The sequence below is a fragment of the Bacteroides sp. ZJ-18 genome, from assembly GCF_011038705.2.
GTDB classification, from domain to species: Bacteria; Bacteroidota; Bacteroidia; order Bacteroidales; family Bacteroidaceae; genus Bacteroides; species Bacteroides hominis.
On the sequence record NZ_CP072198.1, the window covers coordinates 4,671,394 to 4,729,064 of the forward strand.

A 57,671-nucleotide genomic window follows, 5' to 3' on the forward strand; every position below is an offset into this window, starting at 1 on the left:
GAAGCTTTCATGGAGAGCTTATAATTATACTTAACGCCCGCTTTCACTGTCTCGATCGGATTCAAAGCATAACTTCCCTCCTGCCCTGTTTCTACGGAAGTGCCGATCAACGCCATCGTCACCCGGCCTCCGGCTTTGAAGTAGGGATGTGTGACATCTCCCGGTTTCCAAGTAACCGACTCACTGCCTACGGTAACTTCTACATAATAATCTTTCAGGCGTTTATCAAAGACCTCTTGATTCACAATCTCAAAAGTAGCCAGCGCATTGGCTACCTTACAGCCGACGCTTACCGTTGTTGCCTTACCTTTCTCGATAGTGATGTCTTGAACTTCTCCATAATAATAGGGTGCATCCAATGCCAGTGACGGATTCTCTCCAAGATAAGCCTTCAGTTGATAACTGCCTACCTTGAATACCCTTTGATCTCCGAAATCTTTCAATGCACCTTTGTATTCGGGCACGATTGTCCCTTCTCTGTCACGCAGCAACTCAATCGTAAACTGCTGCCGCAATTCATCCGACAGTGCATCCGGCAAAGTCCGGGTAATCGCTGCTCCGTCCGTCAATACTATATTCAGGCTGCCGTTAGGCATCGTTTCTATTTCTTCCTGACACGACAGGAAAAAGAACAAACAACACACTAAAGATAAAACAGATTTATGCATAGCTCTCTTTCTTATTCATACAATAATTCAAATTCATCTACCCACAGTTCACTGCCTACACCTACCGAACCGGTCACTTTCATTCCGGTAAAGTCGCCTCCGTAATGGCTCGAAGTGGCAACAATCGTTATCTTGGCGGGCTTGGCCGTTTTATTGGAGTAAGTCACATCGAACCGGAACTGAGTGTACTTGGTCACTGTCTCCTTTCCGACAAACTCTCCGTAACCGATCTCGTTATCTTTATCGTCCCACAAACGGAGATAGATATGGCATTCATCGTTTTTCAAGTTATCCGGATTGCCTACATAATCAACCGGCTTAGAAGTATATTTATACCATCCTTTCAATCCGGTGGGACGGGCTCCCGTAAACGAACGTCCAAACTTGGGACTGTCTTTGGGGCTTTGAGCATTCGTTTTATAATCACCGATGAACAAGTTGCCGGCAGCAACCCCTACCAATGGCACACTGCCCAAAGTAACCATATAGGCGGCTTTCCCGCTTACCGCCTCTTTCTCTTCAGGGCGGGTGCTCGAATCACGGCTGCCTGCCAACGAAGAGGTCACTCCGTCGTTTCCGGTCGCCCAATAGGAATTTGCTCCGTCAGAGTTCGGATACCAACTCTTCTTAAAGGTTCCTGTGGGATTCTGCGACCAGGTATCGAAGTTTAAGTTAGGTATTTCTTGTATCTTTTCGGTTGTGAACGCGGCTTCCGTACTGGGAATTTCTTCGACTACTACCCGCCAAACGTAGTCGGTGCCATCTTGCAACCCGGTCAGTGTCGTACTGAAAGTTGTACCACTTTCCAGTTTCACATCTGCCTCGGGTACAACGCTCCAGGTATCTTCCGACTTCTTCCTGTATTCCACACGGGGAGTGGTTCCCTGCTTCATGCCCCCATTCAGAGTGGCACGTGTGGCCCATACATCGGCACTGCCCGTAGTACCTGTCGATGTGGTACGCACCACATCGACCGTCCATAGCTCTTCTTTATCGAAACGGCTGACAACAAACTCTTGCGGTCTGCGAAAATTGGTTACGGTGGACGGATCGGGGGTGATGGTAGCCTTACTGCCTCCCAGAATCATCTTTGTTATCTTGACAGCAGACAAATCCTGTTTCTGCGAGACATACACCAATACCGTGTGATTCTTATCATCGATGATGGCAGGCAAGGCCTGGTTCTCGACTTCGACTACCCGCTCGATGGTCTGACGGACGGTTATCATCCACTGATAATCCTGATAGGTACGCAGCAGAACAGGAACGGTCTTACTGAAATCGACCCGTGTATCTGCTCCTGCCGGCAAGTCGGCTAAAGCAGAAAAGCCGGCCGAAGGAAATTTATTGGGGCTGACACAGTATTGTTCGTCTACGCTGTAAGTGGCTTCTTCGTTCACAACGAACCTGGTAATACGCAATTCTTCTATATCGACTTCATCACCTACTTCCACTGCGATGGTGCGGCTGTTCTTGTTTATCTCGGCATCACCGATCTGCCCTTCTACTTCGAAAACTGTAATTTCGCCTTTGATGTAAGGGTAAGGAATGTCATTCTGTATGCAAGCACCCAGAGCAAAGACCGACAGAAACAGGAATAGATAAATTTGTAAACTCTTCATTTCTCAAAACACTGCTTAAATTAGAAATACATCGTCATTCCGAGATTAATCGAGAATAAGTCTATCTTGAAATTACCACTTGCACTATGACGGGAAGCCTTGTTTACCTGATTGTGTATCTGATCGACCCATTTATAACTGAATCCCATCACTCCTACCGAAACTTCTACCGAAGCAAAATCGGATACGAATGCCGCCAATCCGGGAGCCGCACCGATCTCAAACGTGTGAGAACGCTGATAGTATCCCGTCAAGTCGTTACCCGTACCATTGGAGTGTTTCCCCTGCCCGTAAGCATAAGTCAGACGCACTTCATTGAAGAAACCGAACACTTTGCTGCTGCCCAGCCCCATATAGGTACGCAGAAATCCGGATGCGGAATAGTTATGCTCCAGATACATATCGTCTTTGATGTGGAACGAAAGATCATCGCCCAGATTAATGTCTACGTTTCCTATATTGAAGTAGGTACGAGAGTAAGTGAACCTGCCTCCCGCTGCCATATTGTCGGCAAAGAAGTATCCTCCGAAGGGACTCAAACGAAATGTATAACCTTTGGCATCGATATTTGCCAATACCAAAAACTGGTATTGATCAGCACTCTGCTCCGAATACGAAACTGTAGAACCCATAAACCATTGCCCTTTCGGGACAAACACACTCTTCACGATTCCACGGTCAAACTTCTTCTTTGCCTGGACCAGTACCGGACAAAGAAGAAGTAGAAATATAATTATTTTTTTCATTCGCTATGGATTAGTTGGCGGCAACAGGTGTACCGTACACCAATTCAAAATCATCAATCAACATGACACTGCTTTCGCTGCCGGTAAAGAAGTCACCATATTTACTTGCAGAAGCAACAACGATAATATATTTGGGTTTACGGGTCAAATCACGGTATTTCAAATCAATCGTAAACTGCTTCCAGACTACATTTCCGCTTTCATCGAAAGAACCTTTGGACTCTTCATCGGTAATGGAACCGTAGGCTATGACATCTTTATTGGCTTCAGAAAGATCAACCGTATAACGCGTAGGACTACCTTCTTTGTTATTGTTGACTTCATAAGCTGTCTTCACTCCATTATCATCAACCAAACCTTCATTGTCAGTCAAGGCAATATAGATAGCACATTTATCACCGCCCGAGTTTTTCAATTCCTCCACATTATGATCTCCACGATCTATACTGGTTCCACGAGTGTATTTGTACCATCCCTTCAGCTGCGTAGGACGTGACGTAAACTCACGACCAAAACGTATACGTGCTCCCATCGGGCTTGTATACGTTTCCATATAACGTCCGATATAGATGTTACCGGCAGCAAATTTTCCGATACTAAACACTCCCACAAATTGCGAAGACAATTTAGCCGATTTACCACCTACGGTATGTACATCGTTGCTTTCTCCGATACTTGGATTTTTACTCATGGTAGCTGCTCCCACATTACCGGTATCCCAATACGAATTCTTAGCAGAAGCCTCAGCCGCAGTTCCCGGGAACCAAATTTTTCCATTCTGATTCCATTCATCAAAACTTCCATTTTCCAGTTGTTTCTGAAGTTCGGTGGTCGCAGTCGTTATCTTTCCGTTTACTCCATTTATTGCAAAACAGAAATCATACTCCGTACCGGGAATCAGACCGGTTATGGTTGCAATAAGCTTTCCATCGGCCTGTTCAACATTGGACACCGTATTCCAATCTTCCGTTCCGGAAATGCGATATTTACACTCTTTGGTAACAACACCGTCAGGAAGAGGAAGAGTTACGTCTGCAAAATCAGACCAGACATTTACACTCGGATTACTTTCTTTAGGAATGGAAATATTCACATTATACTCTTTGGTAGAAGGATCTAAAGTAACAGATACACCACCAATAGCACCATTGGCCTTCATAGTATAGTTAATACGGTAGTGCTGACGTTCTTTTACATCTGTAATCGGTTCGGATTCAAAAACAAAAGAACGCCCATCCGTATTTGTCAATGCCAACGAAATATTCAGATTATCCACCGCAAAATATCCGGAACGTGTTTCATCCTTACCAAAAACCAGTTTACCGGAAGAATTACCCACAGAACAGCTCAGTTTCGAAAAATACTTCTTCACATCAGCACTGTAATTGACTGTCACTTTCACATTAGCCAAACGACACTCTATATTCACATTCTGATTTACTTTCGGAACAACCGTTACTTCACTTTGCCCCCAGTAATAAGGCTCGTCAAATCCGGCTGTCCCTACATCAACCCCTTTTGAGAAAGCATTAATGGTATAAGTACCCAATGGTAATTCAAGGGGAGCAGATGTCCAGTTATGCCAGTCATCAGTCTCTTTCACAACAGTCCCTGCTCTGTCAACTACCTGCAAGGCAATCGGCAACTCTTCTGCCCTTGTCGCCGGAACCAAAATCGTACTTGTATTCTTCTCCACGGAAAACTGGAGATAGCCAGTCTTGCCGTTAGAAGTCTCTTCTTGTTGGCATGATGCCATCACAAGAGTAAAGACAGAGACGAACAAATATATATATCTTTTCATTGGAAATTCAAATTAGTTTTTCACCACTTTTACTGTCAATTTCTTGGCTAACTCCTTACCATTATTATCAATCAGTTTAATAGTAAAATAATGTTGCTGAAGGCCAAACGGTGACAACATAGGCATAAAGCCGGATACATCAAAGATGAACTCTTTTTTATCTTTAATCGGATCATTCGGATCAATCAAACCAATACCGGATCCGTCTTCCAAACTACCTCCAAGTTTATCTTCCAAATCACCGGGATTAGCCAAATCGAATGTTTCTCCCAACCCCATTTGAGAAATCAAACCTATAAACTCATTAGAGTCTGAAGTGATAGTCACAAGCAAGTTCCGGATTCCGGCCGGAGCTTTCATCGTTACCTGAACTGTCGGCGGATTGTTCGTATCCACTTCCACCACTTCATCTGCTCCGATAATCTCTGGTCCGTCTTCTGCCGGCTGATCCGGTTCTGTCGGCTGATCCGGCTCCTCTGGTTTCGATTCTTCAATCAGTTCTGTTGGTACTTTCACTGTTATGCCGGTCTCGTCCATTGTCAAGTCAATATCCAACTGTATCCCCAATTTCGGATCAGAAGGGGTCACATCCGGATTTTCCGGGTCCTCACCCTCTTCTACAGGTTTCACTGTAACATTAAAAGAATCACCTCCCTCCAAGCCTTCTTCATCGGGTTTGGTCACAGTATAAATAGTTTCAATGTCTCTACCTGTTTCCTTCTCAGTTACTTTTGCCACAATTTTGATCGAAGTGGCTCCATTGGGAATGCTGAGATAAATTGAACCTAAATCTTCCTTCTTCACATAAATAACTCCGCCAATCCCATTTGAAACGGTGAACACATAATCGTCGGCAAACATACTAAGAAACTCGTCCGATACATTCAAACTGACCTTTACCGTTGCCGATTTACAGAGAACTTCCGCCTTAGATTCCATTCCCTGCTTCACTTCAATAGAAGAACTTCCTTCAAAATAAGGAGTACGCGAAGCATCTTGCAAAACACCGCTTTTAGCCACAATCTTATAGTTTCCTACCGGAACGACCAACGGCAAGGCCTCTTTCAGCTTCGCATAGCTGGCAAACGAACGAACCACAGCCTCAGTGGCATTATCAACAATCTCTACTTTATAGGTATTCACATCCAGTTCATCAGTAAGTGACGTACTTTCAGCTTTTGTAGAAGGCGTAGCCTGCGTCTTGTTCACCAGATCCAATGTCAGAAGTCCTTCGTCATTCTTCAAATTATATTTGCCTTCCAGCTCATTTTTCATCTCGCAGGAACTCAAACAAAGTGCTATCAATGCCAGCACTGCATATATGTTTCTTATCGCATTCATATATACCAATCTTTTATATTTACTTACTTGCATTACCCGGCCAATACTCTTCCGGAATCTCAATATTCACATCCTTATCTTCCGTACCGGTATCCACGGTTACGTCCAACGATGCAGTACCCGTAGAAATAGTAATCACCTCCGGATCTACTGTAATAGTAAGATGCGTTTTGGGATCTACTTTTTTCTCGGCAACCAAAGCTTCCATCACCACCGCATTGCCTTCTTTATCTTTGAAACCTCCTACAGTGATAGATACATTCTCACCATCGGCATTTGCTTTCAGATAAGCATCCTTACCGGAGTCTTTTTTCATATTTACTTCAAAAGGAGCAGTCAGGTGTGAAGTAGAAAGGGAGACAGTACAATCCGAATAATATTTCAGAAAATCCTCCGTATAAACGACTGATACTTTAACATTAGCCGGCTTACAGTACAAAATAACATTCTTTTGTTCGCCTTCACTGACAGTGAACTCCTGGCTGCCTTCCACATACAGTTTATCGAAACCTGCATCTACATTATCACCGTAGAAGGCTTTCACCGTATATTTTTTGCCGGCAGTCAGATCGATAGACAAAGGCATATCCTTGTACAGGCCATCGTATAAAGAGGTACCGTCGCCCTCGTTGACCGTAACTTGATAGTTATCGACTTTTTTGTATTCCGCTTCGCTGACGGAACGGGTTTTCTCTGCAAAAGAAGGATTGGCTGAAAGCCCAAGACTTAAAGAACCAACACCGTATGAAACAGCATCACTGCCGGAATCACACGAGGCAATACATGAAATTAGCATCGCCATACTAACCATAAAAGAGAGTCTTTTCATAATGATAACTACTAAATATTATTCATAAGTTGTAAAAACCGCAGGCAAAATTATAGTTTTCTTTTATTATAATAAATACACAACCTTCGATTCCTTACAAAATCTGAAAAAAGGGCCACAAATAGTTGTTTAATCATAAAAACAGACCACAGAAATGGGCTAAAACAAGAAAGTCCCGCCTTTCTTATGAAAAACAGGACTTTTTTTATACAATATTATTTTATTATTTCTCCGGCATAAGAACCACTCCAAGTTTCTTTTTACCATCCATTTTCACAACAATCGGCCTCTCAAAGTGTATGTGACGAAGATATTCAGTCTCAAATACGGCAGGTTGCGCATTCAGAAACTCCTGGTTGTATATTCCATCATTCATAAACGCATTGATGGTGAAATAACCTACACCAAAGGAGGTCAGATTCTGGAAGAAATGCGTCCCCTGACTGGGGTCTACCCGGTAATTGGTCAGTCCGGCTTCCACAATGACACGCGCAGCAGAAATATGCGGCCACTTCACCGGGATACCTAACCAAGTGTCACTGCTTCCCCATCGTCCGGGTCCGACAAGTACATAGTTCTTGCCTTCATTCAGGAACTGCTGGTTAAGTTTCTCTATTTCCCAAGCTATATTCTGATTGTTCGATGCACTGTAATGATCAGTCTTGACATATACGATATCATGTATTTCGTTCATAATGCCATGCCCCAAGGAGTTATTGGAACGGAGCAGCACATCTTCGTCCGGAATAGTAGTAAGATCTTCATCCAGCATATCTTTACTGTCTACAATGGGACGTACCTGAAGCAGATAGAACGTACCGGTCTTATCACGGTCATGATTGAGTGTCACTGCAAATTCGATCTCTACCGGACGGCGCATCTCCTGCTGCCCATAACGAAGTACCCAGCGCAGGATGCGTGCCAACGGAAATACATCGTGCTGCAAGATGTTGGCAAACGTAATCACTTTACGCCCACCGGGATATAAACCGTCACGAATCACCTGGTCATACGGATCATAAGTAGAAGCTATATACCGTAACGAACCGTCTTTTTCGGCTTCTTTCACATGCAACTTCAGAAGATTGAATCCATCATCAATCGAAAAGTTATCACCGGCATTTTTCAGATCGAGAGCGTAAAAACGGGTCTGCGTCTCTTTCAAGGCAATATCCAGTTCACTGGTTTGCAACACCTTTGAAGGATGGGCAGGCGAGAAACGTAAAGTCATACCTCCGTCCACGATATACTTGCCCAAACCGAGAGCCAGGTTTACCGTACCTTCTTCAGCTTTCTCGTCGCCAATGGGATAGTAATTGAGAGATCGGGCTACACCGGACATCGAAGGATAATAACGGTCTCCGTACTGATTGCCGACCACTTGTTGCAGAATAACGGCCATCTTTTCCTGATCGATCACATTCGAAGTGGCCTGCATATATGCCTTACTGTCGCGGAAATAAACAGACGCATATACGCCTTTAATGGCATCGGACAGCATACGGAGCATCTCATATTTATCATCCAGATAAGGAATCATATAGGTATTATAGATTCCTGCAAAAGGCTGATAGTGGGAGTCCTCAAGCAAGGAAGAAGAACGAATGGCGATAGGAGACTTCACCACATCGAAGAAAGTAAAGAAGTCTTCAACCAGACGGTCGGGCAACTTCGCTTTCAGGAAGTATTTCAGAATCGTATCGTCATCAGCATCGGAAAGGGCAATCTGATACAGATTATTGCTATCCATAAACTCGTCGAATACATCGGTACAAAGCACCACTGTTTTCGGGATAGCCACACGGGCATTCTCAAATTCTTCAAATTCCGGATGACGCTTCACCATATTGTCAATAAACGCCAGTCCACGCCCCTTTCCTCCCAACGAACCGTCTCCGATACGGGCAAAGTTTGAATAACGGTCGAAGCGGTCGCGTTTGAATACAGCTACCACTCCCTGATTTTTCATTTTTCGGTATTTAACAATGGCCTCAAAGATGATTTTACGATGCGCATCCACATCTTGCAGACTATGCCAGGTGATGGGACGAAGGAATTCCGCAACCGGAAACATAGCACGTGAATACAGCCAACGTGAAACATGATTGCGACTGATGTGATAAAGGAACGATTCGGCAGGAACGGCAAAAAGAATATTCTGCAACTCTTTCAGGTTCCGAACCCGGGCTATCTCGACACCCGTCTCAGGATTACGGAACACAAAGTCGCCAAAACCGAAATTATCGGAAACAATCCGGCGAAGATCGACATCCATTTTCTTGGAATTCTTATCAATGAACGTAGCTCCATATTTAGCCGCATAGGCAGCGTTCTCTGTCTCGGACGACTGGATGATCAAGGGTACGAACGGATCTTTCTTCCTGACTTCCGCACAAAGCTTGATTCCTGCCATGCCGTCCTTCTCTCCTTTCTCCACACGGGGAAAGCGGACATCGGTGATGACTCCCAGTATATTATTGGTATACTTATCGTATATATCCATTGCCTCCTCATAAGTACGGGCCAATACTATTTTGGGACGCCCGCGCATACGGAGTGTACGTTGATGGGCATTCAAAGCCTCGGTAGAGAACTCCTGACTCTGCTTCAACACAAATTTATAAAGATTGGGAAGCACGGATGAATAGAAACGGATACTGTCTTCTACCAGCAGAATCAACTGCACGCCCACCTCTTTCACGTCATGCTCCAGGTTCATCTTGTCTTCGATCAGCTTGATGATGGACACCAGCAAATCAGTATTTCCCAACCAACAAAACACGTAGTCGAATGCACTCAGGTCCTCGTTCGCTATCCGTTTGGTAATGCCGTGACTGAACGGTGTCAGGATAACGATCGGTATCTGTTCGTACTTCTCCTTGATATGACGTCCGATATCAAAACTATCGTTGTCTCCCGTACCCGGCATGCAAATCACCAAATCAAACGATACACTCCCAAGCTGTCTCAACGCCTCTTCCTCGGTAGAAACTTGCGAAAAACGAGGGGGATAACGGAGCGAAAGCGAGGTGTATTCATTGAAAATCTTTTCATCGATACGTCCGTCATCCTCCAGCATAAAAGCATCGTAAGGATTGGCTATCAATAAAACATTAAAGATTCGCCTTGTCATCAGATTGGCAAACTGAGTATCTTTAAAATAGAGCTGGTTTAATTTAAATTTGCTGAGCATGGGTTTCCCGTAGTTTTAAAATTCAACAGACAAAAGTCGCTGTTTTTATTGGGAAAAGCAAGAAAAAGCAATTCACTTTATTGCCAACTTCCAATATAGGCACAGATTATCTTCCCATTTCCGATTTGAAAACAAACCGAAACATCAAAGTCGAGAAATCCGAAATTACTAACTAAAAGACATAATCCGAAGGTAAAAACGAAGATTTGACATATTTACCCTCAATACTCTTTCTATCATTTTATCATTATTTAATCAAAATATTCCATACAATCAAATAACATTAGAAAAGTTTTCCTATATTTGCGATACAATAAAGTGACATTTTATCAGAATCAACCTATTAAAACATACTATTATGAACATCGAAAAAATCATGTCCTCTTTAGAGGCTAAACATCCCGGCGAATCAGAATATCTTCAAGCTGTAAAAGAAGTGCTTCTCTCTATCGAAGATATATACAATCAGCACCCTGAGTTTGAAAAAGCCAAAATCATCGAAAGACTGGTAGAGCCGGACCGTATCTTTACGTTCCGCGTGACATGGGTAGATGATAAAGGTGAAGTACAAACCAACCTGGGATATCGTGTTCAGTTCAACAACGCTATCGGCCCGTATAAAGGCGGTATCCGTTTCCACGCTTCTGTCAACCTGTCTATCCTGAAATTCCTCGGATTTGAACAGACCTTTAAGAATGCCTTGACTACTCTGCCGATGGGTGGTGGTAAGGGCGGCTCCGACTTCTCTCCACGTGGCAAGAGTGATGCTGAAATCATGCGTTTCTGCCAGGCATTTATGCTTGAATTGTGGCGCCATCTGGGCCCGGATATGGACGTACCGGCCGGTGACATCGGTGTAGGAGGACGTGAAGTAGGCTACATGTTCGGTATGTATAAGAAACTAACCCGTGAATTTACAGGAACCTTCACCGGAAAAGGACTTGAGTTTGGCGGTTCACTGATCCGTCCGGAAGCTACCGGATTCGGAGGTTTGTACTTCGTCAACCAAATGTTGCAGACTAAAGGTATCGATATAAAAGGCAAGACTGTAGCTATCTCCGGATTCGGAAATGTTGCCTGGGGAGCTGCTACCAAAGCTACCGAGTTGGGAGCAAAGGTTGTTACAATCTCCGGCCCGGATGGTTACATCTATGATCCGAACGGCATCAGTGGGGAAAAGATCGATTATATGCTTGAACTCCGTGCTTCGGGCAACGATATCGTAGCTCCGTATGCTGACGAATTCCCGGGATCTACTTTCGTAGCCGGTAAACGTCCTTGGGAGGTGAAAGCCGATATAGCCCTTCCTTGTGCCACTCAAAACGAATTAAACGGCGAAGATGCCAAAAATCTTATTAATAACAATGTTCTTTGTGTCGGAGAGATCTCCAACATGGGTTGTACACCCGAAGCCATCGATCTTTTCATCGAACACAAAACGATGTATGCACCGGGTAAAGCAGTCAATGCAGGTGGTGTAGCAACGTCCGGGCTGGAGATGTCACAAAATGCCATGCACTTGAGCTGGAGTGCAGCAGAAGTAGACGAGAAACTCCATACCATCATGCATGGTATCCATGCACAGTGTGTGAAGTATGGTACAGAACCTGACGGATATATCAATTATGTGAAAGGTGCCAACATTGCAGGCTTCATGAAAGTGGCTCATGCCATGATGGGACAAGGTATCATCTAAAAAGCTTTGTTTAGTTGTATTTGTGAATTGCGTTACTCATTTCCTGAGACAGGATGTGGGTAACGCTACTTTTTTCTGAAAAGGTTTCATTTTCAACTAAAATAGCCTAACTTTGCATTTCGAAACCAAATAATTGTTACGAAATGTTACAACCCGAATTAAAGATGCGCCGCGATAAAATTCGCGTGCTGATGGCTCAACAAAACATTGATGCCGCTCTCATCACTTGTAATGTAAACTTGCTCTATACGTATGGCCGTGTTGTCAGCGGATACCTCTACTTACCTCTCCACTCACCGGCCTTGTTATTCATCAAACGCCCCAACAATATTACCGGCGAACACGTCTTCCCTATCCGAAAACCGGAACAGATTCTTGATCTGATTAAAGAAAGCGGATTGCCTGCCCCTCAGAAACTGATGCTGGAAGGCGACGAACTGTCATATACAGAGTACAATCGCCTTGCCGCTGTTTTCCCAGAGTCGGAAATTGTAAACGGAACTCCGTTAATCCGCGAAGCGCGTAGCATCAAGACTCCTGTAGAAGTGGAATTATTCCGCCGTTCGGGTGTAGCTCACGCCAAAGCTTACGAACAGATTCCTTCTGTTTACCGTCCGGGAATGACCGATCTGGAATTTTCAATCGAAATAGAAAGGTTGATGCGTCTGCAAGGTAATCTGGGAATCTTTCGTGTGTTCGGTCAGAGCATGGAAATCTTTATGGGCAGTGTACTGACCGGAGACAATGCCGCTTTCCCTTCTCCATACGATTTCGCCTTAGGAGGTGAAGGACTGGATCCGGCTCTCCCGGGAGGACTCAACAGAAGCCTGCTAAAAGAAGGTCAAAGTGTGATGGTAGACCTCGGAGGAAACTTTAACGGATATATGGGCGATATGAGCCGCGTATTCTCCATTGGTAAGTTGAGTGATGAAGCGTATACAGCCCATCAGGTCTGTCTCGACATACAGGACGCCGTATCATCTATGGCCCAGCCCGGAGTTGTATGCGAGGATTTATATAATACAGCCATCGATATAGTGACCAAAGCCGGTTTTGCCGACAAGTTCATGGGTATCGGCCAGCAAGCAAAATTCATAGGTCATGGTATCGGTCTGGAAATTAATGAAGCTCCGGTGCTTGCCCCCCGTATGAAACAAGAACTGGAACCGGGAATGGTCTTCGCTCTCGAACCTAAGATTGTAATTCCGGGTGTAGGTCCCGTAGGTATCGAAAACTCGTGGACAGTAACACAAGAGGGAGTAGAGAAACTTACTATCTGTAACGAAGAGATTATTGAGTTGCAATAAAATAACTCTTTCTACTTCTACTTAAAGTGACAAAGCACCAGAAGAAAATTTATCTTCAAGACCCACTAAAGTATGTCTTGGCTGCTAAGGCGTATATCTTAGCAGCCAAGATAAAGTATGTAGAGAAATATTTTTTAGGATACGAATATAATAAGTCCGCAGCTTTCGTATTTTTTATCTTAACTTCAAGAATATATTTGAAAGTGATCTGAATCTCTTCCCATTAAATCATAAAACTTGGACAAACTTATAATATGGACTGATAGAAAAGAACAAGTAAGCCTAATGAATAAACTTCGCAGATAGAAAAAACTAAATTTAACTTCCTAACTGAAAAACATTCTTTATATTTGTAAAATTCATCAATTAAGACGACTAATTACTATGAGCTTCTGTCACAATTGCGGCCAAAAAATTGAAAATAACGAACGGTTTTGTTCAAACTGTGGGGTTCAGTTATGCAGTGAAAAGGAAAGTCACACTGCCCACGAAACAAATGCAGCAAATAAATATGGATATATCCTCACAAATCTAACAGCTTTGGGCAGAAAGTTGAAAGTAAACATATCACAAATAAAAGAACTCCTTTCCCTCTTTATTTCTGCCCGAAGAAACGAAAACGTATATTATGAATGTATAGATGTCTCAGATGCCGGACTTTCTCCTCAGGATTGTTGGGAAAAGCACCAAAAAATATTGGCTGGAAAATATCGACATTCTCTTTATCATGAAAATAAAAAAACGATATATGTATTCATCATCGGTGGTGATGACATCATCCCGATGCCGGTCGTGAAACACTTTCGTCCAACAAGTAATGAAAAAGATATTGAGACAGATATTCTTTACAGTTTTCTGTCGGAACCGGATACACAACAAAAGCTTGAAAAGTGGGAATTGTTTCAATATCCCCAAACTGTACATGTAGGCCGTCTCCCATTAGCAGCAGATGCAACCTGGGAACACCTTGAAAACTACCTCCATCGTTGTGTGCTATTGAACCAGTCGAAAGGCATCCCCCTTCATCAAGCTTATGCCCAATGCGATCCGCACTGGAAAAAAGTAAGTATAGAGGTGATGAAAGAAATCATAAACAGTAATTGCATACCCACTTACGATCCCCCGATAGATCCGAGATTTTACTATCAACATATCTTTCTCACGCCCGATATAACAGTAGATATTGTCGACAAAGTATTCAATACTGATGCCCAACTGTACTATTTCAACATGCATGGAAGCAATGCACCTTCTGTCAGTGGATTTCTGGGACAATCAATCATAGAAGGACAAGGAGCCAGTATCGGCATTTCTCCTCGGGAACTAACGCGTGCAAATAAAGCGAATATCGTTGTCACAGAAGCCTGTTACGGTGCCAAATACATCCAGAAGAAAGTGAATGACTCCATGTTGTTATCAGCTGTCACAGAACAGACAATGATCTATATAGGCTCCTCACGTATTGCTTACGGAGCCGTCGATCAGCCTCTCCAATCCTCCGTTTGGACTAGCAATGCAGATATCATCGCACAAGTATTTATGTCCGAAATGTTATCCGGATCCACAGCGGGTGAAGCCTTATTCAAAGCACGTAGTGAAGTTTTCAAACGTACTTCGGAAGCCTCAGCAGAAAATATGCTGACTGTAACAGAATTTAATTTATTCGGAGATCCAAGCTTAAAGACTTCCAGAACTTCAGAGCATTCAAAAGCATCAGAAACAGATTTCTTGATCATACCATCTGCTGCCACCACAAAATGTGAAATAGAGAACCTGTATGAGAATAAACCCAGTTCTATCCTTTCGGCGGTCAGACAACTTGTTAACATCAACCTGCAACATATCAGAGAGAAAATAGACAAGCATTTATATGAATATTACCAAATAAAACCACGCGAACTAACCCATATTTTCCTGAATAAATATGCGAATGGGAAGAAAGAGTATACGTACGCCTACTCCCTTAACGAATATACCCGGTTATTGGTAAATACTTCGCCCCAAGGAGAAATCATGGAAATATTAACATCAAAATAAAAACAACTATGAATGATACATGCATATCTTGCCACGCTACACTCAAACCGGGAGCTAAATTTTGCACCCAGTGTGGTACTCCACAGCCTGTTGAAGCAAAAACAACGCCTCAATGCAGTACTTGCCACGCTACACTCAAACCGAGAGCCAAATTTTGTACCCAGTGTGGTGCTCCACAAACTCAACCAGGCACAACAGCCAGTAGTGCACAACCCATCGATACAACCTCCGCACCTGCTATGACTATGCACAAACAAAAAATAGTATGGAACGTACAACCAGGAGAAATAGCCCGCTGCATCAATGAAGCGGAATTTATGCAATATGACACAGCTTTGGGCATTATTATCAATGACGGCACCACAGCCTATATCAAAGCAAACGGAAAACTTATAGCCGAAATACATGGAGGAGCCTACAACTTTATCAAGCCGGAAGAATTGGAAAGCCTTCTCAATACGCGTATCGGAGGATTAAGATCGGGAATCGGCAACGGATTTCGTTTTATAGCAAACCTTATTTTAGGCAGACCGGTGAAAGATCAGATCAACAATCAGGCAGATGAGCTTCGCCAGCTTCAATCTTTAGACCACACCATTGAATATCTAAAGAAAGGAGATCTTATTTCCATCACCCTCAAAGTTGACAAAAGTTTTCAGCTTATTTTCGGAGCAGCGCATCCGACTCCGGAAGAATATAATGATTTTATCCCGATGAAGATCAGGACCAGATATCTGGATGTAGACATGGGAATGCGCGCTTTCTTCCGAATCGAAAAGTTTGACCAGTTTACCGACCACTATTTAGGAGACAATAATAGCGTAACCACCCGTTCGCTGGCACATCAGATTACCCCAATCATACAATCAGCCATTCAGGAATATATGAATGATGTCGAACTGAACAATCTGCAGATTCCTTCCAACGTAGTAGGACAAATAGAACAGAAACTCAAGCAACAGGCCACATGGTCTTTACACGGAATCGTTCTTGAAAAGATAGTGGAGATAACCACCTCCAATCAGGATTTAGAAAGATTGCGTGAATTAAGCCGGGAACTGTATCTATCAGATCAGGAACTGGACTATCTTCACCGTACGAACGATTTTAAAAACCGCCTCAATACAGAAATAGCCCAACAGACATTAAATGAAGCGCAAAGTGATCTGGATTTATACAAAAGATTGGGAGAAGTTAACAAAGATCGGCTTCTGACCGAACAAGAATTTGAAAACTTCTACATGGTTCTTTCAAGGGAAAGAAGAATCCAGGAAGCACAAAGCAATCTCACCGAAATACAAGCTCAAGATGTGATCAATCAGGCATTGGCAGATATCGAACGTACCGGATTGCTGCGTGAAGAAGAAACGGAAATTTTAAAATTCCAGATACAAGAGAGACAATACCACCGTGGATATGCCGTCAAACTGATGCAACTGCAAAATGCCATCGAATATGAAAAGGTGCGAACAGGAGGTGAACAGGAAGTAGAACTGCAGGCCATGCTTCACCAACTGGAAATGACGCAACATGAAGATACCTACAAAGACGATCGTTTCTACAAAGAAATAGAAAAAATCACAGCCCGAAGACAGGCCGAACTGCAACTGCAAAAGGAAGCCCAACAAGCTCAAAACGAACAAGTGGAGTTTGCATATGACTTAGCCGAACGCGGACGTGAAGCCCAAATGGAACGACTCCGCCAAATAGAAGAACTGGATGCAAACATGGAAGACCGGGCATCTGCACGACGCATGCAGGAACAACAACAATTACTGGACGATGAAGCAGACAGAAGACGAATCGAATTGGAAGGCCTGAAGACTCGCCAAGGTATGACTGCCGAACAAATCATGTCTGAAAAAATTGCTAATATGAGTGAAGCCGCGCAAGCTGAATTCGCAAGAACATTTGCTGCCGGAAAAGATGTGGAGCAGGAAAGAGAACTCCGCAAACAACAGGAGGCCTGGATACAACAACAGAAAGAAGAGCGAAAAGAAGAAAACGACCGCTTGGAAAGAATCATGTCGCAAATGCTAAATACAGCCGCTAACATCAGCGGAGGTGTCGTACAAAACGAAAGGAACATGAAAGAGGAATACCGTCAGGAGATACACCACGAACAGGCTCGTCACGATCAGCATCAAGATCAGGCATTGAACTATACTACACGGTATGCACAACCGATGCCTTCTGCCACTTCTCTTTCTCCGACAACCAATGGAGGACCGGCAAAAAGTATTCAAAAAGTATGTTCCAAATGTCAGGCCATGTGTGAACCAAACGAACGTTTCTGCCAGAACTGCGGCAGCGAAATCTAAACAATAAGAGTATGGATATAGTAAAAGGCACAGTTTTAATCAGATACATGAACAAAGATTCGAAATCGGAAGGAGAAATCCCCTTCTTGATTTCTGAAAATATGGATATCTATCGGATGTACAGAAAGGAACACGGAGATATCAACGACCCTTATTTTACTCAGTTCGAAAAACAGGAAGTAGAAGTAGAAGGCGAAATACAGGAAAGTAATTTCTTTCTGGTAGAAAGACTAACGAAAATCAATTTAGATAATAGAGCAAACGACCTAAAAAATAATGAAAAAGATTTGTACTAAATGCAATAGAACGGTAGAAGGTATCGAAGCGAACGGTAAGTTCTGTAGCCAATGTGGTACGGAACTGACCGAACTGCCCGTATCGTCGACACCCAGTGGAGTATCGATCAATGAAGATAACCGCATAGACAAAAGTGTGCACACGGGAGATAATATAAAAGTCGGAGGCGATAATGCACAAACCATTAATAAGCAACAAGTCAGCACTACAAATATCACCAACATCCAGCAGATTCAACAAGATGAAACCAAGAAAATAGTAAATTGCGCAATCTCCGGAAAAGCCGTACTTCTTATAAAAACGGCCAACTGTCCCAAGTGCCATCGGTGTGTATCACAAGAATACTATATTGACAGTAAACGAATGTGTACAGATTGTTATGAAAAACAATATGGACACGCATACGATCCTCTCTCATCTACCCCTACTACCATCCGTCCAACAACATCGTCCAATAGCTATCGGCAACAAGCCAAGACAGAAGGAGTAGGTACGCTAATGGGAAATGGCACTCGCCCTACACCTCCTGCTACTCCTACTCCCGGCACTTCTGTGTCCAACAATAGCTCAACAAGTCCAATACTCTATATTGCTATTGCCGCAGCTATCGGAGTGGGAGGATACTTTCTTTTCAGCAATAAAGGTAGTGAAAAAACAGATATTCCGACAAAGCCGGTAACAGAACAAATCGTTTCCGAGTCGACACCAACTACCAATGAAACAACCAATAAGCAGTCTAAGAGACAGAATAAGACGACTTCTTCCGTAAAGCACTCTCAAGCCACAATTACGCCCAAAGTGAAAGAAGAAAGTCAGCCCAAGAAAACATCATCTTATGCAGCAGAACCATCAACTGCCAGAGAGAGTGTACCTGTACAACCTAAACTACAAACAGCCGGCGATTATTACAGTGCAGCAAAAAGTGCATATAATCGTGGCAACTATACACAGGCTGTCTCACAATTCCAAGAAGCGGCTGCCAAAGGTGATGTAGCTTCATATTACTATCTGTCCACCATATACAGAGAAGGAAACGGAGTTGGTAAAAGCGTCAATACTGCTTTTCAATATATGCTCAAAGCCGCCCAAGGTGGATATGTAGCTGCTTATTATGAATTAGCAGAAATGTATAGAGGAGGAAGAGGTACCGAGAAAAATATACCTCAAGCCCGGGTGTGGTACCAAAAGGTTATAGACACTGGAGGTAAGAATGCGGATAGGGCCAAACGAGCTTTAGATAATTGTAATTAATCATCCCAAATAAAGTATTATGAAGAAGATATCATTTTTTACACTGTTCATTTTATTGTCATTAGGTATTGAAGCACAGGTAAAGGTCAAATCTCCACATCCGGATGTGAAAGTTAAATTTTTACGTTGTGTAGAAGCTGGAGGAAGTGCTATATTAGAGTTCACAGTCAACAATCTAGGAGATAAAGACACCCAATTCGATATTGTAGGTTGGCAATCGAAAATCTATGATGATGAAGGAAATGTATATACAGATTTAAAAGCCCAGATATCGGGTAGACCTATGGCAACTGCCATTGAATTATTTCCCAGTAATATACCGGTAAAATGTAAAATACATATTGAAAACGTAAGTCAATATGCCTCTGAATTTTTAAAATGCCTGATACCCATTAACGCATATTCTTCAGGAAAAGCAATCGAATTTTTAAATATTCCAATAACAAGAGATTAGTATAAACATGAAAAAAATATTATTTTTAGCACTCGGATTAATCATCACGCTTTCCGTAGGTGCACAAATAAAAGTCGTTTCTCCACACCCAGACATCAAAGTGAAGTTTCTGAGATGTATTGAATCAGGTGGAACAGCTGTCATCGAATTTACTGTAAACAACCTTTCCAACCAAGATCAAGAGTTTACCATACTTGGTTATAATAATTACTCAACCGCATATGATGATGAAGGAAATGTATATCGAGGAGGAAACATTCAAATCTCAGATCAGACCTATTATGCAGTTAGTGTTGTATTTCCCAGCAATATTCCAATCAAATGCAGAGAACATATAGAAAAAGTCAGCAAATATGCAACTGAATTCTCCAAAGCTACTGTAGGAATTAATTACGGTCAAGGTACCAAAATAATCGAATTCTTTAATATTCCTATTACACGTGATTAATTAAACGCTTAAACATAATAATATATAAACATGAAAAAAGTATTATTTCTTATACTTGGATTAGTTATCACGCTTTCCATTAACGCCCAGGTAAAAATCGTTTCTCCACACCCAGACATCAAAGTAAAGTTTCTGAGATGTATTGAATCAGGTGGAACAGCTGTTTTAGAATTCACTATAAATAACATTTCGGATCAAGATCAAAAGTTTACCATATCAGGTTATAGTAACTATTCAACCTCATACGATGACGAAGGAAATGTATATCGTGGAGGAAATATTCAGATCTCAGATCAGAATTATCATGCAGTTAGTATTGTCTTCCCTAGCAATATTCCGGTCAAATGCAGACAACATATAGAGAAAGTAAGTCAATATGCAACTGAATTTTCTAAAGCAACTGTAGGAATCAACTTTGGAAAAGGATATAAACAAATAGAATTTTTCAAAGTTCCTATAACACGAGACTAAATCAAAACCAACAATGAAAAGAATATTATATTTTGCCTTATTGATTTCAATGGCAGTTACTATAAATGCTCAAGTGAAAGTAATCTCCCCTCATCCTGATATCAAAATCAAGTTTCTCCGATGTAAAGAGGCAGGTGGAACTGCAACTTTGGAATTCACTCTCACCAATCTTTCAAGAAAAGATATCATCATTTACATGTGGGGAGCAGAACCCACCAGAACCACAAAGATATACGATGACGAGGGGAATATCTATGACACAGATGAACAAGTAAATATACAAATAGCTAACGGCCCCGCCAGTAGTTATATGAAGTGTACAGAAAATACATTCCCGGCAGATATACCTGTCAAATGTAAAGTAGCTATCAACGGACTTGATGAATATGCAGCAGAACTATCAAGAGTGATCATAGATATGCTTGTTGTCAACGGAACCAATAAAGATATTGAGTTCAAAAATGTTCCTATTATACGTGATTAGTAAACATAGTTATGGCCATTTTTTTTGATCCCCAAATTGGAATACCAAAAGATTCGTCTACACTGAATGAATTAAATTCGTTCAGCAGGAATGAACTTTTTTCACCTTTCGATAATCCGTTTGCGCAACAAACAGATTCTGTTCTTTATGTTCCGTCGGTTTCTCAAATCCTCCACAGAGAAGATCACACTTCCACCTTGTGGATAGACAAACGACTGGAAGATAGCTCTAAAATAACTCTGGATACTTTCAATCGAGCTTTTGCTGACACGTTTCGAAAACATATACATGATAATCTTACGCCTATCAATTACCCCAAATATCCTGAACGACTGGACTTTTCCATGTTAATTAATCCGTTAGGTAAGATTTTTGAGACAGAAATAAACTGCTCCGTCATTCAGTGGTTGCGATACCAACATGGGATTGAGATGCCAGATTATTACAATCAAGTAAAGCCTAACACCCAATGTTGGTATATGAATGTAGATCTCAATAAGTCATCCAACCACCAGTTATCTACTATTGCCATCGGTACAGCATTAGAATTAATAATAAAGTGCCAGAAAGAGTTACCCAATGAAATAGGCAGTTCATCTTCCGATTTTTTTTGCATCTGGAAAGATATAAGGAATAAACGAAATGCGGCCTCACATCCGGGAGTAGTTAATGAAAAAGATTTTATTGAATTCTACCATTCCTTCTGCGAACTGATAACCAAAGGATGGTTTACCAGATTAATGGATCTAAAAACTAAATTGAAACCGCAATAAATAAACAGGAGGATATCTCTGTCTTAAAGATATCCTCCCATTTTCTAACATCACTATTAACTTTACTAAGGAATTTCTGTTACCGGAGTCTCCAACTTAATGTTTTCCCATCCCACCCATGTAGGAGAAACCATACATTGCGGCTCCTGAATTTTATCGATCAAGGCAGTAGCACGTTTCACTGCAACACTGGTTCTTTCGAACAGCTCTTTCATAGAAAGGTTACCTTTAGCGTCACGGATCGTCTTTATCAGGAAATACGTATAATATCCCTGCTTCTTTTCATGGTAAACACTTGAAGTCTGATCGCCACTGCTGGACGAAAAACTCAATGTGTTTCCTTGCGGCAATCCCACTTTCGGAACAACACGCACGCCCTTCTGTGCCAATAGCGGAGCAGCACTCTTATAACCACCGCTAAAGCAAGCATCGAGGAATACATAAGCCCCCTTCACCGGATAAGTAGCCAATTTTTTATACAGTCCGGACAATGAAATACCCAGACGGATATTCTTACCTGTAATATCCACCGGAAGTAAATAAGGCTCCTTAGTAGCCTCGTCATTATTTCCATGACCGGAATAATAGAATATCAGTTCGGCTTGCGGATCGGTGCTTGCCATGTTCACCAACCAGTCAAGTTGTTCGTGCATCATACCGGCAGTAGCATTCGGCACCACCTTGATCTGCCCGTCGGGTACCCCAAAGGTACGTACGCAATATTCACGGAACAGCACAGCATCATTTACGGCATAAGGCACATTAATTTCAGCATTGGCACCGGTCATACTATAATCCTCATTACCGATAATCAAAGCATAACGGTGGCGGTTCACAGCTCCCACAGGGACATCCTCCATCAACTCACTCTTGAAACTCAGCGAAAAGTCTTTCACATTCACCTTCCGTGCAGCCACATTTCCACTCAGATTGATAGAAGCGGCAGAAGACAGGTAATCTCCCACTTTCACTTTATAAGCCTCGTTCAGGAAAGTTGAACGGGTAGACTCCGTTACCGCCAACATTACGGCCACGGAATCTTCATCAAAACGCTTGTTCACCAGAAAGCCGTAATCGAGCACAGCCACATCCCCCGGAGCAATACTATCAATTGTCATTTCCGGAGAATCGGTAGTAAATATGTTCTTCGGCAATGTGAAATTCACCTTCACCTTACGCGCAGTCTGTGTTCCAAAGTTTTGCAAGGCAACCGTCAGCTTTCCGTTTTTACCCAAAGTAATAGATGTACCCTCAGACGCAAAGAACTGATGGTCGGCAATGCGCAAACGAGGCATTGCATATTCCTGAGTATTCACAATCAGCTCCGAAGGATCGGCATCAAATCCATTCGCTTCGAATGCATAAATGTTGATCTTAGCCAGGCTCGTGGGCAACTCTTTCTTTGCAAGATAACGGAATGTATACTGTTTGGACTTCCCGGCCGGAATATTGCCTCCGTCCAACTCACGCGGACCGTCGAAATACTGATCATATCCCTGCTGCTCAGCCAAACGGATACGTATATTATACGCATCTCCTTTACCTTGGTTCTCAATGGTAAACTGCAAAGCGAAACTCTCTCCGGCATCAATTACCTTATTATTATTGGCATCCGTAAACTGATCCATCTTGATTACCAACATGGCCGGTTCCACAGGTACCGGAACAGACTCCTGCTCCTGAGCTATATTTTCAGTCTTCTTCAACGCCTCTTTGTAAGCAGCCAGTCGGGAGGGAAAAGCGGTATAAGAAGCTCCGTCCTGAACTATCTTAGAAAGCACTTCATATTCCGGTTTCATATCCATATACTGATATACGCCTGCCAGTCCCTGCATATACAATTTGGAAGAAGGATCTTTCTGCAATATCTTCAGGAAAAGATCTTTAGCGTCCATCAGATAGCCCGATGCGCGCTGACGTACCAATGCATATTCAGTATCGTTGGCAATGGTAGCCCCATTGTTTACGATCTCCGTAGCACAATTGAAGTTGGCACGTGCCACACCAGTCATCAATTCAAAACTCTCGGGATGAAGTGCATACAAGCGTTTGTAGATATCCAGTGCCTCCACATTCTTTCCCTGCCGTTCCAGAATGCGGGCCTTGATAGGCAATACCTTATCATTATTCGGATCCACAGCCAGAATGCGGTCAATCGCACCAATCAACTTTTCCATATTATTGGTGGCGATATGTACATTCACCAGATTATACAAGAAATCGAGTGACACCGGATATTTGGCAATAGCCTGTTCCAGCACGCGTTCCTGATCTGCATATTTCTTCTGCTTCTGATAAATCATGTTCATATAAACATAACAGTCCTTCTGCTGAGCTTCCGTACCGGTATTAAGATACTCCTGAAAATACCTCAGCGCCTGTTCGTTCTTCTCCAGATTAAAGGCCGATACCGCTGCATAGTAAACCACCGAAGCATAACGGTTATCTTTCGGCAACAATTCACTGCGGAACAACTGCATCTGCGGCATATCGATATATGCAGCGGCAAAATCCAATGCTTTAGCCGGCTGTTTCTGTTCCGAATAATATACCGCCCCATTCAGCAGATAAGGATACAATGCCTTTAGCCTATTCTTTGCTCCCCCTATATACTGACCGTTATTCGGTGCCTCCACAACCTTCATGAAATTCGCGTAACTGTCCAGCAGATAGTCATACATAGCCGTTACATTCGTTCCTTTATCGCGCTCGCTTTCAAAAAGCACATACTGTTGGTTGGCACGCTTAGAAGCGGAGGACGCATCCTGCGCCCCCACTTTACCGGCCATAACAACAGTGAGAATGATTGTCAGTAAAAAAAATCTTTTCATCGTTTATTGTTGAAATGCATCCATAATTACAAACTCTACATTGATCTTGCGGAATTCTCCACCACGTTCTTTAGCTACTTCCACATGATATTCGTAGTCGTTCTTCGTATTACCTAATGTTGTCACATTCTTTTCGATATAACTCTTCACACCGGCAGCACGCATCAGTGCCAGCTGTTCGTTCTGTGTGATTCCGGCAGCCTTGGTCACCGTGATATTGTCGAGATTGCCATCTTTGTAATATGGCTCGTCCACGAACTCTCCGTACCGTCCGTCATAAGCCAGGCGTCCACGAATCGGAGCCGCATCGGCCGAACCGGTAATAATCACTTTCACCTGCTTACCCTCTGATAAATATTTGGAGAAATCGCCTTCAAAAGCATTCTTGATAATCTTCATCAAAGACATGGCGGCATTTGAGCGTTCAATGTTATAACCACCGGACGGGAAGTCTTCCTTAGCAGAAAACTCTTTATTGATCACCTCATACTGATAACCCACTTTATAATTGAGAATTTTTTTGCCGTTAGCATCCACACCCGGAATAACCTCTGTCTTCACATTGATCTGTGTGTTATCGGTAATCAGTTTATCCTGCTTTTTCTCTTCGATCACCTGTTCCTTTATTTCGGCCAATTGTGCTTCCTCACGGGTAGCCTGCTGCATGATTTCCAGAGGGACAAAGTTTTCATCCGCTTCCAAAGCAGTCAACTTTGTCCGTCCGATATTGTCATAGATATAAACCTTGTTGGTCGTTTCGTTGGTAACCTCCACATAGGCCAGCTCAAATTCATCTTTATCATTCAGCACATATACGGCATTCGAGAATTTCATTTTACCTTCCTCAAAGTCCCCTGCCTCGTTAGCCGGAACTTCCAATCCGATAGACGGCAACCCCTTAAAACCGATATTCAACATATTATTAGCAGCATCATATCCATCCACAAAAGGATTATCCATTGAGATACGGTCACCCGCCAATGCCGTAGCAACTTCCTGAGCAAACAACTGCTGCTGTTTAACACGGGTTTCATCGTTCACACGGATAGCATAATCCTCCATCGATTCTCCCTGCATCATCTTCACCCATTCATTCATCTTGGCGTCTACTTCCTTACCCATAATCTTTCCATAGAATGGGTTCAGCCCGTTCGCATCCCAGAAGACCATTTGCTTCGTACGATTGGTTAGCATGAATACCTCGCTATTCTGATTGTTCTTAAAGAAGCGTCCACCGGTAACACCGCCTATAGGATCTACAATCTCCTGCTCTATGACACCATTCTTCAAGTTGATGATCTCGATATTCTTCCCATCTTTTACCACACTGATGTATTTTCCTTCGGGATGGAATGACGGAGAACTAAGCGTTCCCCCCAACTTATCGAAGATGTCCACCTTATCCCAGTTTTTCGTATCGATAATGGTCAGGTGATTATCCTCCGTGGTTACTGCCAGCAACGAAGCATCCGGAGAGAAAGTCAGTTCTTTGACAACTGCCGACATAGGAATCGCTTTTCTCAACTCCTTTGTCTGGAAGTTCCAAATATTAATCGTCTGTCCTGTCCCTGCTGCAATAAAATAATTGTTCGAACTCATAGCCAGTGCAGTAGCCGGAGCATCTCCCTGGATATAAGCCAATGGCATATATTCTTTCGTATCATAAATAACGATTTCCCCTAACGAGTTACCTACAACGAAACTACGGGCATCGGTAGCATAACACATGGATACCGGCAGCGGTTTGGCTTTCAATTTTTTACGTTTCTCTTTCAATTCGAAAAGCTTCTTATTCCTGTCACGAAAAGAGTAAATGCTTACCGGATTCTTCGCTCTCAACACGGCGATAGAACTTCCCGTCGGATTAAATACGATACGCTCAATTTTGCGTAAATCATTAATCGCGATATCGCGCATGGTATACAACGATCCGTCAGACAAATAAGCAGTACAAAAAGTCGTGTTATCAAACGCATTAATCTTTTTCTGAGAATCAAACCCCCTTTTTTCTACAACTTGTGCCATTGCTTGTCCGCAGAACATCGCGGTGACAAAACAAAAAGCAATCCCTCTGTAAGTGTAAAATCCACATTTCATCCTATTCATACCTTAAAATGATTTAGTTTATGTTTAATAGTGTTTTGCAAAATAAGCATTAATTCTGCAATCTATCACAAACAGAAACTCCTTTTTTTTCATTTCCCGTAAAGTTTAGTTGTTAATACATAGAAATGAAAAAAGAATAGACAGAAAGACTGTAGAAAAAGAGCAGGTTTGTAACGGTTTTCCGTTACAAACCTGCTCTATAGCATACATTCCCTTTCCTTACGTGATTAGTCGGAAATCGAAAAAGACAAAAACTTATTGCATTTATTCATCCACGTTTCGTACGGGATTCAATCCCATTTTCTTAGCTTTTTGAAGCATAAATGAATAAGCAGCCTCGTATTCATTGGGAATCACTCCGTCCAAAATAGCATCTTTTATAGCACTTTTTAACGACCCCACTTCCTTGCAGGGTCCCAGATTAAACACCTCCATAATCTCTTCCCCACTCACAGGCGGCTGAAAGTTACGGACACGGTCTTTCTCTTCCAAATCTTTCAACTTCCGGCGAACCAGCTGGAAATTATTTAGAAAGCGCTGTTTACGTTCCGTATTCTTTGAAGTAATATCCGCCTCACAAAGTGTCATCAGGTCGTCTATGTCATCTCCGGCTTCAAAAAGCAGACGACGCACGGCCGAGTCCGTCACCACATCATCCGCTATCACGATGGGGCGCATATGCAGGCTTACCATCTTTTGCACATACTTCATTTTCTCGTTCATCGGCAACTTCATCCTCCTAAAGATATTCGGAATCATCTTTTCGCCTATGAAATTATGATTATGAAAAGTCCATCCCGCCTTCGGTTCCCAGCGTTTAGTCACCGGTTTGGCGATATCATGTAACAAGGCAGCCCAACGTAACCAAAGGTTATCTGTCACCTTGCTGATATTGTCGAGCACTTCCAGCGTATGATAAAAATTATCCTTATGGGCACGCCCGTTCCGGGTCTCCACCCCTTGTAAAGCCACTAATTCCGGAAAAATCAACGCCAACAACCCACTTCTGTCCAAATCGATAAAACCTTTGGAAGGGATAGGTGAAAGCATTATTTTATTCAGCTCGTCCGCAATGCGCTCACGTGAAATAATCTCAATCCGTTCCCGGTTACGGCAAAGAGACTCAAATGTATCGTCATCTATGTAAAAATTCAGTTGGGTAGCAAAACGGATACAGCGCATCATGCGCAAGGGGTCGTCACTGAACGTTATGTCCGGATCGAGAGGAGTACGAATGACCTTTTCCTTCAAATCATTCATGCCTCCGAACGGATCGACCAGTTCCCCAAACCGCTCCTTATTCAGGCAGACAGCCAGAGCATTGATCGTAAAATCCCGGCGGTTCTGATCGTCTTCCAACGTTCCATCCTCCACAATCGGCTTGCGTGAATCCCGCTGATACGATTCCTTCCGTGCTCCTACGAATTCCACCTCCGTTCCGTGATATTTCACTTGTGCCGTGCCGAAATTCTTAAAAACAGAAACATGCGCACCCCGTCCCAGACGTTTACCCAACGCCTCGGCCATAGCAATGCCACTCCCCACTACAACAACATCTATATCTTTAGAGGAACGCTGCAGAAAAATGTCGCGGACATATCCGCCCACCACATAACATTCCAATCCCAACATATCGGCCGTCTCCGAGATCTGTCCGAAAATGGGTTCACTGAAATGCTGCTTCAATTCCTCCTGAGTCAACTCTATCATCTTCATTTTTCTTTTTTACAGTGATTGAAGGTGGTAGTCTGTTACTAACACCTTACAGTTAATTAGGCCGCAAAGGTACAACTTTTCGCTCTTCACTTTCCACTCTTCAGTCTAAATTTGTATTTTTGCCCTTTCTAAGTAAAGAACAACAAAATGAAAAAACTGATTGTCCTGGCATGTACATTGTCACTGCTGACTGCTTGTGGTGACAACATCGAGAAGAAAGCGGGTGAAAAGCTTGCAGCTGCCCGCGCAGCTTTTGAACGCAACGACTACAACGAAGCCAAGTTGCAGATCGACAGTATTAAAATTCTGTATCCAAAGGCATTCGATACCCGTAAAGAAGGTATCAAACTGATGCAACAGGTAGAACTGAAAGAACAGCAAGAAAGCCTTATATATCTGGATAGCATGCTACAAGTCAAACAGCAAGAGTTCGAAGCTATCAAGAATAAATATACTTTTGAGAAAAACGAAGAATATCAAAAAATCGGTAACTACTTTTGGCCTACCCAAACCGTAGAGAAAAATCTGCATCGTTCCTTCCTCCGCTTCCAGGTGAACGAACAGGGAGTAATGACACTGACATCCATCTATTGCGGCCCAAGCAATATCCACCACGTAGCAGTCAAAGTGATAGCACCAGACGGAAGTTTCGCTGAAACCCCTGCGTCCAACGACAGCTACGAGACTACCGATCTGGGAGAAAAAATCGAAAAAGCCGACTACAAAATGGGAGAAGACGGCAACGTCCTCAGTTTCCTCTACATGAACCGCGATAAAAAGAATATCCGTATAGAATATATCGGTGAACGTAAATTCACAACGACCATGACTCCGTCCGACCGAGAAGCACTCGTCGGCACTTACGAGTTGGCCAAATTACTTTCATCCATACGTCAGATTCAGCAAGAGAAAGAAGAAGCCAACCTGAAAATCGAATTTGTGAAAAGAAAAATGGAACAGAAAGCCCAAGAAGAGGTTGCGGAAAAATAAATTTTCCTTTTTTCATAAGTCGCTCAGTGGGGCGACTTATGAAAAAAAGTTTCTACTGAACAAATATTAAAAGAGATTGGTTATCTTTGCAATGACAGCCTTTATTAAAATCAAGCTGATAAACAGTAAGTAATTATAAAACAGAAGCAATGAAGATTTCGCAGATACAAATTAAAAAGATGTGGGGAAAACAGGACATCGAATGGAATCACGTAGATCCCAAAGTCAATATCCTCGTCGGTCCCAATGGAAGTGGCAAATCTACCTTTCTCCGATTTATCTACTTGCTACTTACAAGTGATATCAAAGAGCTCAATAAGCTTAAAACAGATATCTTTATTCGGTTTGATGCAGGAGGTAGCATATTATATCATGCAGACAAAAAAGATTTTAGCATAGAATTTCAAAAAGACTGGCTTTTAGACATCGAATACATCAATACATTCGACATACCGACAGCTAAGAAAAGTACTCAATCTTCTCTTATGCAAGAATTGGATATGACTATTTATCCGCTAAATAAAAACGTTTTCAATTTCATCGACTATCGTTCAAAAATCCTTAACTACCCTGAACAGTCAGAAGAAATACAAGAACGAATCTCGATGTTATTTAAAATAATCAATAGTTTTTTTGCAAGCACTCAAAAGCAGATCAGTATCAATTCAAAAAATAAAATGGTTTTCACGTTTTTAAACCAAGAAGAGGAGATAGAACCGGAACAGCTATCCTCAGGAGAAAAACAATTGTTACTCATATTGCTCAAGGTATTTTTAAAGGAAGACAAACCGTTCATTCTGTTAATGGACGAACCGGAACTATCCCTTCACATCGAATGGCAAAGACGATTAATTGAAGCTATACAAATTCTAAATAAAAATTGCCAGATCATTCTTTCAACTCATTCACCGAGTATCTTTGCCGATGGATGGGGAGATAAATTAGTATTTATGGAGGATATCGTCAAACCGATATAAAAAGAGAAATGACACCAAGCAAAAAAGCTTATTATGCAACTGTAGCACAAAACTACAAAGCCTCACTGTTGTTGAATGGATGTAAAGCTGTCATCCATCTGGAAGATAAAAACGATATTATATTTTGGAATAAAATATTTAAAGAGGCATGTCCTCAATACAATTTTTATTTTATTCCCTACAGCCGCTCCCAATCTGGAAATAAAGCTACGGGAAGTTCCACTTGTCTTATTTTCAAAGATTTCCTCGACAGTAAGATGGCGATTGCCATAGACAGTGATTTACACTATTTAATGCAAGAACCAGATATAGATGCCAAGCATTACATACTACAGACTTATACTTATTCTTTCGAAAATCATCTTTGTTTCACAGATCGTTTAGCTGCGTTACCTATATTGACCTGCGGATTTACAAATAGCATTTTTGACTTTAATAAGTTTTTGTTGGCATACTCAAAAGAGATTTATCCGTTATTTCTTCTTTTCTTATATGATCACAGACAAAAGGAAAGGAAATTACCCAATGCTGACTTTTTCAAATTACTGTCATTCCCCTACAGCAACAATAGAATAGATGACAATGGAGACTATATTATTACCACTCTTCATAAAAGAGTCACTCCCCCAATATCCTATTTAAAAAGTATTTATCCCAATTATGATGAAGCAGTAGAGAAAGCCAAATACAAACGCCTGGGACTTACAGAAGAAAATACCTACTTATATATTCGTGGACATAATCTATACGATTTGATTACAAAATTAGGAGAAGAAATATGCAATATATTGAAAAGAAACGAAAAAAAACGTCTGTCAGAAGCGGGCGAACACGACAAAATAGAAACTATTTATCAGAGAAAAGATACATTTAAAAAGAAGCTCCTAAATGCCGATCTTTATTTCACCTATCCTGAGATAAAAAGATGTGTTCAAGATATTCGATCAATATGGCCTTAAATATACAGAAGCTGAAATAAAAACGAAAAGTAACAATCACTTACCAATATGGCCCCAATAATTGAGTTATCAATTATTGGGGCCATATCCATTATTATTATCCGTGATAATTACTTATTTCGGAAGCCACTTTGCTATTCAGTCACTATTGATATTCGTACAGCGTTCATTCCACGCATACCGCGCTCTATTTCAAATGTCACTCTATCACCTTCAGCAATTGTTGCTGGGGCAGAAGAGATATGGAAGAAATACTTTTCGCCATTATCCGTATCTTTCACAAAACCATAGCCTTTCGCAGCATTAAAATACTCGATACGCCCCATGTGAGGAGTCACTTCCACATCCTCTTGTTTGGGTACAGAAACCTCGATATGAGATGCATCTACTTCTTCCTCAATCCGTTCCTGCGGCACTGAATGCAAAACACCGAACTGGTCTACATAAGCAATCATATCCTCAAAAGAACTTGGACCGCTGCTTTGGCGTTCCTCTTTACGTTGTTGCTTCTCCTTACGTTTCTGCTCCTTTAGCTTCTCCCGGTCACGTTTACTTGTTGTTATTTTTTTTACCATTCAATAATTTTATGTCTGAATCAATACTGCCTGTTCTTTTACATGTTGATTGCCGGATAGGCAGTTTTATGTCACACACACACCAATAAACAAACGATTTCATCATTATATCCAGATCATACGCTACGCCGAATGCCAGCAGCACATAGGCGCGGCTTTTATCCTGAACAAAGCAGCAAATAATGATGTCGATTGGGGAATGCCATAAGCCGCAGAATGAAGCGGAAAACAATCACGCACAAAGAAGATTTCAGTATAAACCCAATGTTAGTAACGGCAAATATACACATATTATTCGGTTATTCCTAATTCTCCGGTCCCAATCGTGATGGGACCGGAATTGCCAGATAGCGCAATCACTTAACGGCACTATCCAGATCGACCTTCTCTATCAGTTCCTGATCCTGCCAATAAGGTATTACCTTTAGATGTTGCAGCCTTCCTACTATTATGGCAGGGTGAGTACAGAACTTCTCAGCAAAGTAACGGATAGATTGAAGAGTGTAATCTCCGGATTTTATAATCTCTGCTTCTTCAGAGGGAGAAAGGAGTATTTTCGATGCAAAAGTATCAGCCTCATGTTCTTTTTCTAATTGTTTATCCGTATAGTCTATATTTTCTAAGAAAATATCTTTCTTACCATGTAGCAAAATATGACCCACTTCATGGAAAAATGAAAACCAAAATATATCATTACGTTTATGACGCCCGGAAAGTTGAATACAAGGAGTATCATTCAACCAACGAGTAGCCCCATTGATAGGAGCTTTAGGCAAACAGGGAGTATATATAAGCTTTATACCTGCTTGTAAGCAAAGTGTCTGCAAACGAATAGCAAAATCTTGTGGATGAGTAGCTATAAGAGTCTTCATTTGAGGTATAAGTTCTTTAAGAGATTTCTCTGAATATACAACGTCTTGTTCCAAATTGGCAGCTTGCAGTTCACCTTGTCTAAGCCAGGCCGAAATTGCGTAAGGTTCTTTTGTTTTGGCTAAAGAAATTCGAAAAGCAACTTTTAATTGCTGATTAAAGTAATAATCTTCCCAAGCCCGAGAAGTACTAACTCCAAAAAAAGAAAATAATTGAAAAACCTTTTCACGGACTGTTTTACAAGGAGCCAGCCAGCCTTTTTTAACCATATCCGCAATAGGGAACAACATTGCCCACTCTGCGGAATTTTGAATTAATAGTTCTCTTTTCTGCCGGGCAATATATTCGTCATAAGCACGTTGCTTATTCACCCAAATTTCTCCTTGTTCTTTCCGGCATTTACGATAGTCTTCTGCTTGTTTTCCGAGGTCTTTATCCAAGAACACTATTTCCATGCTTGAACCGAAAGTGATTATATACTAACATGATACTCAATTCATATATCAGGTTTTATCTTTAATTTGATACCGTAAAGTTCCCGTTTCTTGCTGGTTTCCCAAAGTAATTACAAACTGCCACAATCTGCTTTTATCGCTATTTTGTCCCACGACCTAATAAGAAACTTTTCATTTCGAGGTGTTGGCATTGATGTCCCACGGTGGGTACGGTTGAAACCACCTCATAATGGCACGGTCATAATTCTATCGGGCTTATCAAGAAATAATAGAAAGCCCCGCAATGAACTGAATCATGAGACGGTAGAAAATCATAGTTCAATCACAATTATTACATCAAATATACTGCATATTTTAGAATTTGTGGTAACTTTGCTGTTGATAAGAGAATTGAAATGAATATAACGGAATATATAACTCGTAATGGCGGCTACATATCGTCAGCGGAAGCCAAAAAGGTATCGCTATATGACCAATTATTGTATGGTACGAGAACCGGGCGGATTGTACGGGTGCGCCGAGGCGTATACGCACTCAATAACGGACTGGCCAAACAAATGATTGATGTTGAAACATTGGTACCAGGCGGTGTATTGTGTCTTTATTCCGCATGGTCGTACCATGAACTTACGACTCAAATTCCACAAGCATACCACATTGCGGTAGAACGTACACGACGGATAACGCTTCCTGTGTTCCCGCCTATTGAACTTAGTTTTATGACACAAAAGGCTTACGAGCTTGGGGTTGTGGAAGTGGAGATTGACGGCTTCAAAGTTAAAGTGTATGATTTGGAAAAATCGGTCTGCGATGCCATCAAGTATCGGAATAAGATTGGCTTGGATGTAAGTTCCGAAATATTCAATAACTATCTGTCACGCAAAGAACGCGACATTACCCGTCTCTATGAATACGCATCGCAGCTGCGTGTGGGTAAAAAAATTGATGAGCTGATAAAATTTATACTATAATGAGCAAGACATATACAAACTCAGGAAAATCGGTTAAGGAACGGCTGCTTAATCTGTCAATAGCGGAACACTACAATCCGCAAATGATGATTTCCCGTTATATGCAGGAACGGCTGCTTTATCGCTTGTCCATCAGCAACTACCGTGAGCGTTTTATCCTAAAGGGCGGTGCGTTGCTCTATGCTCACGACCGCTTTGAAGCCCGTCCGACCTTGGATATAGACTTTACGGCGACCCGTATCAACAATGATAAGGAGAACATCAAACGAATTATCAAAGAAATATGCAATGTAGAATGTGCTCCTGACGGAGCCAGCTATGACGCTGATACTGTAGAAGCGGAGGATATAACGGTAAACAAGGAATATCACGGAGTTCGGGTTTCTGTCGTTGCTCATCTTGATACTGCCCGTCAGCGCGTATCTATGGACATAGGTTTTGGAGATGTCGTTACTCCTGCACCTCAAGAACTGGCTTTTCCGGCATTGATTGATACCGTGCCACAGGCGGAGATAAAGGCTTACTCATTAGAGACTGTCGTTGCGGAGAAGTTTCATGCCATGATAGTGCTCTCTCTGGCCAATAGTCGTATGAAAGACTTCTTTGATGTCTATCGCATTTTGGTGACAGACAGAGCGGACGATGAAATTCTGTCGGATGCCATTAAATCCACTTTTACAAATAGGGAAACAGGTTGTCGGGAGAATCACCCCTTGTTTACCGAAGAGTTTTTCGCATCAAAAGAGCGCCAATCTTTCTGGAATGGCTTTCTGCGTAAAATAAAATACCCGGAATCCATAGATTTTCAGACTGTCGGCCTATTGATAAGAGAGCGGTTGCAACCTTATTGGGAATCACTCAGGAACGAGAGCATATTATGAATTATAAGCTTATGATTATATGAGAAAAAGAAATTTTCCCGATAATATTACTGAAGTACAGAAATAGAAAAATCTGTACGCTTGTTATCGAAATTATAAAAGCATTGTTGGCACGATTATAAATTAGAGTCAATACTTTGGTTTTACAGTAGATGTTGATGGAATTAATGCCAAAATGTCTATTGGAGAACTCTCGCAAGAGACTTGTTTCAAATGCCAAAGCTGGAGACATTCTTAATGGCTTTATAATAGATATTGAAGATAACTTCATTACTGTTGATGTCGGATTTGCTTGCAGAATTCTTAAAAGAAATCTTCGCGACTATTTCGTGAAATCAATAGATGACCATTTCAAGTTTTACACCCCAATAAAGTTACTTCGAGGCACGCAACTTCTTTTGCCAATAATAGAATTTAGCTTCATTGATTACTTCGTTCGTACAGAAATCACGAACTTTTAAACCGCTACTTTCATAGCGCGAATAGATTGATTCGAACTCTTTAAGATTCTACATAACTTTTTGGGGGCAAAGGTGGCGGAGAAAAGAGGGACAAAAAATACGGGGTAGACCGAATGCTTACCCATACAGGGCGGACGCTCAATAAATATAACATCTTATCATTTTCTATATTTTTTCAATACCAATGACTTTATCTCTTATTTTCTCATCCCATCCACATGCTTTCCTCTTTCCTGCCATTCCCAGTTTGATGTCACTCTGTTTCAATAGCATGAGTGCTAACTTTGATATGGCAGAAAAGTTGATAGCTGCATTTCCTGTTTTCCTGTCATCATCTTCTCTGAATCCTATATCAAGTACCCAATGTAGGTTATTTTCAACCTCCCAGTGTGATCTAATCGATTTGAGTATGATAATCGGGTCAGGTTCCAATGATGATATATAATACCTTGTTTCCATGACAGCCTCTTTATCCCCCATTTTTCTAATAGAATTTATCATTGCCAATGTCTTGATTCCCGTCCAGCCTTTGAGAAAATACTGAAGATTTTTAGCGCTTATGCATACACATTCTCTGTATTCACTTCTTCCATGCCCTTTGTTTTCCTCAAAGTACCTTTTTGCGTGACATAAATAGTATCTCGATTCCTCACTAAGATTAAACTCTATTATATCCCTGAGTGCTTCGTGATTATCTTTGGCACATAAAATATAGTCAGCCTTGTTCTCTATTATTAGTTTAGTGATTGATTTCTGACAGCCGATAGCATCAATGGTTATGATACAATTCTCAAGATCCAGTGTCTTTATCAGCTCGGGGATAGCTTTTATTTCATTCGATTTTTCTTCTACTTTTCTTTGCCCAAGGCAAATACCCTTAGATACAGACCAGGCACTGACCATGTAGAGTTTACTTCTCACTCCATTTTTTGAGTTACTACTTTTATCGGGATTATCACAAATGGCTTTTCCATCAATAGCTACCACTCCGGGGATTCTACGGCAGATGTCATCAACCCACAACCTGAAACATTCTTCAAACCAATCGATATCCAATATGGAGAAGAAACGGCTCAAGGTATCATGAGAAGGAATAGAAACCAAGCCCGGAAGACGAGCCTTGAAATATGATTCATGTGTTTTTCCGAATGTTTCTATTTCGTTCCACGTATCAGCACCGCAGATAACAGCGACTAGGGCGATGAACACTATTTCGTTAGACTGATATATTTTATTCTTATCATCTCTTACATCAGGAATAATAGCTGAAAATGCTTGAATGGTCATATTGCGATATGGATTTAATATAGTAAAAAACAAATGTAATGAATTATATTACACACAGACAAAAGGAGCAGGAAATATTGAAAAATACAGGGAAGGGACTACATATTTAGGAAATAATACAACCCTAATAAGATGTTATACTTATTGAGCGTCCGCCCTGTTACCCATATGTTATTTAAATATATATAAATCCAATCTATTTTTTTATTTACTGACTTCTCAACAGATTCAAAGATATTATATAAAAACAGCCGGAATCACCTGTTACAGTAATCCCGGCTGCCGCCTAAAACACGAATAACCACCGTTACCCGTTTTCCATAGCAGACCACAACAGCCTGCTGTTTCTTTCTATCTCCTGCAATTTCATCGCCAAATCGTCATCATCCTCCATCGAAAACGATTCACTATATCGCATCACCTTTGTATCCTCCCTACCCGAACAGAGATATGTATACCACTCCTTTTTCAACAACATACGGCTGTAATTCAACGCTCCGTCACCATTGTAACCGAACAAGGAATATAGATTCAGCATCAGCCTGCATCCCGATTCCCGCAAGTGCAGATAGTCTTCCGTTCCCCAATAAAGTGAACGTTCCGGTTGCATCAGAACAGGGATATAACCCGACCGGCAGATGGCATGAATCATCTCACTGAGTCCTTCCGGCTGTTTTAAAGGAGACACATCTACCAGTAACTCCTTCCCCCCTCCTATCGTCAACAAATCTCCCTTCTCCAACAAAGCCGGAAATCCTTCATCCAAACGATATCTTGCCGACAAACGCAGAGAGATATTACCGGAGTATTGCTGCTGTAAATATTGAAAGGCATCTTTCAGAAAAGAAAAAGCATTCCCTCCATTTTCCACCTTTACCGGAGGTACACAGTAGATCTGCCTGACACCTTGCTGTTCAAGATAAACCAACAATTCCAACGCCTTATCCCCAGGTAAAGCCCATGCATCCGTATTAAGTAATAAATAAGGCTGAAAATCGGTATGTACCAAAGAAGAGAGAATCATTGACTAGAATCCTAAATAATAATGTAAAGTATTAATATATCTCTCAGTTACTAATTTTATATCGAACTCACACTGCATTTTTACACGCCCAGCTTCTCCCATGATAACTCTTTGTTCCATACTCATTAAAATAATCTTCTCCATTGCGGAAACTAATGTCTCAACATCCTTGACTTTACATAAATAGCCATTTACAGTATCTTCTACAGCTTCCTTACATCCTGCAACATCCGTAGTTATCAAAGGGCGTCCCATAGCAGCTCCTTCAAGTAAGGATACTGGAACTCCTTCCCGATATGAAGGCAATACGACACAAGAACAGTTCTCTATAAAAGGTCTAACATCTGAAGTTACTCCCAAATACTCAACAAGTCCCATAGAACACCATTCTTCTATCTGTTCTTTAGGAATTGCAGTGGGATTATCAACTCCAATAAACCCCAATAAGCAGAACCTTGTATCAGGATATCTTTGCTTTATAAATTTGGCAGCTTCTACAAACTCTCCGATACCTTTATCCCACAACATACGAGCCATCAATAAAAAAGAAACATCCAGCACCATAGGTTTCTTACTAAAACGGTTTAGATCAATACCTTCTCCTGGCAACAGCCGCACTTTAGTTCTTTTTACAATCTTTTTTGAAACAAAAGTCTCTTTATCATCTTGATTTAGAAACCATACTTCTTTAGCCTTAACCAAAGCTATTTTATATAAACACTTAGCAATATACGATATTAGATTATGATTAATAAAAGTATAACCTAATCCCGTAATAATTGCAATATGTGGGATGCGCAACATTGAAGCTGCAATACTCCCATAAATATTAGGTTTTATAGTGTAAAAAAAACAAAAGTCAGGTTGAACCTTTTCCAAAATCTTTTTTATCTGAAAAATTAAAATAAAATCCCTAAAAGGATTAGTTCCTTTAGCTTTTATCTCTAAAGAGATAAACTTACACCCTAACTTCTCCAATTCTTCTTGAAATTTTATATCCAAAGGAGCTACAATATAAATAATGTAATCAAGAGAGAGCAAATCAGAAAATACCACACGTCTAAAATTATACATACTCCAAGCGGTATTTCCCATAAAAAGAATCTTTTTCATACTCTCGCTATATAATATTAGTTCTCTTTTTACAGAGAGAATGAATTAAACAAAAAACTAACACATAATATACATTCTTAAATTTCATATAAGCATAAAAATAAAAATAAAACAACATACAGAAAAACATATATGTAGCTAAAAAGAGGTATATTATGGAATCATTTCTCCTTTTATATACAATATATTGAAGTATAAACAAAGGGATAAAGAACAAAGGTCCCATAAAATTGAAAGCGGAAAATAATGTATGCAACACTGTATACATATTATATGAATCATTTAATACAAAACCTGAAACAGGATTTCCTATGGTTATTTCAGTAGTGGGATCAAAAAATTTATCAGGTAAAAATAAAGGGGTAATATGACCAAATTGTATTGGTTCCACTTCAATACTATAAGCCAAATTATAAAAATTTGGAAATATATATGAAGCTATTGAAAGAAGTGGAGATTTATCATCTCCTCCTCGTACAAATATAGAAAATAATGAAAATACTCCTAAAAGTATCAATGAGATATAAATTAAAGGTTTTAAAGATACCCTATCCTTTAGCATATAATAAAAGCAAGTAGGATACAATATTGTATCAAATATTGTAAATTTTATACCATGAAAAAAAGAGATCAGGACAAGCAATATATTCAGAATAAATCCTCCAGACAACTTTTCACCATTATGCTTTAAATATACAAAGAGACATAGTGCTGGAACATTTAAAAAATAAATATAGTTGATAATAAAGCTATCTCCAAACAAATATTCATATGCCCTTGGCGCAATAAACATGAGTTCTATTCCACCTCCTCGAAAGACACGAAGCATATTTATAATAAAAGCACATAATGAAAAAAAAGAAAAAATATAATATAACTTACGCATCTTACTTATTGAATAAACCATTTTATTCTTCCGCACTTTAACTTTTACATAATCAACAGATGCAATTGCTATAGCAAAAGAAAGAAGTGTACCTCCAAAAAGAATATAGTTTTCAAAAGCAAAATGAGGACGAGTAAAAAGAAAAGTTATATTCGTTAAATCATGCCATGATTGTAAATCAAAACTTAGTGCATAAAGTATAATAAAAAGAATAGAAGGAATAGCAAGTACTTTCTTCTCTGTAACATCTATTTTAAAATATACATAAGAGAAGATTAGAGAGATAATAGTCAGCATCTCGTAAATCGATATTTTTTATATTCCTTTACTATCTTCATTAAAAAGACATCAGGTATAAATAATTTAAGAAAGACTCCTAAAATATAGCGATTACGAGCCGATTTTCTCAATAACTTAATATTCGATAATATAAATAAGTATTTTGATTTATATGATTTCAAACGGTACACTGAATTATAGAACCATATCGAAATTAATAACGCTCTATATGGACGCTCCTCTGACAAATTTAATCTTGTTATCAATTTAGGGATAGTAATATCCTTGTAAGAAGTTATATATTTGCGAGACAAAGATAATTCATCTACATCATTATAGTAATAACTAACATTAGGATTATATACAAATAATTCTTTTTTATCCTGTGTTATCTTCAGTATCCGATAATAAAAATCCCACTCTTCAAAGTTACGTTCATTAGGATCAAAAAGCTCCTTAGGCATATTATCTTTTTTAAAACAGAGATTCCCACCTCCTACAAATAAACTCTCAATTGCCAAAGCTTTAAAAGGCTCCTGGACTAAGAAAAATGGTGGTATAAAAGATAAATATTTTAAAACTCGATTTGAAGGATATTCAACACAAGAGCTATCTAAATGTACTTTAGACGCAATCATGGAAACATCTTCAAATGTCAACAGAATACTTCTCAAATTACGAATATAACTACTATCATATCTATCATCGGCATCTAAAAACACGACATAATCTGTATTAATTTTCCTCAATGCCACATTACGCGCCTCTGCTGCACCTACATTAACAGATAAATCAATAAATGTGCAGAGAGAAATCTTCGCTTTTAGAAGAGGAAATAGTTGCATTACTATTTCTTTAGAATAATCCGCACTACAATCATCAACAATAATCAATTCTTCAGGATAATCAGACTGTTCCAATAGAGAATCTAAAGCACGATTCAAAAATTTTTCTTTATTATAAACAGTAACAATGACACCAATTGTTTTTGTTTTCGTATTCAATACACACATTTTCTTAATAGATTTAACATTTTATCCATTTTCAAAGATGTCAATATTTTTCTTATTATATAATTACGAACACAGAGCATCTGTATATAATAATTATAAAAGCATGGATTAGCTTTTATCCTTTCTCTATTAACTCCTATACCGTTTACAGAAGAAACCCCACTAATGTCATACGTTGCTATAACTTTATCAAAAAAAACATATTTGGAAAAATCGAATATCCGGCAAAAGAAATCGTAATCAGCAGCATATTTGAAAGATAAATCAAAAGGATATTTTTGTAATAGAACTGTTTTTACAAAAACAGACTGATGATTAAAAGGCATTGGATTTTTTTTAGAAGCTTTCATTTTAGGATGTATAATCTTCGAAAACGAATCACACACAACATTCACACTTCCATAAATAACATCATACTCCTCCCTGATAAATTGCACAACATCTTCTACAGTATCTAATGAATAAAATGAATCACCACTGTTCATAAAACTGACCCAATCACCTTTAGCCAGCTTTATTCCTTTATTCATAGCATCATATATCCCCCTATCTGGTTCACTCATCCAATATGATATTTTATTTGCATATTTATTTATTATCTCTATCGTTCCATCGTTACTTCCCCCATCAATTATAATATATTCTATATCAGCATAAGTCTGATTAATTACATTAAGAATTGTTTTTTCAATAGTAGTTTCGGCATTATAACAAACTGTAATAATGGTAACTAAGGGATTACTTTTCTTTCCCAGCTTCATACAATAATTCATACTGCTTATACAACATAGAAAAATTAAATAAATTATAAGAAGAGAGCTTCCCTAAATAAAATTTATAAGCCACCTGAGATCTCAAACCTCCTTTTAATCTAAAAATACACCAAAGACAAGTTTTAAAGACATCCCTAATAAAAAAAGACAAATAGACATATTTGCTAAATGTTTTCTTCTTAATAATCTGATCATAAACATCTAATACTAAAGCCGCTTTTCCAAAACCAATATGCATATTAATCAAATACTGCTTTGTTAATCTCTTAGAGGTCAATATATGATAAAAATAGATATTATCTAGAGGACATAAGCTATAACCAATACTTATCAATGCTTTAGTTAATTCAGAATCATCTCCTGCAAGCAGTGCAGTTTTTTTCCTACCAGTCAACAAAGGTTTATAATCGAGTGAAAATAATTTTAACAATGCTCGTTTATTGAAGCAACATCCAGCTCCATAAAGGTACCTTTGATCAAGTTTCTGCTTTCCTGTAGCATAAGCTTTTTTATATTCATCAAACCATATAGGTTTCGAACAATTAAAAAAATAGGGTATCCCATAACCTCCACAAGCTGCAATTCTATCATTTGTACTTAAAATACGATAGGCTGTTTCAACATAATTTTCACACAGAATATTATCATCATCACAAAATAATAAATAAGAATATCGAGATGCTTCTATTCCAGAATTTCTCGCAAAAATTAATCCTGGCTGAGATTCATAAATTAACTTTGTTTGTATTTCAGGATAAGTTTCAAAAACACTCTTTACAAGTCTATCCGTATTATCATTAGAGCAATTATCAACCACTATTATTTCATAATCAATAGAGTTTATATTTTTTTGATTTAAAAGACCTTCTAAAGTTTTTTCAATAACCCAGGAACTATTAAAACAGCAAATGATAACACTAACTCCATCCTTTATATTTTCCATCACAAAATCAGCTCTTTAATAAGTTATTAATAAGTCTAGAAAACAATAGATTTCCCCAAAATAATTCAATAAAATGCAGCAATAGAAAAGCAAAAACAATTGCCCATGTATTTGGTGCTATATATAGGCATGCTAACAAGAGAATAGGAAAAACAATATTTACAAAAATGGATAATTTAAAAAAAGGTTCTTCTTTACTACATCTTGCAAACATCGCTTGATTTATAGTTATCATATTTATACCAAATACTAATGACAAAATAAGAGATTGTTCAAATGGAAACATTCTATTAAATATAGAAAATGAAGGGAATATAATCCATATTGAAAACAACAAAAGAATTCCAACTACAACTATTAAATATGATAATCTACAATTCTTTTTATACAAATCAATAGCTTCCAATATTTTATTAGAAGCACGTAAATGACCAATTATGGCAGCTTTCGTTTTTACAAAAACTTGTCCAACTCCCATAATTGAATTTATCAAATTAGCAGTCATACTATATTGTCCAGATATCACAGGACCTAACACAGAAAATATTACAATAGTAGGTAATTGCCAATACAAATATCCAGTACACCACACAAAGCCTACTTTTAATTGCCAATTTAAAATTTTACGAATAAACTTTTTGGATGGTATTTTAAATATAAAGTTTATAAAAATAGCCTTATAAGGCATGAAAAGAACAATAAGATTTACTAAAAAGCTAATCACAGAGAAAGAAATTATACTTAATAATCCATAATCAAAAAATAAAAGTCCAACAAAAAAAAGACTACTAAATACTTGTATTACAAATCTAACCTTATAAATCATCTTCAATTCTTGAATACCCTCAAAAAAGAAATTAACAGGATAGAACAATAAATTCAACGAAAAAAAAGAAATAAAAACAGACCATGGAAAAAACCACTCCGAAGAGACTATGTTAATTGCACCATCCTTCATAATAAAAATTCCAATAGGATAAACTATCAACATGCATAATAAAGCTAAAAGCATATACCAAAAAAAGCCCAGCCTCATGGTCTCCACTATATTATCGATCCCATCAGAACACCCCTCCAATCTTTTATTATTAAACCAAACTTTATTCATTTCATAAGAGATACCTTGTATGAGGGTATGAGAAAAACCAACTTCAGCAATTTGCTGTAATCCTGCAATTGAGAAAAAAAGATAATAAAACCCTTGTAATTCAGGGGTTAATTTTATCGAAATTAAATATAAAGATACAGGAGCAAACAAGATACGCCATACAGTACCAAGCATTGAGTACATGATAACCTTGTCTTGCAAAAAATAAGTTTTAAGAACTCCCAATATATTCATATCTATGTCATATAATTATTTCAACAAATATTTAACAAATCCTTTCTTCTTATTTTTCAAATATTTAAGAAGCATACTTACTATAATTTTATAGCTATATCCATAATTAATGCACGAAAAAAGAATACGTGGAATATATTTAAAAAAGATTTTTTCAGATTCTGCACTCCAAGAAATATTACCCCACACATTCTCTAACATTACCTCCTTCACCACACACAATTTACCCTTTCCACCAACATATAATGAGTAAAACAATGGAGATGCCAAATTAACATTAAGATTTACAGAAACAGCTTCCAGAAACAACTTTCGCGAGTAAATCAAACAACTAATAAACATTAACGAGGTCTCGGAACAATGCCAAATATCAGAAATTCCAACTTTTCCATCTTCGTATACCTCCTTACACCCAGCACTGATTGCAGAAGTAAAACCAGAATATCCTTTTTGACCTTCCACATAAGCTTCATGGTTTAAAAAGACCAATGCTGGTTCGTTGCTGATTCCTCCTAAAGCTTTAGTAACAATCCCAGTTCTATATATATCATCATCTCCCATGAACCAAATATATTCACCATTAGCCCTTTTACAAAGTTCTATCAAATTACCAACAAGACCCAAGTTTGTTGAATTACGATATATGAAAACATTTTCATTATCTAATAGACTATGTTGGCATACCTCTTCATAGGTAATATCTGTAGAAGCATTATCTCCTATAATAACTTCAATTTTTTTTTCGCAAAAAGATAATTCTAACTCAAGGAAATCTAACAATTTAAGGAGTTTTTTACACCGATTATAAGTAGGAATTAATATTGACAATACTATCATAGTTTTAACCAATTAATCATCAACTCTATCCCTGCTTCTTTCGATACCTTCGGTTCCCATCCCAAAATCCTTGTAGCTTTTTCAATATCCGCCACGAAAACCTTCTGATCACTCTCCCGCCAAGGTAATTGAGTATAGATCATCTCAATATCAAGTTTATTCTCAAGCAAATCAAACAGTTCCAACAAAGAAAGACTATTTTCTATACCACCTCCAATATTAAACACCTCGCCATAAGCTTTGTCAATGTCCTTTGCTGTAAAATACAAATTCACAACATCCTCACCATGAAGAACATCACGGACCTGTTTACCGGTACCCGAGATTGTAAAAGGTTCTTGCAAAGTATGGTTCTTGATCTCCAGAGCTTTCTGACAGAACCAGCCAATCCACCCCTGATCGTAGGTAGCGTGCTGATTACTGCCGTACATGGAAGAATGACGGAAAACAATCGTCTTTAAACCATAGATACGATGGAAGTCCAGCAGGTATTGATCGGCACAACCCTTCGAACAACCGTAAGGAGAGTGAAAATCCAAAGAAATCGATTCAGGAAAGCCATTAGGGTATTCTTCGCAAACATAACGGGTAGACTCTTCCCTGAAATGCAAATACTCAAAATCACCGTAAACCTTATTCGTCGAAGAATACAGGATTACAGAATCCGGAGAATACTTACGGACAGCATCCAGTAAATTGAATGTTCCCAAAGCATTTGTTTCGTAGTCCAACCGAGGATTGGAGATGGAGGTGGTCATCGCAACCTGGCCCGCCAAATGAAAAATATAATCCGGCTGCACCTCCTTTATTACCGTTTCGACATCGTTGGTATTGCGGGTATCATAAGGATAATATGTAAAGTCACCTTTCGTACGTAACCACTCAAGATTTGAGCTGCTGCCATAACGAAATAAATTGTCCAAGACAAAGAGTTCTTCACCTCTCTTTAGCACCTCCGCTGCAAGATTGCTCCCTATAAAACCGCATCCGCCGGTTATCAAATACTTCATAGTTATTGTTTTAAATAATCAGTTAGTCTTTTTTCGTTATCAAAATGGATATTGCATCCCGTTATTGATGATAGTTTAGCTATGGAGCATTTAAGATCCATAGCTTCATTCTCCCGATAGGGTAAAGCACCGTAATTCACATCCGATGACGAGTGAAGATATGCTTTACAATGCTCGATAATCTGTTTCAAAGAAATACTTTCTCCGCTACTCACGTTCACAATCTCCCCAAGACATTTGAAATGGTTCTGTAAAAGGGATTCTATTGCACAAGAGAAGTCATCCACATAAATAAAATCTCTTTTCTGTTCACAGGGGGAAACATTCAAAGGAAGCCCGGATCTCAGTTGTCCGACAACATAGGGGATGAATTTATCCTTATTCTGAAGCGGACCAAACAAATTACCGGGTCGGACAACCATTATCGGAAAGCCATAATTCCGATACAACATCATGGATGTATTGGTTGTCAATTGCTTGACCAAGGCATACGGAGAGTTAGGACACTCACGGTCTTCCTCCCGAAAGGGAGATTGTTCAGAACCATACTCTTCAGAACTGCCGAACTGAACAAAAAGTTTCAACGAGGATTCTTCTTTGAAACGTTCATACAAATTGAGAAGGATCTTTAAGTTGGACGAAATTAGTTCATCAAACAAAGACATATTCCGCTCCGCCGTCACTATCGAAGCAAGATTTATGATATAATCAGGTGATGGTACATCCTGTGGGATCCGTTGACTTACCAAATCCAGTTCCGTTGTTTCAATGGAGGGACAAGATGTAAAGAAGGGCTGATCAATATACTTATCAAATACATGCACATGATATTTTTGAGACAGATATTGTGCCAGGTTCTTGCCGATAAAGCCGCTCCCTCCAATCAGAAATACTGTTTCCATCTTATTTCTGTATAAAATTAACTATCTGGTCAACACAAACATCATATACCTCTTCTTCCCGGTATCTTTTATACCAGTCCACCGTCAACTCAACCGTCTGCTCAATATTCATCTTCGGTTCCCAACCTAAACGGAATTTTGCCTTCGAAATATCCAGCATCAACAACTTCGCTTCATGCAACGCATGCGGATCAGAAAGGTCACGAAGTTCACCGGAACCGTAATTATTCACTACTTCCGTAGCCACATCCCATACAGTAGAGATTGACTCGGCTCTCGGACCGAAGTTCCAGCCTTCACAATATCTCGTAGGATCACTCCACATCTTCTGCGCAAGCAGCATATAGCCACTCAGCGGTTCAAGTACATGCTGCCAGGGACGGATAGCTTTCGGACTTCGGATATTGATAGCCGCTCCAGATTCCAAAGCCTTGATGCAGTCCGGAATGATACGGTCTAAAGCCCAGTCTCCACCACCGATAACGTTACCAGCTCTTACACTGGCGATGGATTTTCCGTGTTTATCGTATTGCTCGGGGTGAAAGAAAGAGCGACGCCACGAAGCAATCGCGATCTCAGCGGCTCCCTTGCTACTGGAATAAGGGTCATAACCGCCCATAGGCTCGTTTTCACGATAGCCCCAGATTTGCTCTTTATTCTCGTAACATTTATCTGTGGTAATCATCACACCTACCTTCACGCTATCCGTAGAACGGACTGCCTCAAGAACATGGATTGTTCCCATTACATTGGTTTCGTAGGTTTCAACAGGGATGTCATAACTCAAGCGAACCAGAGGTTGGGCAGCAAGATGAAAAACAATCTCAGGTTGATATTCCTGAAAGATAGCCTTTATACGCTCACCATTGCGGATATCGGCACGAAGGTCGGCCTTAATTTTCTCGCCGATACCGGAAAGTACGAAATTGTCTCGAGCCGTAAAAGGGTCTTGAGCCACACCAATCACCTCGGCCCCCAATTCATGCAACCAGATGGAGAGCCAGCTACCTTTAAAACCCGTATGACCAGTGACAAGGACGCGTTTGCCCCGATAAAAATTATCAAATATATCAATTCCCATACGGCTTACCACACTTTCCAGGGAGCGACTCCCTGATCCCACATTTCATTCAATTCTGTATTGTCTCTCAGAGTATCCATCGGTTTCCAGAAACCCGTATGGCGGAAAGCGTGCATCCGGCCCGCCTTGGCTATAGACTCGAGGGGCTGACGCTCAAAGATGGTGGAGTCACCCTCAGGGATATAATCGAACACTTCGGGTTCACACACAAAATAGCCCGCATTGACCCAATTACGGTCCCCGTCGGGCTTCTCCTGGAAAGAGAGGACCTTGTCCGTATCGAGATCAAGCTGCAAGGCGCCGAACTTACCACCGGGTTTGTAGGCCGTAAGGGAAAGGAGGCAGCCCGAAGACTCGTGAGCCTTCAGGGTATCACCGATGTTCAGGTCGGTGACACCGTCACCATAGGTCAGCAGGAAACGTTCGTTCCCGAGATATTTCTGTACACGCCGGATACGTCCGCCCGTTTGGGTATTCAGCCCGGTATCGACCATCGTGACTTTCCAGTTCTCGGAATGGTTGTCCAGAATGGTGGTCGTATTGTTGGAAAGGTCCACGGTCATATCGCTGTTATGACGGAAATAGTTGGCGAAATACTCCTTGATGATATATTGTTTATAACCGCAGCAGATCACGAAATCGTTGATGCCGTAATGGCTGTAGGTTTTCATGATATGCCAGAGGATGGGTTTACCACCGATCTCCACCATAGGTTTGGGGATCAGGTTAGTGGCTTCGCTCAGGCGGGTGCCGAAGCCACCGGCTAAAATGACGGCTTTCATTATGCTTGACAGATTACTGAAGGTTAATAACCGGAAATTACTTGCGGGAAGAGACAAAGTCACGGATCGTACCGATCATGTGGTCGAGCATGACACGGGTCATGCCCGGATAGACACCGATCCAGAGGGTATGATTCATAACGTAATCAGTACCTTCCAGATTGCCGATTACGCGGTAGCCCTCACCCGTGGAGCGCATTTCATCAAAGGCGGGATGCTTCAGAAGATTGCCCGCAAACAGGTTGCGTGTCTGGATCTTCCTGCTCTCCAGGTGTTGGGAAAGGTCGTTACGGGTGAAGCCAGCATCTTCCTTCACCGAGATGAGGAAACCGAACCAGCTCGGGTCGGAGTTCTTCTGCGCTTCGGGAAGGATAAGGCCAGATGTACCCGCAAGGCCTTCTTTCAGGTAGGCGAAATTCGACCGCCGGGCTTCGACAATGGAGTCCAGCTTCTCAAGCTGGGCACAGCCGATGGCGGCCTGCATATCGGTCACTTTCAGGTTATACCCGAAATGGGAATAGACATATTTATGGTCGTAACCTACCGGAAGGTCGCCGAACTGTTTGCTGAAACGATATTTGCACGTGTTGTCAACGCCCCCGATACACCAGCAGTCACGGCCCCAGTCACGGAAAGAGTTCACCAGTTTGTGCAGCAGAGGATCATCGGTATAGACAGCACCGCCCTCACCCATCGTCATGTGGTGCGGAGGATAGAAACTGCTCGTACCGATATGGCCGATCGTACCTGTTTTCTTTTCCACACCACCGATTGTATAAGTAGAGCCAAGGGCATCGCAATTATCCTCTACCAACCAGAGGTTATGTTTATCACAGAAATCTTTGACAGCCTGCAAATCAAACGGGTTACCCAAAGAGTGAGCAATCATTACCGCTTTAGTTTTGGGAGATAATGCGGCTTCCAGTTGAGTCACGTCAATATTATATTCCGGCACAGTCACATCCACGAAAACGGGAATAGCACCATACTGGATGCAGGGGGTCACCGTTGTGGGAAAGCCGCAGGCTACCGTGATCACTTCATCGCCCCGCCTGATCCTGCGCTCACCCAACTGCGGGGAGGTCAGGGCCATAAAGGCGAGAAGGTTGGCCGAAGAGCCCGAATTGGTCAGGGAGCAATACTTCACACCCAGCCATTCGGCAAAACGGATTTCAAACTTCCGGGCCCAAGGACCGGCGGTCAGCCAGAAATCAAGGGAGGAGTCAACCAGATTCACCAGTTCGCGGTCATCGAAATAACGGCCACCGTAGTTGACAAAACTCTTACCGGGTTCAAAGAATTGGGATTGTCCGTGAACCTCTTTGTAGTATTCCCGGGTTAAATCGAGAATTTGTTGCTTCAATAGATCTTTTTGAGACATATCGTATAATTATTTTTCTTATTTCTGTTTTTTATCTCTTACCCTGTCAAACCATAAATTCAGTCCCACCCACACAGCAATATCCGCCAAAAGCATCACCGTGTTGTCAACCACCGGAACCAACAGAATATTCACCGCACTAAATGCACAAGAAATCAGCAAGATCGTTATCATCGCCTTTCTTGGTGTGAAACCCATTGCCAGGAACTTATGATGAATATGGTTCTTGTCCGGTTCGAAAGGGCTCTTGCCACTGCGAACACGAACCATCACCACACGGATCACGTCGAATGCCGGGACAATCAGCGTACTGAAAGCAATCACGAAAGCACCTTCGGTATACGGGGTGACATCCGGATTGTACTGGCTGTATTTGATGGCAAGGAAAGAGAGCACATAGCCCAAAGTCAGGCTACCCGTATCACCCATAAAAATCTTACGGGCACGTTCCGCACTGCCGAAGACGTTATAGTAAAAGAAAGGGACCAGCACACCGAACGTGGCAAAGGCGAGCATGCTGTACGTCCAAAGTTCTTTCTGCATGAACAGGAAGCCGAAGACAAGCAGAGCAACGCTGCTCAGACCGGAAGCAAGACCGTCGATACCGTCAATCAGATTGATGGCATTGGTGACAAAGACAACCAGAAGAACCGTAAAAGGCATACCTATCCAGGCAGGAAGGGCATACAGACCGAAAAGCCCGTAGAAGTTATTGATCCAAAGGCCGGCCAGGGGAAAAAACGAGGCACAGATGATCTGGATCACAAATTTCTGACGGTAGCGTACTCCGACAAGGTCATCGGCGATACCCGTCAGATAAAGCAAAGTCATCCCACAGACCAGAAACATGCACTCGGGCAGCAAGTACACCGCACGGAGGGCAGGAACATCATAACCCATCAGGATGCGAAGTGCGAACACACCGCAAGAGGATAACAGGATGGTGGGAAAGAAAGAGACACCGCCCAAACGGGGAATGGCACGTTTATGAACCTTGCGCTCACTCGGCATATCGAAAAGCTTCTTCCGCAAAGAGATAAGCAGGATGCGGGGAATGATAAGCCGGGCAATCGAAGCAGAGATGACAAAAGCCAATATGATGAAAAGGATATTCAAGACAAAGGGGATTTAGGTTATATACAGTGTTGTGTCGAAAAAGAAAAGAGTTCACTCCTCTACTTCCCAGTTGGGATAAGGATTCTCTTCAAGGCTGCGGAGTTGTTCGGCAATCTCACATTCATCGCCGGAAAGGGCACGCTCTCCCCAACTGTCGATGATGCTGTGTGCCTCACGGGAGAGATCGTCGTCAAATACTTCGCCATAGCAATAAGTCAGAAGCTGCACCTTCAGCAAAGAAGCGGGCAGGCGGTCGAGCACTTCCCAACAACGGTTCAGGATCTGCTGGATGCGGACTTCCTTGTCACCGTTATTGTAGATCGTCGCGTTATAACCCATCAGAAGCGAAAGGCACAAACGGGCTTCTTCCTCGTCGGTGGAGCCATGATGGGGATATAAAGTGTTGGCACGGCTGAGTACATCACCGTTCAACCGGCTGAAGTGGTCGCTGTAGATGGGGCTGCCATCGGAACCCAGATACAGAAGTTCGTGCGCCAAGGTGTACAAAGCGGTAATTTGAGAATCTAAAGAGTTCATGGGAATATTTACTATTTACGATTTACTGTCTGCTATTTTACTGTTTAAAGATCGAGCGGCTCGATTAGAGAAGGATGGATGTAGGTGGTGGCAACGGCCATCACTCCCTGGATGGAAACCATCACGCGACGGTCGTTTTTCACACGGATGAACTCACCTTCGACACCGGCAAAAAGACCACCCGTCACACGCACACGCTGGCCTTTACGGAAGGCAACAGCGGAAGGCTCCAGGTAAACCAGTTGCTGCTCGTAACTGCCGGCAACCGCCATGAAGCTGCGCATCTGGGAGTCCGGAACAACAATCGGCTGGCGACTTTCCCGATCCATGATATAACGGATCGGAAGGGATATACCCATCTCTTCTTTGATACGGTCGATACGTTCACGGCACGAACGGACGAATACCAGATTATGAACAGCGGGAACCAGTTTACGCACTCGGCGTTCGTTCTTCACGATATACTCGTAGCGCATCGGGATGAAATTCTCGATGGATTCGCTGTCAAGGTACGTTTTCAAAGAAAGTTCGCGGCTGTAGGTGACTCGCACAGCATACCAATGGATGTTGTCGGATTCCTTCACTAAAGGGTATTCTTTGGGGACACCGGAGTACGAAAGTACCTCCCGGTCAGATGATGTAATGCGAATATCAGTATTACTTGCATTCATGTGATCTCAAGACTCTCCCCTATCACAGCAGGAGAACGATGAAATGTTATGTAAGTACCCTGAAATTGACCATTTCCAAGAAACAGAAGAATTTCAGAGATAAAGCTCTATGAACGAATGAATTAGAAGTCATTGATGTTTCAAAAAACGTTCGTTCAATGGAACAAAGGTAAACAGCATTTTTATTATAGCAAAATATTTTTATAAATAAATTTGTTTTCTCTTTTAATAGTACTTTTATCTATCTGTGAATCAATCAATTATTAAAACTCTTAAATTAGCTTTTCTTTTTTTGAATTTTTCTTTTTGGAGATTTTAAAATTCTGTCAAAAATGGTGTTTAAACAAACGAACGTTTTTTGAAACATACTCTTTTCTATTTACACTAAAATCCCCCTATTCACCGACGCCCTTTATATAATCGCGCACACGCGTACACGCATAATACTCTCTTTTTAAATTGATTTTACCCTGTCATGAAAACAGGTCAGGTATACTTAACCTATTTTCAGGACGGGGTGAAACATCAATTAAAAGTAAACAATATACGCGTATATAACGGATTATATACTAAGAACAGTTAATTTTGCCTTCGTAATAATAAATCATATTAGACAAAATGAGCAAAAAAAACCGAATGAAGGAATGATTCTCAACATAGAAGACATTCCTTATGTAGTAATTACAAACGGAAAAACTGACGAGAGTAAGAGAATTTTAGAAACACTGGAAAAGAAACCGGAAAAACTCGACATAACTACTCACAGAGAGCTGGTTATCCTCTTTTTCTTATGGTTGAATTACCAGCAAAAAGGAACGAAAAAGCGCAAAGGAATCCGTGAATTGGCACATATCATGTACCGTATGCTATACTTCGGACAGAAACAAAACCCCACAAAGGAGATGTCAGTACAATCCATTGAAACAGAAATATTTAACACACTAAAATTTCTGAAAGAGGAGAAAAAGGGAACGGATAAAGATCTGGAAACAAACATCTTAGACGAAATAAAGACATTCTTCAAAGAAAACGTCTAACAAGGTTTATAAAATCATCCCTAATTTTACAGCCGCAGACACTTACGTCGAGCTTAAAGAAAACAGAAAAATGGAAAACATTAGTATTACTACTTACAGGGGCTTCAGCAAAGTAAAAGGGAGATGCTCCCTGAATGAATTAATCGAAAAGGTACGCAGCAGTCGCTATGCCGCCCTGATTGAGAAAATAGGAAGGCATATTAGTGAAGGGAAAACCAAGGAAGCGGAGAACGTAAAACGGCAGCTGGACTACTTCACCGTCACGGCAAACTACCACGAATGCAGGCTGGCGCATAGTATCGCCGCATACAATGACATCATCACCATCGACCTGGACCATCTGCCCGAAAAGGAGCTGGACCGGATACGGGCCCTGATAGAAACAGACGAAGCGACACTCGCCTGTTTCCTCACCGCCAAGCAACACGGATTCAAGGTGCTCGCCTATCCGGTAAGCCTCGAAGCGGAAGGGTGGCGAAACGCGTTCTTCCGGACACCGGCAATCACTTACAGCCGGTTGGAGCAGTATCACGCGGGAATGTACGAACTGGCCCGTAAACACTACGAGAAACTTCTGGAGACGGAAGTGGACACCAGCGGAAAGGACTTGTCGAGAGGTGTCTTCGCTTCGTATGACCCGAGGGCGTTTTACTCTCCCCGGCGGGTGGCACACATCCCGCAACGGACATTCACCATCGAAGCCCCCGAACCTGCACGGAGGGGAAGGCAGAAGGAAGAGCCCGCAACGGACCCAACAGGGGAAGTCAGCGCCTACACGTGCATGGAATTCAACAAATGCCTCAGCTCTACCCGCAGGCTGATGAAATACACAGAGGGAAACCGCAATTCGTTCCTCTTCACCCTGGGAAACAAATGTTTCCGAAAGGGACTTGAAGAGGCGGAAGTCAAGCGTCTGGCAGCAGTGAAATTAGGGGAGGACGGACAGATGGATACAGACACCCCCATCGCGAACGCCTACACATATACGGACAGAACGGAACGGGCAGAGGAGAAAAAAAAGATACCGCCCGTGGAACAGGTGATAGACTATCTGAACAAGAATTACGCTTTCAGGAGAAATACGGTACTCGACCGACTGGAGATGTGCGACCTGTCCAAAACAAAGGAGGGAAAATCATTCTACGCCATGCGGAACAAGGATCTCAACTCCATCTTCCTGAACATCAGCAGACAGGGCATCGCCTATCCGCTCAACAGCCTGAAGTCGGTCATCGACTCGGACTATACACCGAAGTTCAATCCCTTTACCGACTACTTCGGAGGAAACGTGCGGTGGGACAGGACAACCGACCACATCGGGAAACTGGCGGACACCATACAAGCGGAGGATCAGGAATTCTGGAGAGAAGGATTCCGGCGCTGGATCGTAGCCATGGTGGCCTCGGCGCTCCAACCGGGTAAAGCCAACCAGCAAGCCCTGGTGCTGCACGGGGCACAGGGAAAAGGAAAAAGCACCTGGATACGGCACCTGCTGCCCCCGGAACTCGGAGAATATTACCGCAACGGAATGATAGACCCGGCAAACAAGGATGACCTCTTGCTGCTATCCACCCGGCTGCTGATCAACATGGAGGAGTTTGAGGGTGTGAAGACAGGAGACATCGCCGAACTCAAACGGATCATCGGACAGGAGAACGTCACCATCCGGAAGGTATACGACACTCAGGCGCAGCTTTATCCCCGGAGGGCATCGTTCATTGGCAGCACCAACAACATGCAGTTCCTCAGGGATTACGGGGGAAACCGGCGCTTCCTGGTCATTCCCGTAAAAGCCATCGACTACCGCACTCCGGTAGACCACAAAGGGATATACGCACAGGCGGTGCAACTGATAGAAGACGGTTTCCGCTATTGGTTTGAAGGAAACGAGATAGACGACATCAACACCCGAAACGAACGCCACCGCATGAAAGACCCACTGGAAGAGAACCTGTATGTTTACTTCCGTCCGGCAGGAGAAAAGGACTTTGAGGTGAAATGGAAACCCGCCGCCGCAATACTGGCTACTCTATCTGTATACGGACGGACACAAGCCAACGCGCAAACGCAACAGGTGTTGGTACAGATTCTGGAAAGGGATGCCTTCGGCAAGCGTGTAAACGTCCATGGCATTACGGAGTATGCCGTAGTGGAACTCAGCCAGCAGGAGGTGAGCGAAAACTTCAGGAAAAGGGAGAAGGGAAAGGAGATGGAAGAGTTACCGTTTTAAAAGTATCGGAAAGAAGGAGATAGAAGAGAAATGCCCCGTAACAATATATGTTATTTCGATTACATATATTGTTACGGGGCAGGACATATATTGGCGTTTTATTGACAAAAAGATATTAGCTGTTTTGATTAAAATCAATACCTATTATTTTTAAACTTGTGCATAAATTACACAAGTTCAACTTCTTATCAAATCTTCCGAACCAATACCGGTATTGGTTTCTCTCTAATTTTATGCTCCCGGCTCTCCCATATATCGAAAGATCAGACGAACTTCCTTGGGCGTAAATGAATGGCGGTATTTATAGTATCCCACCTCCTCGAGCGCAGCCATCAGGAGTTTGTTGTGCCGCATCCAACGGCTGAGATTATTGAGGGCGGCATTTTCAGACAAATGGGGTGCATAAAGCAGAGCCAACTCGACTTTTGTATATACACGGATAGGAAACTCTCTCTCGTCATCTTCTAAATCTTTCATGTTTTTCAATTTTAAATTAATAAATAATCGGAACTTTACAATAGCATAAAGATAACAAAAACAAACGACATATCATAGCAGAAGTCATACTATTTCACAAAACATTCATTGATTTTCAATCTTTTATCCATACCGCCTCAACCCACGTCAACAAGCACAAAACAGGGGTTACAAAGCGGTATCTTTGACATACCGGAAGAAAGGGAAAGAGCTCGTCCGACCTTCCGGATGCATTCTTAATTATTAACCATAAAAAATTATCGGACAATGGCAGTTCCATACAAAAAAATCGCGAGAAAGGATCCGCGAAAAGCGGATGCTATAGAGAAATTTTATCCGCAACTGGTCACTTTAGGTCAAAGCGCAAGCCTGGAAAGCATTGCGTACGAAATGAAGGAGAAGAGTTCGTTATCATTAGGAGATATCAAAAGTGTACTCACCAATTTTGTAGAGGCGATGCGTACCTCACTCTACAACGGGCAGTCGGTCAATATCCGGGATTTCGGAGTATTCAGCCTTTCGGCACGCACCAAAGGGGTGGATGCGGAAAAAGACTGTACGGCCAAAAACATAATGGCGGTGAAAATAAACTTTCGTCCGTCGTCGAGCGTACGTCCGAACCTGACATCGACCCGGGCCGGTGATAAAATCGAATTCATCGATATCAAAGCCGCACTGGAAGGAAAGGAAACGGGAAAAGACGGTGACGGAGACATTGTGGATGACCCAACGGCATAAATCAGAATCACATGAAAGGAGGTGTAGAAAAATGAAGAAATCAAACTGGAACACAATTTTAAAAGTAATGATCGCAGTGGCATCTGCCATACTGGGAGTCCTTGGAGGAAATGCGATGAACTTGTAGGCAACGAAAGCTAAAAGGGATGTGTCATAACTCTTTTCACCACGGAGTAGCACAGAGTATCACAGAGTCTTTTTATTAATAATCAGCAACTTAAAATCACCTCTGTGTCACTCTGTGGTGGGTTTTGATACATCCTCTTCAGTTTTCGTACTATCAACCGTTTCCGATCTTATTTTGCTACCATCACCTCGACATCATATCCCATAAACAGTCCGTTTTCTATAACACCCGTCACCGACTTGATTTCTTTTTCAAGAGACGAATGAATATTGCTGAACCAGGCATCGAGAATCAAGTTTCCACTTTCGGTGATCACAGGGCCATCTTTACCTTTAGCCGGCCTCAGTTGGGTACGTGAAGCACCCATTGCCCGGATTTCCCTCTCTACGTAGGGCAAAGCCATCGGAAAGACTTCGACGGGGACAGGAAAACGGCTTCCCAGAAAAGAAACCTGTTTGCTTTCGTCCACCAAAATGAAAGTACGGTTGCTGCTGCTTATCAGCAGCTTCTCCTTGAACAGCGCTCCGCCTCTTCCCTTGATCAGATTGCGGTCG

General features: G+C 41.2%; 51 protein-coding genes and 1 pseudogene (2 of these 52 only partly in view). 21 read left to right on the plus strand and 31 right to left on the minus strand.

The features are described from left to right. From G7Y45_RS18885 to G7Y45_RS18915, 7 genes are all read right to left on the minus strand, one after another. Positions 1-668: the beginning of a DUF4493 domain-containing protein gene (locus G7Y45_RS18885; protein ID WP_165016618.1), read on the minus strand. 1,444 nt of this gene lie to the left of the window's left edge; 668 of the gene's 2,112 nt are visible here — the first part of the coding sequence; it begins with the start codon at positions 666-668; the stop codon falls past the left edge of the window. 11 nt (positions 669-679) lie between these two features. Beyond that, positions 680-2,290 (minus strand): PCMD domain-containing protein, encoded by a 1,611-nt coding sequence (locus G7Y45_RS18890; protein WP_165016616.1) that lies wholly within the window; start codon positions 2,288-2,290, stop codon positions 680-682. Positions 2,291-2,310: 20 nt separating this feature from the next. After that, on the minus strand, positions 2,311-3,036 hold the full coding sequence (locus G7Y45_RS18895; RefSeq protein ID WP_005781085.1) for a hypothetical protein: 726 nt from the start codon (positions 3,034-3,036) through the stop codon (positions 2,311-2,313). Positions 3,037-3,046: 10 nt separating this feature from the next. After that, the gene (locus G7Y45_RS18900; RefSeq protein ID WP_165016614.1) at positions 3,047-4,837 is read right to left on the minus strand and encodes a DUF4493 domain-containing protein; all 1,791 of its coding nucleotides are present in this window, start codon (positions 4,835-4,837) and stop codon (positions 3,047-3,049) included. 12 nt (positions 4,838-4,849) lie between these two features. Then, positions 4,850-6,178: a DUF4493 domain-containing protein gene (locus G7Y45_RS18905; protein WP_165016612.1), complete on the minus strand. Its 1,329-nt coding sequence runs from the start codon at positions 6,176-6,178 to the stop codon at positions 4,850-4,852. 19 nt (positions 6,179-6,197) lie between these two features. Then, positions 6,198-7,007, minus strand: coding sequence for a DUF4493 domain-containing protein (locus G7Y45_RS18910; RefSeq protein ID WP_165016609.1), 810 nt, complete (start codon positions 7,005-7,007; stop codon positions 6,198-6,200). A gap of 223 nt (positions 7,008-7,230) precedes the next feature. Then, on the minus strand, positions 7,231-10,200 hold the full coding sequence (locus G7Y45_RS18915; RefSeq protein WP_032535458.1) for a PEP/pyruvate-binding domain-containing protein: 2,970 nt from the start codon (positions 10,198-10,200) through the stop codon (positions 7,231-7,233). Between the two features lie 358 nt (positions 10,201-10,558). Here G7Y45_RS18915 and gdhA point away from each other — a divergent pair, with 358 nt between their 5' ends. The 12 genes and pseudogenes from gdhA (at position 10,559) to G7Y45_RS18970 (ending at position 21,739) form a co-directional block, all read left to right on the plus strand. Beyond that, positions 10,559-11,896 (plus strand): NADP-specific glutamate dehydrogenase, encoded by a 1,338-nt coding sequence (gene gdhA / locus G7Y45_RS18920; protein WP_005781098.1) that lies wholly within the window; start codon positions 10,559-10,561, stop codon positions 11,894-11,896. A 143-nt stretch (positions 11,897-12,039) separates the two neighbouring features. Beyond that, complete coding sequence (locus tag G7Y45_RS18925; RefSeq protein WP_005781100.1) at positions 12,040-13,203, plus strand: Xaa-Pro peptidase family protein; 1,164 nt, start codon at positions 12,040-12,042, stop codon at positions 13,201-13,203. Between the two features lie 384 nt (positions 13,204-13,587). Next, positions 13,588-13,650, plus strand: a pseudogene (locus G7Y45_RS20185) (zinc-ribbon domain-containing protein); the annotation flags it as partial. Positions 13,651-13,755: 105 nt separating this feature from the next. Beyond that, on the plus strand, positions 13,756-15,240 hold the full coding sequence (locus G7Y45_RS18930; protein WP_165016590.1) for a C25 family cysteine peptidase: 1,485 nt from the start codon (positions 13,756-13,758) through the stop codon (positions 15,238-15,240). An 8-nt stretch (positions 15,241-15,248) separates the two neighbouring features. Then, the gene (locus tag G7Y45_RS18935; RefSeq protein ID WP_165016607.1) at positions 15,249-17,561 is read left to right on the plus strand and encodes a zinc ribbon domain-containing protein; all 2,313 of its coding nucleotides are present in this window, start codon (positions 15,249-15,251) and stop codon (positions 17,559-17,561) included. Positions 17,562-17,572: 11 nt separating this feature from the next. Beyond that, entirely contained in the window at positions 17,573-17,857 is a 285-nt protein-coding gene (locus G7Y45_RS18940) for a hypothetical protein (protein WP_165016605.1), read from the plus strand. Continuing rightward, a complete protein-coding gene (locus G7Y45_RS18945) occupies positions 17,838-19,109 on the plus strand; it encodes a tetratricopeptide repeat protein (protein ID WP_165016602.1) in 1,272 nt (423 codons plus the stop codon). Before G7Y45_RS18940 ends, G7Y45_RS18945 begins: the two co-directional genes overlap by 20 nt. 19 nt (positions 19,110-19,128) lie before the next feature. Then, entirely contained in the window at positions 19,129-19,563 is a 435-nt protein-coding gene (locus G7Y45_RS18950; protein ID WP_165016600.1) for a hypothetical protein, read from the plus strand. A 7-nt stretch (positions 19,564-19,570) separates the two neighbouring features. Further along, a complete protein-coding gene (locus tag G7Y45_RS18955; RefSeq protein WP_165016598.1) occupies positions 19,571-20,011 on the plus strand; it encodes a hypothetical protein in 441 nt (146 codons plus the stop codon). A gap of 30 nt (positions 20,012-20,041) precedes the next feature. Next, on the plus strand, positions 20,042-20,482 hold the full coding sequence (locus tag G7Y45_RS18960) for a hypothetical protein (RefSeq protein ID WP_165016596.1): 441 nt from the start codon (positions 20,042-20,044) through the stop codon (positions 20,480-20,482). A gap of 13 nt (positions 20,483-20,495) precedes the next feature. Then, the gene (locus G7Y45_RS18965) at positions 20,496-20,966 is read left to right on the plus strand and encodes a hypothetical protein (protein WP_165016595.1); all 471 of its coding nucleotides are present in this window, start codon (positions 20,496-20,498) and stop codon (positions 20,964-20,966) included. A gap of 11 nt (positions 20,967-20,977) precedes the next feature. Next, entirely contained in the window at positions 20,978-21,739 is a 762-nt protein-coding gene (locus tag G7Y45_RS18970; RefSeq protein ID WP_165016593.1) for a hypothetical protein, read from the plus strand. Between the two features lie 65 nt (positions 21,740-21,804). On the opposite strand, the gene G7Y45_RS18975 is transcribed toward G7Y45_RS18970, so the two are convergent. From G7Y45_RS18975 to G7Y45_RS18985, 3 genes are all read right to left on the minus strand, one after another. Then, the gene (locus tag G7Y45_RS18975; protein ID WP_032539545.1) at positions 21,805-24,570 is read right to left on the minus strand and encodes a caspase family protein; all 2,766 of its coding nucleotides are present in this window, start codon (positions 24,568-24,570) and stop codon (positions 21,805-21,807) included. A gap of 3 nt (positions 24,571-24,573) precedes the next feature. Further along, positions 24,574-26,676: a WD40 repeat domain-containing protein gene (locus G7Y45_RS18980; RefSeq protein WP_022010977.1), complete on the minus strand. Its 2,103-nt coding sequence runs from the start codon at positions 26,674-26,676 to the stop codon at positions 24,574-24,576. Positions 26,677-26,940: 264 nt separating this feature from the next. Continuing rightward, positions 26,941-28,386: a CCA tRNA nucleotidyltransferase gene (locus tag G7Y45_RS18985; protein WP_165016731.1), complete on the minus strand. Its 1,446-nt coding sequence runs from the start codon at positions 28,384-28,386 to the stop codon at positions 26,941-26,943. A 153-nt stretch (positions 28,387-28,539) separates the two neighbouring features. Here G7Y45_RS18985 and G7Y45_RS18990 point away from each other — a divergent pair, with 153 nt between their 5' ends. The 3 genes from G7Y45_RS18990 (at position 28,540) to G7Y45_RS19000 (ending at position 31,318) form a co-directional block, all read left to right on the plus strand. After that, positions 28,540-29,382 carry a hypothetical protein gene (locus G7Y45_RS18990; RefSeq protein WP_165016591.1) on the plus strand — a complete coding sequence of 281 codons (843 nt, stop codon included), beginning with the start codon at positions 28,540-28,542 and terminating at the stop codon, positions 29,380-29,382. 149 nt (positions 29,383-29,531) lie between these two features. Further along, entirely contained in the window at positions 29,532-30,359 is an 828-nt protein-coding gene (locus G7Y45_RS18995; protein WP_005808164.1) for an AAA family ATPase, read from the plus strand. A gap of 8 nt (positions 30,360-30,367) precedes the next feature. Next, positions 30,368-31,318 carry a DUF4435 domain-containing protein gene (locus G7Y45_RS19000; RefSeq protein WP_032539548.1) on the plus strand — a complete coding sequence of 317 codons (951 nt, stop codon included), beginning with the start codon at positions 30,368-30,370 and terminating at the stop codon, positions 31,316-31,318. A 134-nt stretch (positions 31,319-31,452) separates the two neighbouring features. Here G7Y45_RS19000 and G7Y45_RS19005 read toward each other — a convergent pair whose 3' ends face one another. Both G7Y45_RS19005 and G7Y45_RS19010 read right to left on the minus strand, forming a co-directional pair. Next, the gene (locus tag G7Y45_RS19005; RefSeq protein WP_032535454.1) at positions 31,453-31,893 is read right to left on the minus strand and encodes a cold-shock protein; all 441 of its coding nucleotides are present in this window, start codon (positions 31,891-31,893) and stop codon (positions 31,453-31,455) included. 356 nt (positions 31,894-32,249) lie between these two features. Further along, positions 32,250-33,218 carry an ImmA/IrrE family metallo-endopeptidase gene (locus G7Y45_RS19010; RefSeq protein WP_241159026.1) on the minus strand — a complete coding sequence of 323 codons (969 nt, stop codon included), beginning with the start codon at positions 33,216-33,218 and terminating at the stop codon, positions 32,250-32,252. A 395-nt stretch (positions 33,219-33,613) separates the two neighbouring features. On the opposite strand from G7Y45_RS19010, the gene G7Y45_RS19020 reads away from it, so the two are divergent. Both G7Y45_RS19020 and G7Y45_RS19025 read left to right on the plus strand, forming a co-directional pair. Next, the gene (locus tag G7Y45_RS19020; RefSeq protein ID WP_022010983.1) at positions 33,614-34,189 is read left to right on the plus strand and encodes a type IV toxin-antitoxin system AbiEi family antitoxin domain-containing protein; all 576 of its coding nucleotides are present in this window, start codon (positions 33,614-33,616) and stop codon (positions 34,187-34,189) included. Continuing rightward, on the plus strand, positions 34,189-35,070 hold the full coding sequence (locus tag G7Y45_RS19025) for a nucleotidyl transferase AbiEii/AbiGii toxin family protein (RefSeq protein WP_022010984.1): 882 nt from the start codon (positions 34,189-34,191) through the stop codon (positions 35,068-35,070). Before G7Y45_RS19020 ends, G7Y45_RS19025 begins: the two co-directional genes overlap by 1 nt. A gap of 626 nt (positions 35,071-35,696) precedes the next feature. Here G7Y45_RS19025 and G7Y45_RS19030 read toward each other — a convergent pair. The 17 genes from G7Y45_RS19030 to G7Y45_RS19110 all read right to left on the minus strand — a co-directional run bounded on the left by G7Y45_RS19030 (position 35,697) and on the right by G7Y45_RS19110 (position 52,421). Then, positions 35,697-36,818 (minus strand): ISAs1-like element ISBf9 family transposase, encoded by a 1,122-nt coding sequence (locus G7Y45_RS19030; RefSeq protein ID WP_065739790.1) that lies wholly within the window; start codon positions 36,816-36,818, stop codon positions 35,697-35,699. A 307-nt stretch (positions 36,819-37,125) separates the two neighbouring features. Beyond that, entirely contained in the window at positions 37,126-37,842 is a 717-nt protein-coding gene (locus tag G7Y45_RS19035) for a CpsB/CapC family capsule biosynthesis tyrosine phosphatase (protein ID WP_032539549.1), read from the minus strand. 3 nt (positions 37,843-37,845) lie between these two features. Beyond that, positions 37,846-38,955: a glycosyltransferase family 4 protein gene (locus G7Y45_RS19040; protein ID WP_233481194.1), complete on the minus strand. Its 1,110-nt coding sequence runs from the start codon at positions 38,953-38,955 to the stop codon at positions 37,846-37,848. Between the two features lie 7 nt (positions 38,956-38,962). Then, a complete protein-coding gene (locus G7Y45_RS19045) occupies positions 38,963-40,138 on the minus strand; it encodes an O-antigen polymerase (protein WP_032539550.1) in 1,176 nt (391 codons plus the stop codon). Further along, on the minus strand, positions 40,132-41,124 hold the full coding sequence (locus G7Y45_RS19050; RefSeq protein WP_165016104.1) for a glycosyltransferase family 2 protein: 993 nt from the start codon (positions 41,122-41,124) through the stop codon (positions 40,132-40,134). The genes G7Y45_RS19045 and G7Y45_RS19050 overlap by 7 nt, the downstream gene beginning before the upstream one ends. Continuing rightward, positions 41,121-41,894 carry a glycosyltransferase family 2 protein gene (locus tag G7Y45_RS19055; protein ID WP_206265645.1) on the minus strand — a complete coding sequence of 258 codons (774 nt, stop codon included), beginning with the start codon at positions 41,892-41,894 and terminating at the stop codon, positions 41,121-41,123. Before G7Y45_RS19055 ends, G7Y45_RS19050 begins: the two co-directional genes overlap by 4 nt. Then, positions 41,872-42,849 (minus strand): glycosyltransferase, encoded by a 978-nt coding sequence (locus G7Y45_RS19060; RefSeq protein ID WP_186992911.1) that lies wholly within the window; start codon positions 42,847-42,849, stop codon positions 41,872-41,874. The genes G7Y45_RS19055 and G7Y45_RS19060 overlap by 23 nt, the downstream gene beginning before the upstream one ends. A gap of 7 nt (positions 42,850-42,856) precedes the next feature. Then, the gene (locus G7Y45_RS19065; protein ID WP_165016111.1) at positions 42,857-44,191 is read right to left on the minus strand and encodes an oligosaccharide flippase family protein; all 1,335 of its coding nucleotides are present in this window, start codon (positions 44,189-44,191) and stop codon (positions 42,857-42,859) included. A gap of 15 nt (positions 44,192-44,206) precedes the next feature. Further along, the gene (locus G7Y45_RS19070) at positions 44,207-45,028 is read right to left on the minus strand and encodes a glycosyltransferase (protein ID WP_032541242.1); all 822 of its coding nucleotides are present in this window, start codon (positions 45,026-45,028) and stop codon (positions 44,207-44,209) included. Next, positions 45,025-46,038, minus strand: coding sequence for an NAD-dependent epimerase/dehydratase family protein (locus G7Y45_RS19075; protein ID WP_032541241.1), 1,014 nt, complete (start codon positions 46,036-46,038; stop codon positions 45,025-45,027). Before G7Y45_RS19075 ends, G7Y45_RS19070 begins: the two co-directional genes overlap by 4 nt. A 2-nt stretch (positions 46,039-46,040) precedes the next feature. Beyond that, a complete protein-coding gene (locus G7Y45_RS19080; protein WP_022010995.1) occupies positions 46,041-46,940 on the minus strand; it encodes an NAD(P)-dependent oxidoreductase in 900 nt (299 codons plus the stop codon). A 1-nt stretch (position 46,941) separates the two neighbouring features. Further along, the gene (rfbG, locus tag G7Y45_RS19085; protein WP_165016113.1) at positions 46,942-48,021 is read right to left on the minus strand and encodes a CDP-glucose 4,6-dehydratase; all 1,080 of its coding nucleotides are present in this window, start codon (positions 48,019-48,021) and stop codon (positions 46,942-46,944) included. Positions 48,022-48,026: 5 nt separating this feature from the next. Next, positions 48,027-48,803, minus strand: coding sequence for a glucose-1-phosphate cytidylyltransferase (rfbF, locus tag G7Y45_RS19090; RefSeq protein WP_165016115.1), 777 nt, complete (start codon positions 48,801-48,803; stop codon positions 48,027-48,029). A 37-nt stretch (positions 48,804-48,840) separates the two neighbouring features. After that, positions 48,841-50,184 carry a lipopolysaccharide biosynthesis protein RfbH gene (rfbH, locus tag G7Y45_RS19095; protein WP_165016117.1) on the minus strand — a complete coding sequence of 448 codons (1,344 nt, stop codon included), beginning with the start codon at positions 50,182-50,184 and terminating at the stop codon, positions 48,841-48,843. Positions 50,185-50,202: 18 nt separating this feature from the next. Further along, positions 50,203-51,300 (minus strand): MraY family glycosyltransferase, encoded by a 1,098-nt coding sequence (locus G7Y45_RS19100; RefSeq protein ID WP_005808196.1) that lies wholly within the window; start codon positions 51,298-51,300, stop codon positions 50,203-50,205. Positions 51,301-51,351: 51 nt separating this feature from the next. Then, complete coding sequence (locus G7Y45_RS19105) at positions 51,352-51,837, minus strand: UpxZ family transcription anti-terminator antagonist (protein WP_005808198.1); 486 nt, start codon at positions 51,835-51,837, stop codon at positions 51,352-51,354. Between the two features lie 44 nt (positions 51,838-51,881). Beyond that, the gene (locus G7Y45_RS19110) at positions 51,882-52,421 is read right to left on the minus strand and encodes a UpxY family transcription antiterminator (protein WP_032538091.1); all 540 of its coding nucleotides are present in this window, start codon (positions 52,419-52,421) and stop codon (positions 51,882-51,884) included. 731 nt (positions 52,422-53,152) lie between these two features. Here G7Y45_RS19110 and G7Y45_RS19115 point away from each other — a divergent pair. Next, positions 53,153-53,545: a hypothetical protein gene (locus G7Y45_RS19115; protein WP_005781156.1), complete on the plus strand. Its 393-nt coding sequence runs from the start codon at positions 53,153-53,155 to the stop codon at positions 53,543-53,545. Between the two features lie 70 nt (positions 53,546-53,615). Then, positions 53,616-55,775, plus strand: coding sequence for a VapE domain-containing protein (locus tag G7Y45_RS19120; protein ID WP_165016119.1), 2,160 nt, complete (start codon positions 53,616-53,618; stop codon positions 55,773-55,775). Positions 55,776-56,006: 231 nt separating this feature from the next. Here the strand turns inward: G7Y45_RS19120 and G7Y45_RS19125 are convergent, their stop codons facing one another. After that, on the minus strand, positions 56,007-56,252 hold the full coding sequence (locus G7Y45_RS19125) for a DUF4248 domain-containing protein (RefSeq protein WP_005790540.1): 246 nt from the start codon (positions 56,250-56,252) through the stop codon (positions 56,007-56,009). Positions 56,253-56,519: 267 nt separating this feature from the next. Here G7Y45_RS19125 and G7Y45_RS19130 point away from each other — a divergent pair, with 267 nt between their 5' ends. Together G7Y45_RS19130 and G7Y45_RS19135 are read left to right on the plus strand one after the other, a co-directional pair. Continuing rightward, positions 56,520-56,990, plus strand: a complete 471-nt coding sequence (locus tag G7Y45_RS19130; protein WP_032535435.1) for an HU family DNA-binding protein — start codon at positions 56,520-56,522, stop codon at positions 56,988-56,990. 31 nt (positions 56,991-57,021) lie between these two features. Continuing rightward, on the plus strand, positions 57,022-57,117 hold the full coding sequence (locus tag G7Y45_RS19135; protein ID WP_156127618.1) for a smalltalk protein: 96 nt from the start codon (positions 57,022-57,024) through the stop codon (positions 57,115-57,117). A gap of 169 nt (positions 57,118-57,286) precedes the next feature. Here G7Y45_RS19135 and rpiA read toward each other — a convergent pair whose 3' ends face one another. Next, positions 57,287-57,671, minus strand: partial view of a ribose 5-phosphate isomerase A gene (gene rpiA / locus G7Y45_RS19140; protein WP_005781172.1) — the 3' portion only. It continues 317 nt past the right edge of the window; only the last 385 of its 702 coding nucleotides appear in the window; its start codon lies beyond the right edge, outside the window; its stop codon occupies positions 57,287-57,289.

Excerpts from the sequence above, each read along its gene's own strand:
- G7Y45_RS19025 (WP_022010984.1), top strand. The coding sequence starts at position 34,189 with ATGAGCAAGACATATACAAACTCAGGAAAATCGGTTAAGGAACGGCTG.
- G7Y45_RS19030 (WP_065739790.1), bottom strand. The coding sequence starts at position 36,818 with ATGACCATTCAAGCATTTTCAGCTATTATTCCTGATGTAAGAGATGAT.
- G7Y45_RS19075 (WP_032541241.1), bottom strand. The coding sequence starts at position 46,038 with ATGAAGTATTTGATAACCGGCGGATGCGGTTTTATAGGGAGCAATCTT.
- G7Y45_RS18980 (WP_022010977.1), bottom strand. The coding sequence starts at position 26,676 with ATGAATAGGATGAAATGTGGATTTTACACTTACAGAGGGATTGCTTTT.
- G7Y45_RS19040 (WP_233481194.1), bottom strand. The coding sequence starts at position 38,955 with ATGAAAAAGATTCTTTTTATGGGAAATACCGCTTGGAGTATGTATAAT.
- G7Y45_RS18945 (WP_165016602.1), top strand. The coding sequence starts at position 17,838 with ATGAAAAAGATTTGTACTAAATGCAATAGAACGGTAGAAGGTATCGAA.
- G7Y45_RS18950 (WP_165016600.1), top strand. The coding sequence starts at position 19,129 with ATGAAGAAGATATCATTTTTTACACTGTTCATTTTATTGTCATTAGGT.
- G7Y45_RS18895 (WP_005781085.1), bottom strand. The coding sequence starts at position 3,036 with ATGAAAAAAATAATTATATTTCTACTTCTTCTTTGTCCGGTACTGGTC.
- G7Y45_RS19060 (WP_186992911.1), bottom strand. The coding sequence starts at position 42,849 with ATGGAAAATATAAAGGATGGAGTTAGTGTTATCATTTGCTGTTTTAAT.
- G7Y45_RS19000 (WP_032539548.1), top strand. The coding sequence starts at position 30,368 with ATGACACCAAGCAAAAAAGCTTATTATGCAACTGTAGCACAAAACTAC.
- G7Y45_RS19055 (WP_206265645.1), bottom strand. The coding sequence starts at position 41,894 with ATGAAGCTGGGAAAGAAAAGTAATCCCTTAGTTACCATTATTACAGTT.
- G7Y45_RS18925 (WP_005781100.1), top strand. The coding sequence starts at position 12,040 with ATGTTACAACCCGAATTAAAGATGCGCCGCGATAAAATTCGCGTGCTG.
- G7Y45_RS18965 (WP_165016595.1), top strand. The coding sequence starts at position 20,496 with ATGAAAAGAATATTATATTTTGCCTTATTGATTTCAATGGCAGTTACT.
- rfbH (WP_165016117.1), bottom strand. The coding sequence starts at position 50,184 with ATGTCTCAAAAAGATCTATTGAAGCAACAAATTCTCGATTTAACCCGG.
- G7Y45_RS18960 (WP_165016596.1), top strand. The coding sequence starts at position 20,042 with ATGAAAAAAGTATTATTTCTTATACTTGGATTAGTTATCACGCTTTCC.
- G7Y45_RS18910 (WP_165016609.1), bottom strand. The coding sequence starts at position 7,007 with ATGAAAAGACTCTCTTTTATGGTTAGTATGGCGATGCTAATTTCATGT.
- G7Y45_RS18940 (WP_165016605.1), top strand. The coding sequence starts at position 17,573 with ATGGATATAGTAAAAGGCACAGTTTTAATCAGATACATGAACAAAGAT.
- G7Y45_RS18905 (WP_165016612.1), bottom strand. The coding sequence starts at position 6,178 with ATGAATGCGATAAGAAACATATATGCAGTGCTGGCATTGATAGCACTT.
- G7Y45_RS19020 (WP_022010983.1), top strand. The coding sequence starts at position 33,614 with ATGAATATAACGGAATATATAACTCGTAATGGCGGCTACATATCGTCA.
- G7Y45_RS19045 (WP_032539550.1), bottom strand. The coding sequence starts at position 40,138 with ATGCTGACTATTATCTCTCTAATCTTCTCTTATGTATATTTTAAAATA.
- rfbG (WP_165016113.1), bottom strand. The coding sequence starts at position 48,021 with ATGGGAATTGATATATTTGATAATTTTTATCGGGGCAAACGCGTCCTT.
- G7Y45_RS18995 (WP_005808164.1), top strand. The coding sequence starts at position 29,532 with ATGAAGATTTCGCAGATACAAATTAAAAAGATGTGGGGAAAACAGGAC.
- G7Y45_RS18990 (WP_165016591.1), top strand. The coding sequence starts at position 28,540 with ATGAAAAAACTGATTGTCCTGGCATGTACATTGTCACTGCTGACTGCT.
- G7Y45_RS19080 (WP_022010995.1), bottom strand. The coding sequence starts at position 46,940 with ATGGAAACAGTATTTCTGATTGGAGGGAGCGGCTTTATCGGCAAGAAC.
- G7Y45_RS19115 (WP_005781156.1), top strand. The coding sequence starts at position 53,153 with ATGATTCTCAACATAGAAGACATTCCTTATGTAGTAATTACAAACGGA.
- G7Y45_RS18985 (WP_165016731.1), bottom strand. The coding sequence starts at position 28,386 with ATGATAGAGTTGACTCAGGAGGAATTGAAGCAGCATTTCAGTGAACCC.
- G7Y45_RS19070 (WP_032541242.1), bottom strand. The coding sequence starts at position 45,028 with ATGATAGTATTGTCAATATTAATTCCTACTTATAATCGGTGTAAAAAA.
- G7Y45_RS18970 (WP_165016593.1), top strand. The coding sequence starts at position 20,978 with ATGGCCATTTTTTTTGATCCCCAAATTGGAATACCAAAAGATTCGTCT.
- rfbF (WP_165016115.1), bottom strand. The coding sequence starts at position 48,803 with ATGAAAGCCGTCATTTTAGCCGGTGGCTTCGGCACCCGCCTGAGCGAA.
- G7Y45_RS19005 (WP_032535454.1), bottom strand. The coding sequence starts at position 31,893 with ATGGTAAAAAAAATAACAACAAGTAAACGTGACCGGGAGAAGCTAAAG.
- G7Y45_RS18915 (WP_032535458.1), bottom strand. The coding sequence starts at position 10,200 with ATGCTCAGCAAATTTAAATTAAACCAGCTCTATTTTAAAGATACTCAG.
- G7Y45_RS18975 (WP_032539545.1), bottom strand. The coding sequence starts at position 24,570 with ATGAAAAGATTTTTTTTACTGACAATCATTCTCACTGTTGTTATGGCC.
- G7Y45_RS18935 (WP_165016607.1), top strand. The coding sequence starts at position 15,249 with ATGAATGATACATGCATATCTTGCCACGCTACACTCAAACCGGGAGCT.
- G7Y45_RS18955 (WP_165016598.1), top strand. The coding sequence starts at position 19,571 with ATGAAAAAAATATTATTTTTAGCACTCGGATTAATCATCACGCTTTCC.
- G7Y45_RS19105 (WP_005808198.1), bottom strand. The coding sequence starts at position 51,837 with ATGAACTCTTTAGATTCTCAAATTACCGCTTTGTACACCTTGGCGCAC.
- G7Y45_RS19010 (WP_241159026.1), bottom strand. The coding sequence starts at position 33,218 with ATGGAAATAGTGTTCTTGGATAAAGACCTCGGAAAACAAGCAGAAGAC.
- G7Y45_RS18890 (WP_165016616.1), bottom strand. The coding sequence starts at position 2,290 with ATGAAGAGTTTACAAATTTATCTATTCCTGTTTCTGTCGGTCTTTGCT.
- G7Y45_RS19120 (WP_165016119.1), top strand. The coding sequence starts at position 53,616 with ATGGAAAACATTAGTATTACTACTTACAGGGGCTTCAGCAAAGTAAAA.
- G7Y45_RS19125 (WP_005790540.1), bottom strand. The coding sequence starts at position 56,252 with ATGAAAGATTTAGAAGATGACGAGAGAGAGTTTCCTATCCGTGTATAT.
- G7Y45_RS19135 (WP_156127618.1), top strand. The coding sequence starts at position 57,022 with ATGAAGAAATCAAACTGGAACACAATTTTAAAAGTAATGATCGCAGTG.
- G7Y45_RS18900 (WP_165016614.1), bottom strand. The coding sequence starts at position 4,837 with ATGAAAAGATATATATATTTGTTCGTCTCTGTCTTTACTCTTGTGATG.
- G7Y45_RS19130 (WP_032535435.1), top strand. The coding sequence starts at position 56,520 with ATGGCAGTTCCATACAAAAAAATCGCGAGAAAGGATCCGCGAAAAGCG.
- G7Y45_RS19065 (WP_165016111.1), bottom strand. The coding sequence starts at position 44,191 with ATGAATATATTGGGAGTTCTTAAAACTTATTTTTTGCAAGACAAGGTT.
- G7Y45_RS19035 (WP_032539549.1), bottom strand. The coding sequence starts at position 37,842 with ATGATTCTCTCTTCTTTGGTACATACCGATTTTCAGCCTTATTTATTA.
- gdhA (WP_005781098.1), top strand. The coding sequence starts at position 10,559 with ATGAACATCGAAAAAATCATGTCCTCTTTAGAGGCTAAACATCCCGGC.